General features: G+C 66.7%; 55 protein-coding genes (1 of these 55 cut by a window edge). 23 read left to right on the forward strand and 32 right to left on the reverse strand.

Going from position 1 to position 56,164, the window contains the following annotated elements; all coding sequences use genetic code 11:
* Positions 1–966, reverse strand: the 5' portion of a protein-coding gene (locus HWX22_RS20735) for a hypothetical protein (protein ID WP_175916295.1). It extends 210 nt beyond the left edge of the window; 966 of the gene's 1,176 nt are visible here — the first part of the coding sequence; the start codon lies at positions 964–966; the stop codon falls past the left edge of the window.
* A 204-nt stretch (positions 967–1,170) separates the two neighbouring features.
* Between HWX22_RS20735 and HWX22_RS20740 the strand changes: the two genes are divergently transcribed.
* The 4 genes from HWX22_RS20740 (at position 1,171) to HWX22_RS20755 (ending at position 3,533) form a co-directional block, all read left to right on the forward strand.
* Positions 1,171–2,271: a nitronate monooxygenase gene (locus tag HWX22_RS20740; RefSeq protein ID WP_175916296.1), complete on the forward strand. Its 1,101-nt coding sequence runs from the start codon at positions 1,171–1,173 to the stop codon at positions 2,269–2,271.
* A 168-nt stretch (positions 2,272–2,439) separates the two neighbouring features.
* Entirely contained in the window at positions 2,440–2,811 is a 372-nt protein-coding gene (locus tag HWX22_RS20745; protein ID WP_059691687.1) for a GFA family protein, read from the forward strand.
* Entirely contained in the window at positions 2,808–2,951 is a 144-nt protein-coding gene (locus HWX22_RS20750; RefSeq protein ID WP_175911009.1) for a hypothetical protein, read from the forward strand. The genes HWX22_RS20745 and HWX22_RS20750 overlap by 4 nt, the downstream gene beginning before the upstream one ends.
* Before the next feature lie 126 nt (positions 2,952–3,077).
* Entirely contained in the window at positions 3,078–3,533 is a 456-nt protein-coding gene (locus tag HWX22_RS20755) for a MarR family transcriptional regulator (RefSeq protein WP_059818265.1), read from the forward strand.
* A 58-nt stretch (positions 3,534–3,591) separates the two neighbouring features.
* Here HWX22_RS20755 and HWX22_RS20760 read toward each other — a convergent pair whose 3' ends face one another.
* The 5 genes from HWX22_RS20760 to HWX22_RS20780 all read right to left on the reverse strand — a co-directional run bounded on the left by HWX22_RS20760 (position 3,592) and on the right by HWX22_RS20780 (position 6,432).
* Positions 3,592–4,335, reverse strand: coding sequence for a GNAT family N-acetyltransferase (locus tag HWX22_RS20760; protein WP_175916297.1), 744 nt, complete (start codon positions 4,333–4,335; stop codon positions 3,592–3,594).
* A 141-nt stretch (positions 4,336–4,476) separates the two neighbouring features.
* The gene (locus HWX22_RS20765) at positions 4,477–4,806 is read right to left on the reverse strand and encodes a DUF4148 domain-containing protein (protein ID WP_059691685.1); all 330 of its coding nucleotides are present in this window, start codon (positions 4,804–4,806) and stop codon (positions 4,477–4,479) included.
* Positions 4,807–4,878: 72 nt separating this feature from the next.
* On the reverse strand, positions 4,879–5,205 hold the full coding sequence (locus tag HWX22_RS20770) for a DUF4148 domain-containing protein (RefSeq protein WP_175911015.1): 327 nt from the start codon (positions 5,203–5,205) through the stop codon (positions 4,879–4,881).
* Between the two features lie 66 nt (positions 5,206–5,271).
* On the reverse strand, positions 5,272–5,691 hold the full coding sequence (locus HWX22_RS20775; RefSeq protein WP_059451383.1) for an organic hydroperoxide resistance protein: 420 nt from the start codon (positions 5,689–5,691) through the stop codon (positions 5,272–5,274).
* 276 nt (positions 5,692–5,967) lie between these two features.
* Positions 5,968–6,432, reverse strand: coding sequence for a RidA family protein (locus HWX22_RS20780; RefSeq protein WP_175911017.1), 465 nt, complete (start codon positions 6,430–6,432; stop codon positions 5,968–5,970).
* A gap of 356 nt (positions 6,433–6,788) precedes the next feature.
* Here HWX22_RS20780 and HWX22_RS20785 point away from each other — a divergent pair, with 356 nt between their 5' ends.
* The gene (locus tag HWX22_RS20785; protein ID WP_175911019.1) at positions 6,789–7,721 is read left to right on the forward strand and encodes a LysR family transcriptional regulator; all 933 of its coding nucleotides are present in this window, start codon (positions 6,789–6,791) and stop codon (positions 7,719–7,721) included.
* A 111-nt stretch (positions 7,722–7,832) separates the two neighbouring features.
* On the opposite strand, the gene HWX22_RS20790 is transcribed toward HWX22_RS20785, so the two are convergent.
* Entirely contained in the window at positions 7,833–8,546 is a 714-nt protein-coding gene (locus HWX22_RS20790; protein ID WP_175911021.1) for an SDR family oxidoreductase, read from the reverse strand.
* 740 nt (positions 8,547–9,286) lie between these two features.
* Between HWX22_RS20790 and HWX22_RS20795 the strand changes: the two genes are divergently transcribed.
* Positions 9,287–9,949 carry a HEAT repeat domain-containing protein gene (locus HWX22_RS20795; RefSeq protein ID WP_175916298.1) on the forward strand — a complete coding sequence of 221 codons (663 nt, stop codon included), beginning with the start codon at positions 9,287–9,289 and terminating at the stop codon, positions 9,947–9,949.
* Between the two features lie 345 nt (positions 9,950–10,294).
* Here HWX22_RS20795 and HWX22_RS20800 read toward each other — a convergent pair whose 3' ends face one another.
* Positions 10,295–10,783: a YbaK/EbsC family protein gene (locus tag HWX22_RS20800; protein WP_059814369.1), complete on the reverse strand. Its 489-nt coding sequence runs from the start codon at positions 10,781–10,783 to the stop codon at positions 10,295–10,297.
* 468 nt (positions 10,784–11,251) lie between these two features.
* Here HWX22_RS20800 and HWX22_RS20805 point away from each other — a divergent pair, with 468 nt between their 5' ends.
* Positions 11,252–11,539 (forward strand): YciI-like protein, encoded by a 288-nt coding sequence (locus HWX22_RS20805; RefSeq protein WP_059451388.1) that lies wholly within the window; start codon positions 11,252–11,254, stop codon positions 11,537–11,539.
* Positions 11,540–11,552: 13 nt separating this feature from the next.
* Here HWX22_RS20805 and corA read toward each other — a convergent pair whose 3' ends face one another.
* The gene (gene corA, locus HWX22_RS20810; RefSeq protein WP_059814477.1) at positions 11,553–12,530 is read right to left on the reverse strand and encodes a magnesium/cobalt transporter CorA; all 978 of its coding nucleotides are present in this window, start codon (positions 12,528–12,530) and stop codon (positions 11,553–11,555) included.
* A 179-nt stretch (positions 12,531–12,709) separates the two neighbouring features.
* Here corA and cydX point away from each other — a divergent pair, with 179 nt between their 5' ends.
* Complete coding sequence (gene cydX / locus HWX22_RS20815) at positions 12,710–12,856, forward strand: cytochrome bd-I oxidase subunit CydX (RefSeq protein WP_082750519.1); 147 nt, start codon at positions 12,710–12,712, stop codon at positions 12,854–12,856.
* A complete protein-coding gene (locus tag HWX22_RS20820) occupies positions 12,853–13,470 on the forward strand; it encodes an ATP-binding protein (RefSeq protein ID WP_059524280.1) in 618 nt (205 codons plus the stop codon). Before cydX ends, HWX22_RS20820 begins: the two co-directional genes overlap by 4 nt.
* A gap of 109 nt (positions 13,471–13,579) precedes the next feature.
* Here HWX22_RS20820 and HWX22_RS20825 read toward each other — a convergent pair whose 3' ends face one another.
* Together HWX22_RS20825 and HWX22_RS20830 are read right to left on the reverse strand one after the other, a co-directional pair.
* Complete coding sequence (locus HWX22_RS20825) at positions 13,580–14,680, reverse strand: saccharopine dehydrogenase C-terminal domain-containing protein (RefSeq protein ID WP_040144221.1); 1,101 nt, start codon at positions 14,678–14,680, stop codon at positions 13,580–13,582.
* 371 nt (positions 14,681–15,051) lie between these two features.
* On the reverse strand, positions 15,052–15,516 hold the full coding sequence (locus HWX22_RS20830; protein WP_006481526.1) for an Lrp/AsnC family transcriptional regulator: 465 nt from the start codon (positions 15,514–15,516) through the stop codon (positions 15,052–15,054).
* Positions 15,517–15,855: 339 nt separating this feature from the next.
* On the opposite strand from HWX22_RS20830, the gene HWX22_RS20835 reads away from it, so the two are divergent.
* Positions 15,856–16,416: a Spy/CpxP family protein refolding chaperone gene (locus HWX22_RS20835; RefSeq protein ID WP_175916299.1), complete on the forward strand. Its 561-nt coding sequence runs from the start codon at positions 15,856–15,858 to the stop codon at positions 16,414–16,416.
* A 129-nt stretch (positions 16,417–16,545) separates the two neighbouring features.
* Positions 16,546–16,977, forward strand: a complete 432-nt coding sequence (locus tag HWX22_RS20840) for a PGDYG domain-containing protein (RefSeq protein WP_059524276.1) — start codon at positions 16,546–16,548, stop codon at positions 16,975–16,977.
* A 52-nt stretch (positions 16,978–17,029) separates the two neighbouring features.
* Here the strand turns inward: HWX22_RS20840 and HWX22_RS20845 are convergent, their stop codons facing one another.
* The 8 genes from HWX22_RS20845 to HWX22_RS20880 form a co-directional block, all read right to left on the reverse strand.
* Positions 17,030–17,392: a DUF3022 domain-containing protein gene (locus HWX22_RS20845; RefSeq protein ID WP_175916300.1), complete on the reverse strand. Its 363-nt coding sequence runs from the start codon at positions 17,390–17,392 to the stop codon at positions 17,030–17,032.
* Between the two features lie 13 nt (positions 17,393–17,405).
* On the reverse strand, positions 17,406–18,194 hold the full coding sequence (locus HWX22_RS20850; RefSeq protein WP_175916301.1) for a YhfC family intramembrane metalloprotease: 789 nt from the start codon (positions 18,192–18,194) through the stop codon (positions 17,406–17,408).
* 54 nt (positions 18,195–18,248) lie between these two features.
* Positions 18,249–19,292: a LacI family DNA-binding transcriptional regulator gene (locus HWX22_RS20855; protein ID WP_059814385.1), complete on the reverse strand. Its 1,044-nt coding sequence runs from the start codon at positions 19,290–19,292 to the stop codon at positions 18,249–18,251.
* 323 nt (positions 19,293–19,615) lie between these two features.
* Positions 19,616–20,581: a D-glycerate dehydrogenase gene (locus HWX22_RS20860; protein WP_175916302.1), complete on the reverse strand. Its 966-nt coding sequence runs from the start codon at positions 20,579–20,581 to the stop codon at positions 19,616–19,618.
* 5 nt (positions 20,582–20,586) lie between these two features.
* Positions 20,587–21,867, reverse strand: coding sequence for an MFS transporter (locus tag HWX22_RS20865; RefSeq protein WP_175916303.1), 1,281 nt, complete (start codon positions 21,865–21,867; stop codon positions 20,587–20,589).
* A 163-nt stretch (positions 21,868–22,030) separates the two neighbouring features.
* Entirely contained in the window at positions 22,031–23,023 is a 993-nt protein-coding gene (locus tag HWX22_RS20870) for a sugar kinase (protein WP_175916304.1), read from the reverse strand.
* Between the two features lie 28 nt (positions 23,024–23,051).
* Positions 23,052–23,816 carry a sugar phosphate isomerase/epimerase gene (locus HWX22_RS20875; protein ID WP_175911034.1) on the reverse strand — a complete coding sequence of 255 codons (765 nt, stop codon included), beginning with the start codon at positions 23,814–23,816 and terminating at the stop codon, positions 23,052–23,054.
* Between the two features lie 152 nt (positions 23,817–23,968).
* Positions 23,969–24,862: a LysR family transcriptional regulator gene (locus HWX22_RS20880; protein ID WP_175916305.1), complete on the reverse strand. Its 894-nt coding sequence runs from the start codon at positions 24,860–24,862 to the stop codon at positions 23,969–23,971.
* Positions 24,863–24,973: 111 nt separating this feature from the next.
* Here HWX22_RS20880 and HWX22_RS20885 point away from each other — a divergent pair, with 111 nt between their 5' ends.
* Both HWX22_RS20885 and HWX22_RS20890 read left to right on the forward strand, forming a co-directional pair.
* Positions 24,974–26,050 (forward strand): YeiH family protein, encoded by a 1,077-nt coding sequence (locus tag HWX22_RS20885; RefSeq protein ID WP_175911038.1) that lies wholly within the window; start codon positions 24,974–24,976, stop codon positions 26,048–26,050.
* Positions 26,051–26,165: 115 nt separating this feature from the next.
* A complete protein-coding gene (locus HWX22_RS20890) occupies positions 26,166–27,899 on the forward strand; it encodes a ClcB-like voltage-gated chloride channel protein (protein WP_208456483.1) in 1,734 nt (577 codons plus the stop codon).
* Between the two features lie 83 nt (positions 27,900–27,982).
* Here the strand turns inward: HWX22_RS20890 and HWX22_RS20895 are convergent, their stop codons facing one another.
* Positions 27,983–28,603 carry a TetR/AcrR family transcriptional regulator gene (locus HWX22_RS20895; protein ID WP_059524255.1) on the reverse strand — a complete coding sequence of 207 codons (621 nt, stop codon included), beginning with the start codon at positions 28,601–28,603 and terminating at the stop codon, positions 27,983–27,985.
* Between the two features lie 191 nt (positions 28,604–28,794).
* Between HWX22_RS20895 and HWX22_RS20900 the strand changes: the two genes are divergently transcribed.
* From HWX22_RS20900 to HWX22_RS20915, 4 genes are all read left to right on the forward strand, one after another.
* Entirely contained in the window at positions 28,795–29,904 is a 1,110-nt protein-coding gene (locus tag HWX22_RS20900) for an efflux RND transporter periplasmic adaptor subunit (protein ID WP_059814406.1), read from the forward strand.
* Positions 29,901–33,047 (forward strand): efflux RND transporter permease subunit, encoded by a 3,147-nt coding sequence (locus tag HWX22_RS20905; RefSeq protein ID WP_175916306.1) that lies wholly within the window; start codon positions 29,901–29,903, stop codon positions 33,045–33,047. The genes HWX22_RS20900 and HWX22_RS20905 overlap by 4 nt, the downstream gene beginning before the upstream one ends.
* Before the next feature lie 2 nt (positions 33,048–33,049).
* Positions 33,050–34,639: an efflux transporter outer membrane subunit gene (locus HWX22_RS20910; RefSeq protein ID WP_175916307.1), complete on the forward strand. Its 1,590-nt coding sequence runs from the start codon at positions 33,050–33,052 to the stop codon at positions 34,637–34,639.
* Between the two features lie 123 nt (positions 34,640–34,762).
* A complete protein-coding gene (locus HWX22_RS20915; RefSeq protein WP_175916308.1) occupies positions 34,763–35,791 on the forward strand; it encodes a MerR family transcriptional regulator in 1,029 nt (342 codons plus the stop codon).
* A 68-nt stretch (positions 35,792–35,859) separates the two neighbouring features.
* Here the strand turns inward: HWX22_RS20915 and HWX22_RS20920 are convergent, their stop codons facing one another.
* Positions 35,860–37,242 (reverse strand): sigma 54-interacting transcriptional regulator, encoded by a 1,383-nt coding sequence (locus tag HWX22_RS20920; RefSeq protein WP_175916309.1) that lies wholly within the window; start codon positions 37,240–37,242, stop codon positions 35,860–35,862.
* Between the two features lie 249 nt (positions 37,243–37,491).
* Here HWX22_RS20920 and HWX22_RS20925 point away from each other — a divergent pair, with 249 nt between their 5' ends.
* From HWX22_RS20925 to HWX22_RS20935, 3 genes are read left to right on the forward strand one after another with little or no spacing between them, the layout of a single operon-like run.
* Positions 37,492–38,376, forward strand: a complete 885-nt coding sequence (locus HWX22_RS20925) for an MBL fold metallo-hydrolase (RefSeq protein WP_059524243.1) — start codon at positions 37,492–37,494, stop codon at positions 38,374–38,376.
* 29 nt (positions 38,377–38,405) lie between these two features.
* Positions 38,406–40,097 (forward strand): bifunctional protein tyrosine phosphatase family protein/NAD(P)/FAD-dependent oxidoreductase, encoded by a 1,692-nt coding sequence (locus HWX22_RS20930; protein WP_059814423.1) that lies wholly within the window; start codon positions 38,406–38,408, stop codon positions 40,095–40,097.
* An 18-nt stretch (positions 40,098–40,115) separates the two neighbouring features.
* Complete coding sequence (locus HWX22_RS20935) at positions 40,116–40,922, forward strand: sulfite exporter TauE/SafE family protein (protein ID WP_059814425.1); 807 nt, start codon at positions 40,116–40,118, stop codon at positions 40,920–40,922.
* Positions 40,923–40,967: 45 nt separating this feature from the next.
* On the opposite strand, the gene HWX22_RS20940 is transcribed toward HWX22_RS20935, so the two are convergent.
* From HWX22_RS20940 to HWX22_RS20955, 4 genes are all read right to left on the reverse strand, one after another.
* The gene (locus tag HWX22_RS20940; RefSeq protein WP_175916310.1) at positions 40,968–42,212 is read right to left on the reverse strand and encodes a type VI immunity family protein; all 1,245 of its coding nucleotides are present in this window, start codon (positions 42,210–42,212) and stop codon (positions 40,968–40,970) included.
* A gap of 11 nt (positions 42,213–42,223) precedes the next feature.
* Positions 42,224–43,501, reverse strand: coding sequence for a hypothetical protein (locus tag HWX22_RS20945; RefSeq protein WP_175916311.1), 1,278 nt, complete (start codon positions 43,499–43,501; stop codon positions 42,224–42,226).
* Between the two features lie 110 nt (positions 43,502–43,611).
* Complete coding sequence (gene tssI, locus HWX22_RS20950) at positions 43,612–46,377, reverse strand: type VI secretion system Vgr family protein (protein WP_175916312.1); 2,766 nt, start codon at positions 46,375–46,377, stop codon at positions 43,612–43,614.
* The gene (locus HWX22_RS20955) at positions 46,365–46,652 is read right to left on the reverse strand and encodes a PAAR domain-containing protein (protein ID WP_347879481.1); all 288 of its coding nucleotides are present in this window, start codon (positions 46,650–46,652) and stop codon (positions 46,365–46,367) included. The genes tssI and HWX22_RS20955 overlap by 13 nt, the downstream gene beginning before the upstream one ends.
* A 190-nt stretch (positions 46,653–46,842) precedes the next feature.
* Between HWX22_RS20955 and HWX22_RS20960 the strand changes: the two genes are divergently transcribed.
* Positions 46,843–47,208 carry a hypothetical protein gene (locus HWX22_RS20960; RefSeq protein ID WP_175916313.1) on the forward strand — a complete coding sequence of 122 codons (366 nt, stop codon included), beginning with the start codon at positions 46,843–46,845 and terminating at the stop codon, positions 47,206–47,208.
* A 118-nt stretch (positions 47,209–47,326) separates the two neighbouring features.
* Here the strand turns inward: HWX22_RS20960 and HWX22_RS20965 are convergent, their stop codons facing one another.
* The 4 genes from HWX22_RS20965 to HWX22_RS20980 form a co-directional block, all read right to left on the reverse strand.
* Positions 47,327–48,148, reverse strand: coding sequence for an ABC transporter permease subunit (locus tag HWX22_RS20965; protein WP_175916314.1), 822 nt, complete (start codon positions 48,146–48,148; stop codon positions 47,327–47,329).
* On the reverse strand, positions 48,145–49,074 hold the full coding sequence (locus tag HWX22_RS20970) for an ABC transporter permease subunit (protein ID WP_059691659.1): 930 nt from the start codon (positions 49,072–49,074) through the stop codon (positions 48,145–48,147). The genes HWX22_RS20965 and HWX22_RS20970 overlap by 4 nt, the downstream gene beginning before the upstream one ends.
* A complete protein-coding gene (potA, locus tag HWX22_RS20975) occupies positions 49,071–50,231 on the reverse strand; it encodes a polyamine ABC transporter ATP-binding protein (protein WP_175916315.1) in 1,161 nt (386 codons plus the stop codon). The genes HWX22_RS20970 and potA overlap by 4 nt, the downstream gene beginning before the upstream one ends.
* Positions 50,232–50,317: 86 nt before the next feature.
* Positions 50,318–51,412, reverse strand: a complete 1,095-nt coding sequence (locus HWX22_RS20980) for a polyamine ABC transporter substrate-binding protein (RefSeq protein WP_059524232.1) — start codon at positions 51,410–51,412, stop codon at positions 50,318–50,320.
* 360 nt (positions 51,413–51,772) lie between these two features.
* Here HWX22_RS20980 and HWX22_RS20985 point away from each other — a divergent pair, with 360 nt between their 5' ends.
* Positions 51,773–51,976: a DUF1289 domain-containing protein gene (locus HWX22_RS20985; protein WP_027784516.1), complete on the forward strand. Its 204-nt coding sequence runs from the start codon at positions 51,773–51,775 to the stop codon at positions 51,974–51,976.
* 75 nt (positions 51,977–52,051) lie between these two features.
* Here HWX22_RS20985 and HWX22_RS20990 read toward each other — a convergent pair whose 3' ends face one another.
* The 3 genes from HWX22_RS20990 to HWX22_RS21000 all read right to left on the reverse strand — a co-directional run bounded on the left by HWX22_RS20990 (position 52,052) and on the right by HWX22_RS21000 (position 55,516).
* Positions 52,052–52,693: an OmpW family outer membrane protein gene (locus HWX22_RS20990; RefSeq protein WP_059524231.1), complete on the reverse strand. Its 642-nt coding sequence runs from the start codon at positions 52,691–52,693 to the stop codon at positions 52,052–52,054.
* A 66-nt stretch (positions 52,694–52,759) separates the two neighbouring features.
* Positions 52,760–53,950 (reverse strand): nitronate monooxygenase family protein, encoded by a 1,191-nt coding sequence (locus HWX22_RS20995; RefSeq protein ID WP_175911050.1) that lies wholly within the window; start codon positions 53,948–53,950, stop codon positions 52,760–52,762.
* A gap of 129 nt (positions 53,951–54,079) precedes the next feature.
* Complete coding sequence (locus HWX22_RS21000) at positions 54,080–55,516, reverse strand: aldehyde dehydrogenase family protein (RefSeq protein ID WP_175916316.1); 1,437 nt, start codon at positions 55,514–55,516, stop codon at positions 54,080–54,082.
* A gap of 268 nt (positions 55,517–55,784) precedes the next feature.
* Between HWX22_RS21000 and HWX22_RS21005 the strand changes: the two genes are divergently transcribed.
* Positions 55,785–56,150, forward strand: a complete 366-nt coding sequence (locus HWX22_RS21005; protein ID WP_059467440.1) for a hypothetical protein — start codon at positions 55,785–55,787, stop codon at positions 56,148–56,150.
* Positions 56,151–56,164 lie beyond the last annotated feature (14 nt).

Genomic DNA, 56,164 nt, shown 5'->3' on the forward strand with positions numbered 1-56,164 from the left:
AAACAGCACGAGCGCGCTCAGATAAGCGCCCAGCACGCCCGGATGCAGATAATCGGGCCGCGAGATCGGCGGGTCGTTCTGGGCGCGCATGCCGTACCACAGCAGCGGCGCGCCGGACGGCGCATACGGGTCGGGATCGGCGACGCCGGTCGTCCATGCACGCTGCCACGCACGGCCGACCGGCACGACGGCGGCGATCGACGGATCGGTGCGGCGCGCGCCTTCGTATGCATCGCGATACGCTGCAACGAGGTCGGCGAGACGATCGACGTACCGTACGTGAAAACCGGCGCTGTCCGGCTCGCCCGCCAGCGCTTTCGCGAGTTCGGCGCGTGGCCAGGTTTCATACAGATAGACACGCGCTTGCGGCGCCGCCGCACGAATGCCGCGTGCCAGCTTCGCGACGCTCGTACGGAAACCGGCCGGATCGCTGGCGCGGTTGTGCGTGAGCGCGAACGGCAACGGCTTTGCGCTCAGTTCCTGCAGGACCACCACATCCCACGTGGGCCGGTCGATCACGTCCGATGCGACGCGGTCATGTTTCGCGAGGCTCGTCGCCGACATCGCTTCCAGATGAACCTCGTAGTCGAGTCCGGCTTCGGCGGCGAAGCGCGCGAAGATCCCCGGAATCCCGCCCCACGGGCCCGGCTCGCGTTCGGCGCGGGCCCCGGTCTGCCCGAAGTTTTCGTCGATGACCCGCGCGGTGCCGCCCATATCCTCGCGGCCGGACCGCATCGCGCCGTACGAACGCACGGGCGTGTAACGGCCGTGCGTGAGGCTGTCGCCGACGAACAGGATGCGTTGCGGCGTGCGCACTGCCGGTACGGGCGACCCGCCAGGCAAGTGCGTGGCATCCGTGGCCGAGGCGGCCGTCGCCGGCCCGACGACCAGCAACGCCACGACGCACGTCAGTGCGAAACGCACGATCGGGCAACAGAACGAGGGCATGGCGGGCATTTCACTCATTGCGGAGTTCCGGAGGACGCGTGGCCGCAGTATTTCACGAAGCGGCACGACGAGACATATGCCGTTCGTCGGACTTGGATGCGTTTTCCCGGTCCGCTATCCTGAGCGCTGAACTTTCGAACGGCGGCCCGCCGGCACAACCCACGTGCCGCGCACCCGCACGCTTCCCGTTTGCGTTCACGCCGCCCACAGGAGACGCACGACATGATTCCCTCGACCGACAACCGGACGCTGTTGCGCACGCTCGGCATCCGCACCCCGATCATCCAGGCGCCGATGACCGGCGTCAGCACGCCCGCGCTGGCGGCCGCCGTGTCGAATGCGGGCGGCCTCGGCTCGCTCGGCGTCGGCGCGACGAACGCCGACGGTGCGCGCAAGATGATCCGCGACACGCGCGCGCTCACCGACCGGCCGTTCAACATCAATCTGTTCTGCCACCAGCCGGCCCGCGCCGACGCTGTCGTCGAACGCGCGTGGCTCGACTGGCTCGCGCCCGCGTTCCGCGAACAGGGCGCGACGCCGCCGGCGTCGTTGTCGGAGATCTACACGAGCTTCGTCGCGGACGATGCGATGCTCGCGATGCTGATCGAAGAAAAACCGGCGGTCGTCAGCTTTCATTTCGGGTTGCCGTCCGATGAGGCCATTGCCGTGCTGAAGCGCACGGGCATCACGCTGTTCGCGTCCGCGACGAATCCCGACGAAGCCCGGCAGATCGTCGCGGTCGGCATCGACGCGATCGTTGCGCAGGGCATCGAGGCCGGCGGGCACCGTGGCGTATTCGACTCGACGGCGCACGACGACCGGCTCGGCACGTTCGCGCTGACGCGCCTGCTGGTGCGCGAATGCGCGCTGCCGGTGATCGCGGCCGGCGGCATCATGGACGGCGACGGCATCGCCGCCGCGCTGGCGCTCGGCGCGCAGGCCGCGCAGCTCGGCACCGCCTTCGTGGCGTGCCCGGAGACGTCGATCGACGACGGTTATCGCCGCGCGATCCTCGGCGACGCAGCGCGCCGCACGACATTGACGACCGCGGTCTCCGGACGGATCGCACGCGGCATCGCGAACCGACTGACCGCGCTCGGCGACGATCCGCACGCACCGGCCACGCCGGCCTATCCGATCGCATACGACGCCGGCAAGGCACTGCATGCGGCCGCGAAGGCGAACGGCGAGTTCGGCTACGGCGCGCAATGGGCCGGGCAGGCGGCGCCGCTCGCCCGGTCGCTGCCGGCGGCCGAACTGTTCGCGACGCTCGAGCGCGAGACACGGGCGGCCATCGCACGGTTACAGCATGCGCTGGACTGATTTCCCGGTTACATGCGGCGCGCCGGCGCTCGGCGCATGGGCCGCAATGCGCATGGCCGTGGACAAAATTGCAACGTCCTGTATCCACGTGCGGCGTGGATACAGCGTGATACAACGCATCGGCGAAGGCCCGTTATAAAGCGGACATGACCTCTTGAGGAGCACGACATGTCTGCTACATGGTTCAACGGATCCTGCCATTGCGGCGCCGTGAAATTCGAAGTCCGGACCGCGCTCGCGCCGGCGACTCGCTGCAACTGCAGCCTTTGCCGCCGTCGCGGCGCGCTGATGAGCCCGATGTTCGCCGCGGCCGACCTGAAGATCGTCGAGGGCGAGGGCGCGCTGACGCTCTACCGCTTCAACACGCACACGGCTCGTCACTATTTCTGCAGCCGCTGCGGCGTCTATCCTTTTCATCAGACGCGCAAGGATCCCGCGTGCTGGCGCGTCAATCTCGGTTGCCTCGACGGCGTCGATCCCTATGCGCTCGATGCGACCGTCGCCGACGGCGCAAGCCTTTCCGTCGTGGAGGACGCATGAAGCGCTGGCTGATGATCCTGCTGTTCGCCGCCGGCGGCCTCGCGACCGAAATCGCTCATCCGGTGCAGTGTTCGCTGCTGTCAGTCAGCCGCCAGCGGACCGGCGACCGACGGGGTCGGAACGACGGCGGACAAGACTGAACCGGAACAGGGGCCGTGGGCGTCGAGTCATGTTGATCGGAAACGATAATCATGCTACCGATAAGATCGCACGCGATATATAATGCGTCCATCTGCGACACGAACCGTCGTCGCTGGAGAACGCCCATGAAACCGACCGAAACACAATCGCCCGCCGCACCGAAGCTGTCCGAATTCCTGTGTTTTGCGATCTACTCGACGAATCTCGCGTTCGGCAAGGCATACAAACCGATCCTCGAAGAGCTCGGCCTCACGTACACGCAATACATCACGATCATCGCGCTGTGGGAGGAGGGCAACCAGACGGTCGGGCAACTCGGCGAAAAGCTGTTCCTCGAATCGAACACGCTGACGCCGATCCTGAAGAAGCTCGAGGCGATGGGCTATCTGGAGCGGCACCGCGATCCGTCGGACGAACGCCAGGTGCTCGTGAGCCTGACGAAAAGCGGCCGCCGCGTGCGCGAGAAGGGGCTCGACATGAATCTGGTCGAAGCCACCGGGCTGAAACCCGACGAATTCGCGAAGATGCAGAAGGCCATCGTCACGCTGCGCGGCAACCTGATCGATTCGATCGACGAATAGACGATTAAACGCAGGCTCGATGTCGAGCCTGCGGTGCAATTGCCGGCGCGACCCGTCCTTATGGCTGGCGCTCCGGCTGGCCCGTCCCGGTTTCCTTGGGCCCCAGCACCAGCAAATGCATGTCGCGACGCGTCACGAAGCCGAGTGCGCGATAGCGCTCGATCGCGCCGTGATTCGACGTGAGCACGTGCAGGAACGGCGTTTCCGCCCGCGCGCGGATGGTCGCGACCAACGACCGGATTAGTCCGGTCGCGAGGCCTTGGCCCCGGAAAGCCGCATCCACGCACACCGCGCTGATCTCCGCATGACCGCCGACCCTCAGCCGCTGACCGGCCATCGCCACGAGCCGGCCTTGCCGGCGTACACCGATATAGCCGCCGAATTCGACCGTGCGCGGGCCGAACGGGCCTGGCTCCGTCGCCGCGATCAGTTCGAGCATTTCCGGCACATCGGCTTCGGTGAGCCGGACATGCTCCAGAGCAGGCGCGCCGTCGAGCGTTCCCTGCCAGATCATCTGATGCAGCATCGCCCGCCAGACCACGGAAAAACCGGCCGGCGTCGGGATCTCGTCCGGCGTGACGAGTGCCGCCGGTCCATGCGCGTCGATCAGTCCGTGCAACGCGTCGAACGCGGTCGGGCTGCGGTCGGCTATGCCCGCAAACGGTGCGAGCGCAGGAGGAAATCGACGCGCAAGCGCGTCGCTGAGGGCGAAACGATGCTGCTCCCCGGTGAGCGCGCGCCATACGGTATTGTCGAGCGGATGCGATCCGCCATCTTCCTGGTCCGTCGTCGGTTCCAGCATCGTCTGCTCCTTGATTGAAGGCCGCCCGTCGCACAGCATAGACGCGATCGTCCGCGCCGGTTGCGGGCAAACAAAAAGCGCATACGATTACATCGTATGCGCTTTATTTGGCGGGCGGTGTCGTCGATTTCGTCGCGACGCTCAACGACCGAAATAGATCGAGCGCTCGGCCGTGCGAATCGCGATGCGACTGCCGGATTGCGTCGCACCGTCGGCGTTGTTGCCGTAACCGGCTGTCCGGGTGTCGGCCGCCGTTGCATCGTTGTCGCGCACCCGCTTCAGCGCGGCCTGCAGGTTGTCCGGATAGTTGGGATCGTTCGGGCGATTCGGCAGATAGCCGGCCTGCTGGAGGGCGGCCAGTTCCGCCCGCACTTGCGCGCGCGTCACGGTGCTTTCGGTCGCGAAGGCCGGTGCGGCAACGGAAGCCGACACGGCGACGAGCAGGGCTGCAATCAGTTGGGTCTTCATCATTTACCTCGACAGAAAAGAGTAATCGGAATGTGAACGCCGCGCGCCGGCAATCGGCGTCGATCGCGACTTCGTTCAACGGCCGAAATAGATCGAGCGCTCGGCTGTGCGCGTGACGGGACGGCTGCCCGATTGCGTGACGGCTGCGGCGTCGGCGCCATAACCGGACGTCGCCGTATCGGCTGCGACGGTGTCGTTCGCGTGGATACGCGTCAGCGCGACCTGCAGGTCGTCCGGGTAGTGCGGATCGTTCGCGCGGCCCGGCACATAGCCGGCCTGCTGCAACTGGACGAGTTCGGCACGCACTTGTGCACGCGTCACGACGGCGTCACTGGCAAAGGCCGGCGCGGCAACGGCGGCGGACACGGCAACGAGAAGGGCAGCGATCAGTTGGGTTTTCATCATTCACCTCGACAAGAAAATGGCAGGACATTCAGGAGGGCAGCACGTGGCCACCCGGGGCATGGCTCAGACGATGCGGATCTCGACATCGATATTGCCGCGCGTCGCCTTCGAATACGGGCAGGTCTGGTGCGCGGTGTCGACGATGTGCTGCGCGACGTCGCGATCGAGTCCCGGCACGCTCACGTTCAGGCGGGCCTGCAGGAAGTACGCGTTGCCGCCCGTGCCCAGATCCACTTCGGCATCGACCGCGAGATCGGCCGGCAGCGTGACCTTCGCCGCGCGCGCCGCGAGCTGCATCGCGCCGATGAAGCAGGCCGACCAGCCGGCCGCGAACAGCTGTTCCGGATTCGTGCCGTTCCCGGCGCTGCCCGGCGACGACAACTGGATGTCGAGGCGGCCGTCGGAACTGCGAGCCGCGCCGTCGCGGCCGCCGGAAGTCGTATGCGTCTTGCCCGTGTACAGCACTTTTTCGATCTTGCTCATCGTTCACTCCGTCAGGTAGGAAGGTTTTTCTCTGATGCGATTCGATCGCATGCGATGCAGTTTGGTCGAGACGACCGAGCACGTCAAGCGGATTCGATTAAATCGCATACGATATTTTGTATTTCAATGTATCTAGAGCGTGGCGAGCCTTGCCGGACAAGGCTCCCGGGCGATCAAACCCTTATATTGAAAAGACGACCCGGACCGGAAGATTCAGCGATGGCAGGGCAGATGGCCGCGCCGGAATAGCGGTCGCCCGGGCCTTCGGCAACCCGGTCATGCCGGGCGGACTTCGGCGATCACGACCAGGACCACCGCCGCGTCGGCCGGCAACTGGCGGTGGGAAAAGGCCGAGCGCGCGTGTCCGGCCTTGTTGCCCAGCACCTGGGCGAACAGGTCGGAGGCGCCGTCGATCACGGCCGGTTGACCGTGGAAGCCGTCGGCCGACGCGACGTGCCCCTCGACGCGCACGATGTGATGCAGGCGGTCGAACCCGCCGAGGTGCTTTCCGATCTGGGCAAGCACGTTCAGCGCCGCGAGCTGCGCCGCGCGCCGACCGTCATCGACGCCCAGTTGTTCGCCGACGCGCCCCGTATAGGCCACCTTGCCGTCGACGAGCGGCAATTGCCCGGAAATGAACAACAGGTTGCCTGCCTCACTGACGGCCGTATAGCTGCCGAGCGGTTGCGGCGGTTCGGGTAGCGTGAAGTCGAGTTCGGCCAGCTTCTGTTCGATCGTCATGGCATGCTCCTTCGGGGATCGTTGATGAGTTGGCCGCGGTGTGGACGCGCGACTCGCCACGGCCTCTGTCAGTCACTCTAGTGAGGCGGTCGGGGCCGGTAAATATCGTTCGCGCAATTGACTCGACACGCGGTGTAACGAATCGCCCGCGGTGCAACGCGGTGCGAACGCGTACCACCGGTATCGCCGATACGCTGGTTTCCTGGCGGCGATTCATGCACACTCGGTGCTTCAGCGTCCCGCCGCGAAACAACGCGCGCTGGCGGGCCGGAAGCGCCGTGCCTGGTTGCGGGCGCACGCCGGATTCGCCGTCTTGCAACCGCGCCAGGCGGCACGAGGAAGCAGGAGCCGCCCCCATGCAGAGAAAATTCGATGACCTCCTGCTCGGCAGCATCGAGCTGTTCTGTCTGGCAGCCGAACTCGGCAGCTTCACGCTTGCCGCAACGGCCGCGAGCGTCACGCCGGCCGCGGTGAGCCGGTCGGTCGCGCGGCTCGAGGAGCGTCTCGGCGTACGCCTGTTCGTCCGGACGACGCGCCAGATCCGGCTCACCGATTCTGGGCGGCGCTATTTCGAGCAATGCCGTGATGCGTTGTCGCAGCTCGTCGACGCGGAGCGCGAAGCGACGGGGCAGCAGGCAACGCCGGCCGGCGTGCTGCGCATCAGCATGCCGACGCCATACGGACACTATCGCGTGCTGCCGCTGCTGCCCGCGTTTCGCGAGCGATACCCGGACGTACGCGTCGAAACCCATCTCAGCAACCGCAACATCGACTTCGCCGAGGAGGGTTTCGACCTTGCGATCCGCGGCCGCGCGCCAGCGGATTCGAGCCTGGTCGCACGCAAGCTGGAGGACGCCGAGCTCGTCGTCGTCGCGACGCCGGGCTATCTGAAGCGCGCCGGCGTGCTGCGCACGGTCGACGATCTGCACTCGCACGAATGCATCCAGTTCGAGCTTCCGAGCAGCGGCCGCCCGATTCCATGGCTGTTCAGCGACGGATCGGCGGAAATCGACGTTGCGACGACGGGCGGCTACGGCACGTCGGGCGACGTCCTCGCCGGCGTCACGCTCGCGCGCAGCGGTGCGGGCCTGTTCCAGACCTATCGCTTCATCGTCGAGCGGGATCTGCGGGAAGGCACGCTCACTGAGGTGCTGTCCGCGCAGGGCGGGCGATCGCGGCCGTTCATGCTGCTGTATCCGCATGCACGCTATCTGTCGTCACGCGTGCGCGTCTTCGTCGACTTTCTCGTCGAACATCTCGAACAGGCACCCGCAAGGCGGACTCGCTAGTCGCGGCCAGCCATGCCGTCGACCGGGCAGAGCGGGGCGCCGACGCCACGCCTGCGCCGGCATCGGGGCGCCGGCATCATCCGCGCCGGCGCATGTTCACGACGTTGCCGCTCAGTGCCCGGCGCTCTGGCCACCGTCCACGTGCAGAATCTCGCCGGTGACGAACGGCGCCGAATCGAGATACAGGATCGCGCCGACGATGTCGCTCATCTCGCCCATCCGGCCGACCGGATGCAGCGATGCGAGCGTCGCGTGCGTGTCAGGCGCGTGCATCGGCGACTTGATGATGCCGGGCGACACCGCGTTCACGCGGATGCCGGCCTTCGCATATTCAATTGCGAGCGACTTCGTCGCCGCATTGATCCCGCCTTTCGTCAGCGATGCGAGCACCGACGGCACATTGCTGTTCGCGTGATCGACGAGGCTCGTCGTGATGCTGACCACGTGACCGCCGCCGTTTCCGTTGCGCTGCATCGCCGCAATCGCGCGCTGCGTGATGTGGAAGAAGCCGTCCATGTTCACGCGGGTGATGGCCGCATAGTCGTCCGCCGTGTATTGCGTGAACGGCTTCGCGATGAAGATGCCCGCGTTGTTGACGAGCGTGTCGACCCGGCCGAAGCGCTCGATGGCGGCGTCGACCACGCGCCGCGCGACAGCCGGGTCGCCGATGTCGCCCGCGACGGTGACGAGATCGGGGGCGTCCGACGTCCCGATCGAACGGGACGTCGCGACCACGCGATGGCCCTGCGCGCGGAATGCGTTGACCGCTTCGGCGCCGATGCCTTGCGATGCGCCGGTGACGATGATGACTTTGGAAGTGCTCATGATATGCCTCGACAGGTGACTGGTTTTCGGCTTCAGCGCCGACCGGATCGATGAATCCGATGGACGCAACTCTAGGCGCGGCGGGCCGGAGTTCGAATACCCACCATGGACCAACAGTCTTGCGTCGCGGGAACAAATGCGGGGCGGGGGAAGCGGCGAGGATGCTGGAGGAGCTGCGTCGACGCGATCGCCAGTGCGCCGTCTTTCACACACAGCGACACGCGTCGATCGTTGTGAATTCGAAGGTTTGCGCAGCGGAATGCTGGGAATGTCGTGTACCGGATCGTTCGTCACGCATCGGGCACTTCTGTTTTTTATCGAAAATATCCGGATAACTTTTCTTATCATGATAGCTGTATTTTTTATTAAAACTCCCGGATACGAAAACGCGCCTGACCGAACGCCTCCCCAAGAGAATCAGGGCAGGGCATGCGGCCGCACGTGGATGTTCGGTGCGTAATCCGGCACTCCGAACACGACCAAAACTGGCACAATCCTGCCCACATCCGTAGATACGGCCCGATATCGCCCGGAGATTGCCCGGTGGCGGACGACGCCGATTCGCTCGTCCCGGACGCTTGCTTCGGCCGGCGCAGCACCTGCGCGAGCGCCCCCGAACAGCCGGCGCGGTATGCGCGTCTCGCGGCATGCCGGGTGCCGCGAGACGCGACGAGAGTCGCGAGCGGGCGGCTCGATACATCCGGTTTTGGGGCTGCAGGGGCAACGTAGTTTTACGCCGCATGCATCGCACCGTGACGCAGGCCGCAATCAATACACTTTCCATGCACGCGTTGAACACACTGCACGAACAGGTCGAAAAATTCAGGGAATGGGCGGCGCTATACCCAGTCCACCAGCGAAGTGTCGAGTGGGAATGTGAGTACGGCCATTGGGAAGCGCTGTGGGACGCGTCGCTTGCCGTCGTCGACTCGCTTGCGCCGGCCGCCTGGACCGCAACCGCGTGCGCCGATCTGCTTTACGCGATTGCCCGCGACCAAGCGCTGGAACACATTTCGAGCATGCTCTGGACGCAACCCGACGCGTTACTGGCACTTGCGCGCGCCTCGATCGACGCGTCGGAGCCGAACGCCAAATGGCAGTTGGCCGCGCGACTCGGCGGGCTGGGTTCGCATGCCGCGGAGGCCGAGGGACTGCTGTTGCGCCTGGTGGATGACGAGGACGAATACGTGCGCCGGCGTGCCTTGCTTGCGTTGGGCGCACTGAAGTCCACGCATGCCGAGGCGCTCGCGGAGCGTGCGTGGCACACCGGACACGAATATCAGCGGATTGCCGCGTTGTGGGTGCTCAAGAACATCCAATCCGGAAAGCTGGTGCAATACGTGAAGCTGGCCGAGGCAGACGGTCGCGAGTACGTCGTACGGAACGCGCGAGACGTGTCATGAATATAGGTTGAACGGCCGCGGCACATCGTGCGGCTGGGACCCGGCGGCGGTTGGTCGGCAGATCGGCCGCTAGAGCGACATTTCCATGTAGCCCAAAGCGGACATTACAACTTAGCCACTACAACAAAACTTATCGATAACTATGATTATGTAAAATACGAAATTCACCCAACATCACCACTGAAATCCCGACCAGACGCCACCAGAATCCCGCCTCACCGGTTGCTCGCAGCACCGATTTCCAGCGTGAACCCAACTGCGGCAAAACCGGCGACACGCAACGCCCCCGACGGCCGCCCGCCAGACGCCGTCTCCAACTACCGCAAACCGCCCGCTACAGGACGATCAGGACAACCACATCCCCTGCATCTTGTGCGAGAAATGCGCGCGCTCGGCCGTCTCCATCAGCGACAGGAATTCGTCCTGCATCATGTGGATCAGCGCTTCGTGGTCGCCGGCCTCGAAATACACTTCCGGCTGCTGCGCGAGATGTTCCTCGAGGAACGTCTTCATCCCGTACGCCATGCACACCGGCGGCAACGCGCCGAGGTCGCAATCCTTGAACAGTTCGCGCAGTTTGATTTCCCTGGCGAGCACGAGATGACGGCCGGTCTTGACCCAGAGGTCCGACAGGCGCACCGCGTGCGACGTCGGCAGCACGGCGGCGACGTAGCCTTCGTCGTCCTCGAGCAGCACGGTTTTCGCGAGGCGATCGCCGGGGATATGCGCGGCGGCGGCCGTCTCCATGCTGGTATGGCTATACGGGTGGTACACGACTTCGTACCGCGATGACTTCTGGCGCAGGCAATCCTGCAGGGTGGCTGATACAGGCATGGCACACCTCGTCTTGACGAATCGGGCGAACGAAGTTCGCTCCGGATTCATTCAGCATAGGTCGCATTGCGGCCAATGGAAACGCCCTCGCACGACGTCCGCATGGGCGGTCCGATATCCGGCTTCGGCCCTTTTTGCGATCGACGCGGCCGCCCTCGCCGGCATGCGAAATTCGTGCCCGGAATGCGCATGGAACATCCCGACGGCACCCGCCTTTCTTGAAGACAAAACGAGCGATAACCGGTCCGGTGCGATGACTCGAATCCATGCGACGGCGGCCCCTAACTAGACCGTTAGTTGCATTTAAAGAAAGGGCGTCGGGGCTTGAAAATCATCTCGTCAGCCGCCCGGGATCAGCCGGCCACGCAGCGGCGAAGCCGTCGCAAACCATGCCCGACAAAGACCGAAACGCGCCCTATACTGAGCCAACCGCCCGCCATCCTGCGGCAGCCGATTCCGGGAGCGACCATGCACTACCAGTTGATCTACGAACTCGTCGACGATTATCTGTCCCGGCGCGAACAGTACCGCGCCGAGCACCTCGCACTCGCGCAGGCGGCAACCGAGCGCGGTGAGCTCATGCTCGCAGGCGCATTGCAGGATCCAGCCGACCGGGCCGTGCTCGTCTTCGAAGGCGACTCGCCGGAAGCCGCCGAATCGTTCGCCCGCGCCGATCCGTACGTGCAGCACGGCCTCGTCAAATCCTGGTGCGTGCGTCCGTGGCGCGTCGTGGTCGGCAAGCACGCCCCGCGCTAGCGGCGTCCCCCTGCTACAGCCATCCCGCCCGCTTGAAGCGCCACCACAACGCGAGATCGGCGGCGACCATCACCGCGATGCAGCCGTAGAAGCCGTACTTGAGGTGCAGTTCGGGCATGTTCGCGAAGTTCATCCCGTAAATGCCGGCGATCATCGTCGGTATCGCGAACAGCGCGGCGAACGAACCGAGCCGCTTGGTCACCTCGTTCTCCGAGAGCGAAATCATCCCGAGGTTGACCTGGATCGCGGTCACGACCATCTCGCGCCGCCCTTCGATCGTCTTCACGATCCGCTGCAGGTGGTCGTACACGTCGCGAAAGTAATGCTCCATCCCGCTGCAGATCTGCGGAATGCGTCCGCCGGTGAGCTTCGCGAGCGGCTCGATCAGCGGCGCCGTGTGCTGGTGCAGCGTCACGAGCCGGCGTTTCAGCGAATAGAGATCCTCGATGATCGCGCGCGACGACGCGGGCGAGGCCTTGGTGAAGATGCGGTCCTCGAGTTCCTCGAGCTCGTTGCCGAGCGTCTCGAGGATCGGGAAATAGCGGTCGACGACCTGATCCATCAGCGCATAGAACACGAACGCCGACCCTTCCTGCAGCAGATGCGGCTCGCGCTCGCAGCGCTTGCGCACGTCGCGGAAGTCCTGCTCGGTATGGTTGCGGATCGACAGCACGTAGTTCGGGCCGACGAACACGTTCAGCTCGCCGACCTTGAATTCGCCGTCGTCGTCGAGCTCGACCATATGCAGCACCGCGAACAGCGAATCGCCGTACTCCTCGATCTTCGGCCGCTGATGCCCCTTGCGGGCATCCTCGAGCGCAAGCTCGTGCAGCCCGAATTCCTCACCCATCAGGTCGATCTCGTCCGGCGTCGGATCCTTCAGCGCGACCCACACGAAACACTCGGGCTTCGACACGTAGTCGCTGATGGCGTCGATATCGATTTCCGCCAGCTTGCGGCCGTCCTGGTATGCAGCACAGTTGATCAGCATGTTGTCCGTCATGTTGCAGTTTTCGCATCAGTTTACCGGTTTGACGCGCGGGCGGCCCGGCTTGCGCGACACGCCGATATTGGTCATGATCGGACTGCGTGCGACGCGGCACGCGCACGACATTGCTTCGACAGACGCACGGCACGGCCGTGCGGCCCAACCGTCAAGGAGACAAACCCATGTGGTATTTCTCGTGGATACTCGGCATCGGCGTGGCGCTCGGCTTCGGCATCATCAACGCGATGTGGCTGGAGGCGGAAGTCTTCTCGCGCGGCGACAAGCGCAGCGACGCGTCGCGCGGGGATCCGGGGGGCCGGTATTCGTGACGCACCTGGTTTTCTTCTGCGGTCATGCCGGCACCGGCAAGACCACGCTCGCGAAGCGGCTGATCGGGCCGCTGATGCGCGCGACCGGCGAAGCCTTCTGCCTGCTCGACAAGGACACGCTTTACGGCCGCTACAGTTCGGCCGCGATGGGCGCCCTCACCTCCGATCCGAACGATCGCGACAGCCCGCTCTACCTGAAACACCTGCGCGATCCCGAATACCAGGGCCTGCTCGACACGGCCCGCGAGAACCTCGCGCTCGGCATCGGCGTGCTCGTGGTCGGCCCGCTGTCGCGCGAAGTGCGTGATCGGCGCATCCTCGACCGCACGTGGCTGGGCATCGGGCCGGACGTCGTGCTGACGGTCGTATGGGTCCATACCGCGGAAGACGTCGCGCACCAGCGGATCGTCGCGCGCGGCAATCCGAACGACGCGTACAAGCTCGCGCATTGGGACGAATACCGGCAACGCCGCTTCGTGCCGACCGGCCACGAATGCGACGGCATCGTGATGTTCGACAACACCGCGCCGTCCGACGCGGACATCGATGCACTGCTGTACCGCATCGCGCCGCCGGCGCCGCAGGCAACGATCGTCCCGCCGCTGCCCGCCTGAGCGGCGCGCACCACCCTGCTCTTCCCCGCCGCGACGCGCTAAAAAAAACAACGCCGGAAGCGCTGTTGCGCTCCCGGCGTCGCACGGCCCTCGTGCCGGAGACCGGTCGTCAGGCGACTTCGTGCACGCGCTCCATCGTGCCGCCTTCGTACAGCTTGCCGAAGCGGTTCGCGAGGAACGCCTTCAGCGACACCTTTTCCTGCGGAATGAAACCGCTCTGCGGCAGCTTCTTTTCGCGGAACAGATCCAGCACCGCGCACATCGCGCCGGCCGTCGTGATCTGGATCGCGCTCATGTGCATCCCGCACACGTCCTTCGCGAAAATCTTGCGCGTGAATACGTCCTGCACGAGCTGGCCGTCCTTCACGCCCGTCACCGTGACGAACACGAGCACGACGTCCTGCTTCGTCGACGGCACCGCGCGGCGCATGATCGACTTCAGCGTGTCGCGGTCGCTCGACAGGCGCAGGTCCTCGAGCAGGAACTGCACGAGTTCGCGGTGGCCCGGATAGCGCACCGACTTGTAGTCGAGCGTCTCGACCTTGCCCGACAGCGTTTCGCACAGCGTGCCCAGGCCGCCCGACGTGTTGAACGCTTCGTATTCGGTGCCGTCGAGCGAGAAGTGCTCGAGGCCTTCGAGCGGCTGCACCCACTGCTTGCGGCCGTCGCGGATCGCTTCGCACGGCTGGCAGTATTCGTTGATCAGGCCGTCGACGCTCCACGTCAGGTTGTACTTCAGCGCGTTGGTCGGATACTCGGGCAGCGCGCCGACGCGCATCTTCACGTCGCGCACTTCGCTGAAGCCGTTCACGAGCTCGTGTGCGGCGATGCCGATGAAGCCCGGCGCGAGGCCGCACTGCGGCATGAACGCGCGGTCCGAACCGTCCGCCAGTTCGCGGATCGCGTGCGTCGCGCGCACGTCTTCGGTCAGGTCGAAGTAATGAACGCCGGCAGCCTTGGCCGCCGCGGCGACGTTGACCGCGAGGTAATACGGCAGCGCGTTGACGAGCGCATCGAAGCCCTTCACGGCTTCACGGATCGCATTGGCGTCGGCCGAATCGACACGTTGCGTCGCGATGCCTTCACGCGACAGCTTGGCGAGCGCATCCGCGTCGCGGTCGAACGCGACCACTTCGTAGTCGCCCGTTTCACGCAGCATGTGAGCAATGGTGTGGCCGATCAGACCTGCGCCGACGATGGCGATTTTCATGCGCTTATCTCCTGAGGATGAGTTTGGTGTTGGTGTACGGCGTCGAGCCATGAACACAGTTTAGGGACGCGCAAAATCAGTTCCAAGACGAAGAATGATGCGAAACGACCGTTTAATTCGACGATATGACGACGCATTTCGTCACAACGACCAAATCATCTAAAAATCGCGTATATGACGCGCCGCAAACGGGCCGCGATGGGCGCGTTTGGACGGGCACGAAGGAACATGCAAGGAGGAAGACGCGCGAGGCAACGCCCCGCCCCGCGGCGAGCGCCGTCGACGGGTATCAGGAAAAGGGAAAGGAGGAAAAAACGACGCGACGAATCGAATCGCGCCGCGATGTCACATGCGACACCGCACGCGATACGTCATCCGCCGATCGTGCCGCGATCGATCTTGCGCGACAGGATGATCGACGTCGTCGTGCGCTCGACGCCTTCGAGCGTGCCGATCTGGTCGAGCAGATCGTTGAGCCGCTCCGGCGAATCCGCACGCAGCCATGCGACATAGTCGTATTCGCCGCTCACCGCGCACAACAGCTGCACCTCGGGCATCCGGTCGAGCTTGCGCAGCACGTCCTTGCCGAACTTCGGCGTGAGAATGATGCCGACGTACGCATAGATGCTTGCATCGAGCACGTCCTGTCCGAGCCGCACGCTGTATCCGGCGATCACGTTGGTGCGCTCGAGCCGCGCGATGCGCGCGACGACCGTCGTGCGTGCGACATCGAGCTGTCGCGCGAGATCGGCGACGCTTGCGCGCGCATCCGCTTGCAGCAGCGCGACGAGTTGCCGGTCGAGGTCGTCGAGTTGGTCGAGGCGAGGTGGACGCATGAGGCTGGGCCGGCGTGCAACGCGCCGGCGAAATGGAACGTGACGCGATGATAGCGCCGAACGCCGGTGCGCCCAAACGGCATCGCACGCGGTCATGGGCTCACGCGTTCGCATTGCCCGCCTCGTTCGCGTGCGGCGTCCGACGTGTCGATCGAACGCCGTCGATCGTCGCCCGCCCGCTATGTCCCTTTCAATTTCGATTCGTATCGGATGTAAGCAAGTGTCGCTTTCGCTGTCGCGTTTCAGGCGACGTGCTACTAATAACGGGTGACAAGAGTTCGGCGCTCGCGGCATCGGCCGCCGCGCCCGCTCGCACGACACCACCCCGGAGAGCCAACCATGAAGAAAATCTCGCTCACCCTCGCCACGCTCGCCACGCTCGCCGCTGCGGCCAGCGCATTCGCGCAAACGCCGCCGCAACCGCAAACGCCCGCTCCGTCGATGGCGACTGCGACGGCCGCATCGGCCCCGAGCGCCGAACAGCGCGCGGCGCGCCACGAAGCGCGCATCGAGCAACGCATCAAGTACCTGCACGATCAGTTGAAGATCACGTCGGCGCAGGAGCCGCAATGGAAGACGTTCGCCGACACGATGCGTGAAAACGGCGACACGATGGGCCGCCTCTATCGCACGCGAATGGAAAGCCAGAACGTGTCCGCGGTCGACGACATGAAGCAGTACGCGGAACTCGCGCAGGCGAACGCGGAGGGCGCGAAGAAGCTCGCCGACGCATTCGCGCCGCTCTACGAGAGCTTCCCGGCCGACCAGAAGGCACTCGCCGACACGACGTTCCGCAGCTGGCTGCATCACGGCGGCGAACACCGCGGCAAGGGCAAGGCCAGGAGCAAGGAAGGCAAGGCGGCCGCCGCGCCGGCCGCAAGCGCGCCCGCACAACCCTGACGTCCGCTCGCCGGCGTCGCGCTGCCCGCCCGGGCCGAACGGCGTCGCGCATCCCGCAGGAACCCGGTGCGTCACACGGCGCGCCGGATTCGGGATAAGCTCCCGGCTTTTCCCGCACTTCCCCCCGCCATGCTCGAACTCAAGCACATCGATCTGCGTACCGACCCGCAGGCCCGTCGCGTCGTGAAGGACGAAACCGTCACGGTCGCATTCGCGGAGGCCGACGGCGAACTGATGAGCCTCGAAGGCCCGAACCGCTATGTCGCGGGCGACGCGCTGATCACCGGCTCGACCGGCGACCGCTGGGTCGTGTCGCGCGCACGCTTCGACGCGAAATACCTGCCCGCCGATCCGGCACTCGCGCACGGTGCGCCGGGCGCCTACCGGAACCGGCCGGCCGTCGTGCTCGCCCGCCGGATGGACGAGCCGTTCACGATCGCCCGCTCGGAGAACGGCGACACGCTGCGTGGCGTCGCCGGCGACTGGGTGATGCAGTATGCGCCCGGCGACTACGGCGTCGTCCAGGCGCAGCGTTTCGCGCAGGTCTACCGCGACGCGTAACGCGCAGCGCGCGACGCCGGCATCGCGCCGGCACGCGCGTTCACGTCAACGTTCAGGCAAAGTCTTCGTCGAGTTCGAGTTCCGCGTCGCGCTCGACGGCCTCGCCGGCCGCGTGCCGCTCCTCGAGCGAGCCCAGCATCGCTTCCGTGTACGCATGCAGCACCGCATGGCTGCGGGCACGCTGCATCGGCCGGAGCGCCAGATAGCGCACCAGCGCGGCCGGCACGATGCGGATGTCGAGCGTCATCCGTTTCGGCGTCGAACCGAAACGCATCGCGACCCACTGCACGGACAGGAAACGCCCGCGTTCGTCGTTGCTTTCGGCAAAGCGCGTTTGCTCCGGAAAGAGATCGCAGATCACACGCGCGAGCGCGTCGAATTCGGCGCTCTGGCATTCGATCAGATAGTCGTCCATTCCGCCTCTCCCGTCAGGCCGCCGCACGCGGCGACCGGCACGTCTTCACCAGCACGGCGACCAGGATCGCGGCCAGCACGAAATACACGGCCTCGAGCGATCCGGCCGGCAGCACGCGCACCTGATACAGCAGCGCCGGCGCGACCGCCAGCGCATGCAGCACGATCGCGAGCGGCAGCACGCCCGCGCGGCCGGCGCGCACGCCGCGCCAGACCAGCACCGACAGCGCGAGTTGCACCACGAACGCCGAGCAGCGCTCGAGCAGCAACAGCAGCATCGACTGTGCCGACAAGGTCGCCAGCATCACGTGCAGCCGCACGACGGTATCGCCCGGCAGGTCTGCGAGCTGCGTCTCGAGCTGGCCGCGGCTCGCGAGCCACGCGAGATACGACCACTGGCCCCATACGAGCACGCCGACAAACCACGCTTCGGCACCGGCATGGCCGATCCCGTAGCCGATGCCGCGCCCGTCGCCGACCGACGCGCCGTAGCGGCGGTTCAGGAACCGGATCCCGAGATAGCGGCCGACCTCCTCGAACACGGCGGTCGCGAGCGCGCTGTACGCGACGAATGCGAGCGGCTGCGTGAGCCAGCCGCCGGCGGGCGTCTGGCTCAGCACGAGGCCATGGAATGCGCGTTCGACGATCATCGCGAACAGCGTGAAGACGGCGACACCGACGATCGTGTCGCGGCGGTCGAGCGAAAGCGGCTTGCGCAGGAGACGGAAGAGAACGAACGGCAGTAGCGCGATGATCAGCGTGGCGGCGATCAGCACCGCCAGCGTGACGGGAGCGACAGTCATGAATTTCCTTGTTCGGGGCAGCGCACCTGACGCGCCGCGTGCCCCGAATGATACTCAGCTTGCGGTCGACGCGCGCGCAATCAGCTCGCCCGGCAGCAACGCGACACGCACGTCGCCGGCCGCGCCGTCGATGCGCTCGTGCACGAATTCGACGGCCTTGTAGCCGATCTCGTAGGTCGGCTGACGAATGGTCGTGATGCCGATCAGTTCGGCCCACTCCGGATCGTCGATCGACAGCAGCGCGGCCTTTTCCTGCCACGCCGCGCCGAAACGCGCGCGCAGATGGCGCGCGATCGCGAGCGCGACCGGCGCGTTGGCGGCGAACAGCGCCGCACGCACGCCGCGCCGCGCCGCGTCGTCGATGCGAGCGTCGAGGTCGGCAAGCGCCGCCGCGGCCGCGGCGGGCTCGTTCAGGTCGAGCACGACCGTCGGCGGCACCGGCAGTCCGCGCGCGTCGAGCGCCGCGCGAAACGCGGCCTCGCGCAGGCGCCGCGAGCTGACGTGCTCGAACGGCTGCACGACGAAATGGATCGCATCGAAGCCGCGCGCGACCAGATGCGCGATCGCCGTCTCGATCGCCTCGGTATTGTCGAGCCCGATCAGGTCGGCCTCGAAGCCCTCGACCGTCCGGTCGACGAGCACGGCCGGAATGCCGGCGCCGCGAAGCGGCCGCAGCACGTCTTCCTCGGCGCCGAGCGCGTTGACGATCAGCCCTTCGACCCGGTAGGTGGTGAGCAGCTGCAGGAAGCGCCGCTCCATCTCGACCTCATTGGCCGCGTGACAGATGAGCGGCATGTAGCCGAGCGCGTGGCACGCGGCCTCGACGCCTTGCAGCACTTCGACGGTATACGGATTGGTCAGGTCGGCCGCGAGCATGCCGAGCAGCCGGTTGCGGCCGCGCTTCAGCCCGCGCGCCATCTGGTTCGGCCGGTAGTTGAGACGTGCGATCGCCGCCTCGATCCGCTGGCGCAGATCGGCGGACAGCACGTGCGTCTCGCCGTTCAGATAGCGCGAAACGCTGGTCTTGCCCGTGCCGGCTTCGCGTGCGACGTCGCTGATCGTCGCCGGACGCTGCGTGGAAGGTTGCGAATCGCTCAAGTCGTGCCTCGCGACGTACGATCCGCGCCGCTTCGTGTGCGGACGGACCTTTGTTGTTGGATACGAAAGCCACCCGGCGGACGCCGCCGCCCCCCCTGCTTCGCGATCGATCGAAGCCGGCGCGTTCGCGCCCGCTCCGGTCGCCTGAAACGCACGGCGATCGGCCGCACCGGACCTGGCACGGATGCCCGCCGCCGAACGCCGCCGGCCGCGTGGCCGGGTCGTCGATGCGACGAGCGGGCGATCATAACGCAGCCTGCCCTCCCGTACCAAGACCATCGCCTCTAACCCGGCCGGCGGCCCCGCCGGCTGACCGCCCCCGCTCAGACGCGCGCGAGCGCGTCGGGATTGACGAGGTTCGTGCGCAGCGTGCCGGCCAGCGCGCCGACCAGGTTTTCCGCGGCGCAGCGCGCCATCGCATGGCGCGTCTCGTGCGTCGCCGAGCCGATATGCGGCAGCGCGACGACATTGTTCATCCGCAGCAGCGGCGAATCCGCCGGCAACGGCTCCTTCTCGAACACGTCGAGCCCCGCGCCGCGGATCGTGCCCGCACGCAGCGCGTCGACCAGCGCGGCCTCGTCGACCACCGGCCCGCGCGACGCGTTGATCAGGATCGCGCCGCGCTTCATCTTCGCGAATTCGGCCGCGCCGATCAGGTGACGCGTTTCCGGCGACAGCGGCACCTGCAGGCACACGAAGTCCGACTGCGCGAGCAGTTCGTCGAGCGTCACGCGACGGGCGCCGTACTGCGTCTCGGCTTCGGCATGCGCGGAACGATTCGTGTACAGCACCTGCATCCGGAAGCCGAGCGCCGCGCGGCGCGCGACCGCGCCGCCGATCCGCCCGAGCCCGACGATGCCGAGCGTCTTGCCCTGAACGTCGGTGCCGTACAGATCGGGGCCGATGCTGCGATGCCAGTGGCCGGCCTTCACCCACTCCGCCAGTTCGACCACACGCCGCGCGGACGCGAGGATCAGCGAGAACACGGTATCGGCGGTCGATTCCGTCAGCACGTCGGGCGTATGCGCGAGCACGATGCCACGCCGCGTGAGATCCGCGACGTCGAAGTTGTCGTAGCCGACCGAGATCGTCGACCAGGCCTTCAGCCGCGGGGCGCGATCGAGCATCTGCGGCGTGACCTTCAGGCTCGCGCCGATCGCGCCGTCCGCGTCGCCGAGGGCATCGGCGAGCGCGTCGGCGCCGTCGGTCTGCACGACTTCCGCATGCTCGCGCAGATACGCGAGCACGTCATCGGGCAGCGGCTTGTACGCGACGATACGAGGCTTCATCGTTTTCATTTTCCTTGCAGCGGCGTCGCGAGCGGGTGCGCATCGCGCGCCTGGGGTTTGACGGACAGCGTGAGGATCACCGCGGCCACGAGCGCGGCGCTCATGAACGCATACGATGCGACGGGCGACCCGGTCGCCCCGTTCAGATAGCCGACGAAGTACGAGCCGACGAACGAGCCGAGCGCGCCCATGCTGTTGATCAGCGCCATCGCGCCGCCGGCGACGTTCTTCGGCAGCAGTTCCGGGACGATCGCGAAGAACGGGCCGTACGGCGCGTACATCGCGGCGCCCGCGACGACCAGCAGCGCGTACGAGATCCAGAAATGCGACGAGCCGAGCGCATACGACGCGGCGAACGCGGCCGCGCCGACGAGCAGGAACGGCCACACGAAGCCGCGGCGCGAACCGACCTTGTCGGACGCCCACGACGCGACCAGCATTGCGATCGTCGCCGCGAGGTACGGCATCGCCGACAGCCAGCCGGTCGCGACCATGCCGAGCTCGGAGCCGTTCTTGACGATCGACGGCAGCCACAGCACGAAGCCGTACACGCCGATGCTCCAGCAGAAATACTGCGCGCACAGCTTGATCACCGCCGGCGAGCGGAACGCCTCGCCGTAGTTGCGCACGGGCTTGATCGCCGCCTGTTCGGCCGCGAGCGCGGCATCGAGGTCGCTCTTTTCCTCCGCGGTGAGCCACGGCGAATCGGCCGGCTTGTCCTGCACGAGGAACCACCAGCACACGGCCCAGATGATGGCCGGCACGCCTTCGGCGATGAACATGTGGCGCCAGCCGAATTCGTGCACGAGATAGCCCGACACGATCGACATCCACAGCACGGTGACCGGGTTGCCGAGGATCAGGAACGTGTTCGCGCGCGAGCGCTCGTTCTTCGTGAACCAGTTGCTGATGTAGATGAGCATCGCCGGCATCACGGCCGCTTCGACCACGCCGAGCATGAAGCGGATCGCCATCAGCGACGGGATGTTGGTGACGACGCCCGTGAGCGCCGCGCAAGCGCCCCACAGCACGAGGCTGGCGAACACGAGCTTCTTGACGCTGCGGCGCTCCGCGTAGATCGCGCCCGGAATCTGGAAGAAGAAGTAACCGAGGAAGAACAGCGCGCCGATCAGCGACGACAGGCCCTTGCTGATCCCGAGGTCCTGGTTGATGCCGGCCGCTGCCGCGAACCCGTAGTTCGCGCGGTCGAGGTAAGCGAGGCTGTACGTGATGAAGACGATCGGCATGATCGTCCACCAGCGTCGTGCTGCGAGATTGGCTGCCATCAGAGTGTCTCCTGGGTAGACCGGAGCGGGCGCTCAAGCGCTTGCTCCCGTCCCGTCCTCTCGGGAATCGACCGGCGTCGGCGCATCGGCGCCTGCTCCGGCCTCATGCAAAACCGTGCACGAAGCACGAAATGGGTCCGCGGATTGTGCCGTGTCCGGCCTCTCATTGCGCGGTGACGCTTTCCTCTAAGCGATCGGCTCGATTGCTGACGTTTTCGAGCCGATCAAGTGCCTCGCGGGTCGGCAGGCCTTCCGAATCGCCGATCACCTGGATCGCGAGCGCCCCGATGCGGTTGCCGCGCGCGACCGCCTGCTCGACGGACCAGCCTTCCAGCAGCGCGCTGACCACGCCGACCGCGAAGCCGTCGCCGGCGCCGACCGTGTCGACCACGTTCGCGACGCGCTCGCCCGCGACCGCGCCCTCGCGGCCGTCGGCCGTGCGGAAGTACGCGCCCTCGGCGCCAAGCTTGATCACCACGCCGCGCGCGCCCTGTGCCAGATAGAAGCCCGCGATGTCGGCGGGCGTGTCGTGCCCGGTGAGCTGCTGCCCTTCGGCGAGGCCCGGCAGCACCCAGTCGGCGAGCGTCGCGAGCGCGTTCAGCGTCTTCGCCATCACGTCGGCGGACGGCCACAGCGTCGGGCGCAGGTTCGGGTCGAACGAGATCGTCTTGCCCGCCGCGCGCATCTCGCGCGCCAGCTGGAACGCGAGTTCGCACGACGTCGCGGAAATTGCCGGCGCGACGCCCGTCAAGTGCAGGTGACGCGCGCCGAGCACGTAGTCGGCCACGTAGTCGTCGCACGACAGGTGGCTCGCGGCCGAGCCCTTGCGGAAATATTCGACGGTCGGGTCGCTGCCGTCGTCGTTGCGCGACTTCAGCTGAAAACCGGTCGGATAGCGCGGGTCGACGGTCACGCACGACGCGTCGATGCCTTCGCGCGCGAGCGTGTCGAGCACGTAACCGCCGAACGAATCGCGGCCCACCCGGCTCATCCAGCCGACTCGGAAGCCGAGCCGCGACAGGCCGATCGCGACGTTCAGGTCCGCGCCCGCGATCCGTTTCGTGAATTGCGACGCATGCGCGAGGTGGCCGGGCTCGGCGGCGACGAACATCGCCATCGCCTCGCCGTAGGTCACGACATCGAGTGCTGCCTTCATCAGTGAATTCCTCCGTATCCTTCCTGCGTCACGCGGCGGCAAGCCACGCCACGCGCCGGCCGGCATCGCCCGCCAGGTCTGCGGCATCGAACGGGAATTCGATGCCGCGCGGCGCCGCTTGCGGCAGGGCCGCGAGCACGCCCGTGACGAGCGTGTCGCCCGGCGCCGGCGCCACCGCGAAACGGCGCGCGCCCTCGCCCTCGACTGCCTTGCAATGAATGTATTCCACATGCGGCGCGAGCGCGTGCGCGCACGCGAGCGGCGCTTCGCCCGGCCACTGCCAGTTGCCGATGTCGAACGTCATGCCGAGCGCATCGGGCACGCCCGCGTCGGTCAACGCGGCGAACAGCCCACTGAATTGAGCGAGTGCGCCACCCACCGGCAGCTGGCCGTTCTCGACCACCACGCGGGCACGCGCGCCGCGCGACAGCGCGACGATCTCGGACGCATGCGCGTCGCCGGCGAAGCCGCCGAGCTGGAACTTGACGAAGCGCGCGCCGAGCGCGTCGGCTTCCACGAGCGTGTCGCGCAACGCGTCGACATCGAGCGCGCCGGTTTCCGTGTACAACGTGGCCGGCGTCGAATAGACCGACCACAGCCCGTGCGCGGTGAGTACCGAGCCAAGCTCGGCCAGCGCGCCGGGCGTCGCGTCGTCGTCCGATGCGAACAGCTCGCGCCGCACCTCGAAACCGGTCGCGCCGGATGAGGCCGCGGTCGCGATGAATGCACGGTGGCCCTCCTGACGCACGCGGTCCATCCCGAATGCGCTCGCCACGATCACGATGTCTGCCATTTCTGCCCTTTTTTCACCGGAATGGAACCGGTTCCATTTGCTTGAGACGGATGGTGCGCTTCGCATCCGGTGCACGCCATAGAGGAAATCCCTAGGCCGGCCGCCGCGCGCCCGCGCACGTGCATCCGGCGTTCCACGACCCGCGTCGGCGCCTATTCGTTGTCGTGCGTGATGCACATGTCGAGGAACTGGGCCGCCACGCGCGACGGCGCGGCGCCGTGCGGCACGAGGATCGAGAAATGGCGCGTGAGCGGCGCCGGGGCCAGCGAGCGCGGCATGAGCGCCGCATCCTCGTGGCGCAGCGACATCGCGGACACGAAACCGACGCCCATCCCCGCGCGCACGGCCTCCTTCACGGCCTCGACGCCCGCGATCTCGAACGCGACGCGCATCGGCGCGCCGCCATGCGCGAACGCGCGTTCGACGAGTTGGCGCACGCCGGAACCCTCCTCGCGCAGCACGAGCGGATGCGCGGCAAGTGCGTCGAGCGTGACGCCCGCTTCGTATTCCGGCGCGGCGAGCGGATGGCCGGCCGGCACGACCGCGACGATCTCGTCCTCGTGCCACGCATGCACGGCGGTGCCGGGCGGCAGCGCCTCGCCGGGCGGCCCTTCGATCATCGCGATGTCGAGCGACGCCAGCGTGGCAACCACGTCGGCCGTATTGCCGCTCATCGTGTGGATCGCCACCCGCGGCACGCGCGGCTGGAATGCCGCGATCAGATACGGCAGCAGGTAGCTGGCGGGCGTCGTGCTCGCACCGATCCGCAGCGTGCCGGCGTCGAGCCCGCGCACGGCGTCGCGAAACGCGCGCGCCTGCGCGAACGTGTCGCGCTGCGCCTTCGCGTACTGCGCGAGTTGTTCGCCAACCGGCGTCAGGCGGATGCCGCGGCCATCGCGCTGGTACAGCGGCTCGCCGAACTCGTCCTGCAGCAGGCGCAACTGGCCCGACACGGCCGGCTGCGACAGATGCAGCGCGACGGCAGCGCGGCTGATGTTCAAATGTTCGGCGACGGCCGCGAACGTTATCAGTTGATCCGGGGTCATGAGCGTGAATTATCGGATTTCCGGATAGTTTACGTCACAAATCACAATTTTTCATATCGATATAACCAAATTAGGATTAAGCCATCGCAACCCGTTTCATCACGGTGCCCCATGTCCACTGCTCCGACTCCCCATCTCAATCACGCCGCCCCGTCGATGCGCGGCCAGTTGAACGGCGTGCTGTTCGTCGCGCTGTTCGCCGCCGCCGTCACCAGTCTGTCGCAACTTCCGACGATCGCCGGGCTCGGCCTGTCGCCGCTGATCGTCGGCATCGTCGCAGGCGCGCTGTACGGCAACGCACTGCGCGACGGCATGCCCGCGAGCTGGGCGGCCGGCGTCAACTTTTCCGCGCGCAAGCTGCTGCGCATCGCGGTCGCGTTCTTCGGCCTGCGCGTGAGCCTGCAGGAAATCGCGCAGGTCGGCCTGCCGGGCCTGACGGTGTCGGTGCTGGTCGTCGTCAGCACGCTCGCGATCGGCACCTGGGTCGGCATGAAGGTGATGAAGCTCGATCGCGACGCGGCGCTCTTGACCGCCGCCGGCAGCGCGATCTGCGGCGCGGCCGCCGTGCTCGCATTCGAGTCGACGCTGCAGTCGAAGCCGCACCAGAGCGCGATGGCCGTGGGCAGCGTGGTGCTGTTCGGCACGCTGTCGATGTTCCTCTACCCGCTCGCGTATCACGCCGGCCTGCTCAATCTCGACCCGGCCGGCCTCGGCCTGTTCTTCGGCGGCACGATCCACGAGGTCGCGCAGGTGGTCGGCGCGGCGAGCGACATCAGCCCGCAGGTCGCGCACGTCGCGACGATCGTGAAGATGACCCGCGTGATGCTGCTGGTGCCGGTGCTGCTCACGCTCGGCTGGTGGCTCGCCCGCTCCGCACGCTCGGCCGGTGCGAGCGCCGACGGCGCGCAAGGCAAGCGCAAGGTGGCGGTGCCGTGGTTCGCGCTCGGCTTCCTCGGCTTCGTGATTGTCAATTCGCTGAACGTGCTGCCCGCCGACGTTACGCACACCCTGAACGTGCTCGACACCTTCGCGCTGACGATGGCAATGACCGCGCTCGGCATCGAAACCCGCGTGTCGCAGATCCGCGAGGCCGGCCCGCGTGCGCTGACCACCGGCCTGATCCTGTACGTCTGGCTGATCGCCGGCGGCTACGGGATCACCTGGGCCGTGCAGCGCTGGCTTGGCTGAGCCGCGCATCCACGCCGCGACACGCGCCGCGCCCGACGGGAAGGTCCCGCGGGCGCGGCGCAGTGCTATGCTTCGCGTCGTTTTCCTTCGTCCTCTTCACCATCCTCTTTCAGCCGTGCTCTCGTTCCTGCTGAAGCTGCGCACTCGCGCCCAGACGCTGTTCCGCCTGTCGGACGCCCATACGATGCTGATCTGGTCGGCCATCGTCGGCGTCGGCGGCGCCTTCGCCACCATGGCGTTTCGCGAAGGCATCGACCTGATGCAGCGCCTGATCTCCGGGCACAGCGGCAGCTTCGTGCAGATGGCGCGAAGCCTGCCGTGGTACGTGCGGTTCTGGATGCCGGCCGCGGGCGGCTTCCTCGCCGGCTGCGTGCTGCTGCTCGCGACGCGCGGCGTTCGGAAATCCGGCAACACCGACTACATGGAAGCCGTCGCGCTCGGCGACGGCGTCGTGCCGGTACGGCAGAGCCTGTGGCGCAGCGTGTCGTCGCTGCTAACGATCGGCAGCGGCGGCTCGATCGGCCGCGAAGGCCCGATGGTGCAGCTCGCCGCGCTCGCCGCATCGCTGGTCGGCCGCTTCGTGCACTTCGACCCGCCGCGCCTGCGCCTGCTCGTCGCGTGCGGCGCGGCGGCCGGCATCACATCCGCCTACAACGCGCCGATCGCCGGCGCGTTCTTCGTGTCCGAAATCGTGCTCGGCACGATCGCGATGGAAAGCTTCGGGCCGATGGTCGTCGCATCCGTCGTCGCGAACATCGTGATGCGGGAATTCGCCGGCTACCGGCCACCATACGAGATGCCGGTGTTCCCGGCCGTGACGGGCCCCGAGGTGCTGCTGTTCGTCGTGCTCGGCGCGCTGTGCGGCGTGCTGGCGCCGCAGTTCCTGCACCTGCTCGATGCGTCGAAGAACCAGTTCAAGCGGCTGCCCGTGCCGCTGCCGGTGCGGCTCGCGCTCGGCGGCCTCGTGGTCGGCGTGATCTCGGTGTGGATTCCGGACGTGTGGGGCAACGGCTACAGCGTCGTGAACCACATCCTGCATTCGCCGTGGACCTGGCAGGCGCTCGTCGCGGTGCTGGTGTTCAAGGTGATCGCGACCGCCGCGACCGCCGGCTCGGGCGCGGTCGGCGGCGTGTTTACGCCGACGCTGTTCGTCGGGGCCGTGTTCGGCTCGCTGTTCGGGCTCGCGATGAACGCGCTGTGGCCCGGCCACACGTCCGCGTATTTCGCGTATGCGATGGTCGGAATGGGTGCGTTCATGGCCGGCGCCACGCAGGCGCCGCTGATGGCGATCCTGATGATCTTCGAGATGACGCTCAGTTACCAGGTCGTGCTGCCGCTGCTGGTGTCGTGCGTGTTCGCGTATTTCGTCGCGCGCGCGACGGGCACGACGTCGATGTACGAGATCACGCTGCGCCACCACCAGGACGCGCAGGAACGGCTGCGGCTGCGCACCACCCAGATGCGCGAGCTGATCCAGCCCGCGCAGACGGTCGTGCCGCTCACCGCGAGCGTCGCCGACATGACGCGCGTGTTTCTCGAATATCCGGTGAAGTATCTGTACGTGACCGACGACGCCGGGCGCTTCCGCGGCGCGGTCGCGTTGAAGGACATCACGTCCGACCTGCTCGACAAGCGCGACACCACCGACAAGACGGCAGCGCACTACGCGCATACGCCGTTTCCGCTGCTCACGCCCGACATGCCGCTCTCGACCGCGCTCGAACGCTTCATGGCGTTCCAGGGCGAACGGCTGCCGGTGATCGAAAGCGAGGCCGAGCCGACGCTCGCGGGCGTCGTCTACAAGACGTCGCTGCTCGACGCGTATCGGCGCATGACCGGCGAGCGCTGACCTGTACGGGGCGCGGCGCGCGATACGGCGTCGCCACATCCTCGCTCGCGGCGCCGTCCGCGCCGACCGACCGCCGGCCCCGTTCAGTCCGGCGCGCGCCCCAACACGACCCGCGCGAAGAACCCCGCCAGCACCGATTCGGCCACGTCGGCCGAAACATGCTGCGGATCGGCCGTGTAGTACGACTGCACGCCATCGCACAGACACATCAGCCCGAACGCGAGCGTCTCGGCCGGCAGCAACAGCGGCGTGCCCGCGCGCTCGGCGAAGCGCTGGATGAATTCGGCCATCTGCAGCCGCTTGCCGTGCAGGAACTGGTTGAAGCGCACGCGAAATTTCGCGTCGCGCGCCGCCTGCAGCTTCGCCTCGCCCCACAGCAGCGAATATTCGTCGTCGCGAAACAGCGTCCGGTAGTACGCGAGCGCCATCGACTCCATCTGCTCGCGCGGCCCGCCCACCTCGAAGATCGCCTCGAAATCGGCCCGCACCGAATCATGGTCGCGCTCGAGCAGTTCGAGCAGCAGTTCCGACTTGCTGCGGAAATTCGAATAAAACGCGCCGCGCGTATAGCCGGCCGCCGCCGCGATGTCCTCGACGCTCGCGGCGACATAGCCTTTCTTCAGAAAAATCCGGTGCGCGGCATTCAGCAGACGTTCGCGCGTCTGGTCCCTGCTCTGCTCGCGAGTTAAGCGCTGTGGTTTCATGGCGCGCAGTCTAGCACCAACTCCCTTTCGGATTCATCTTTGCATTCAGATACAGGTGTGTATTAGAATCCGCCACAGTTTCCGAACGACCTCGTTCGACTGTGTTCGTGCGCGCCGGGCCGGCGCCACTCGGGGCAAGCGCCCGCCGCGCTTGCCGGCTTCGCTCCGTTCTCACCTCATCTGGGGGTTTCGTGAATCGCTCCGGTTCCCGCGCCGTGCTGCTGATCGGCACCGCGCTCGTCCTCGCCGCCTGCCACCCGAAGGAAGCCGCGCCGCCCGCGCCGCGCCCGGTCGTCGCGTTGCCCGCGCACGCCGACGGCGCCGCGGCGGCCGCCACGCTGCCCGGCGAGATCCAGCCGCGTTACGCGACGCCGCTGTCGTTCCGCATCGCGGGCAAGATCGTCGAACGCAAGGTGCGGCTCGGCGACACCGTCAAGGCCGGCCAGGTCGTCGCGCTGCTCGATCCGTCCGACGTCGAGAAGAACGCCGCGAGCGCGCAGGCGCAGCTCGATGCCGCATCGCACGGCCTCGCGTTCGCGAAGCAGCAGCTCGACCGCGATCGCGCGCAGGCGCGCGAGAATCTGATCGCGACCGCGCAGCTCGAACAGACCGAGAACAGCTACACGTCCGCGCTCGCGCAGCGCGATCAGGCGCAGCAGCAACTCGCGCTCGCGAAGAACCAGCTCCGCTATGCGACGCTCGTCGCGGACCACGCGGGCACCATCACCGCCGAACAGGCCGACACCGGCCAGAACGTATCGGCCGGCCAGGCCGTCTACCAGCTTGCGTGGTCGGGCGACGTCGATGTCGTCAGCGACGTGCCCGAGGCCGCGCTCGCGTCGCTCGCGCCCGGGCACGCGGCGAGCGTGACATTGCCGTCGCTGCCGGGCCGCCGGTTCGACGCGAAGGTGCGCGAAATCGCGCCGGCCGCCGATCCGCAAAGCCGCACCTACCGCGTGAAGCTCACGCTCGCCGCGCCCGATCCGGCCGTGCGCCTCGGGATGACCGCGACTGTCGCGTTCGACGGCGCGCCGATTGCCGGCAACGCGCCGAGCATCACGCTGCCCGCGACCGCGCTGTTCCACGACGGGCCGCATCCGGCCGTATGGGTCGTGCGCACGAAGGACGACACGCTCGAACTGCGCCGCGTCGACGTCGCGCGCTTCAACGAACGCACCGTCACCGTGTCGGGCGGGCTGCAGCCTGGCGAGCGCGTCGTGCTGCAAGGCGTGCACACGGTCAGCGCGGGCGAGAAGGTGCGGCCGATCGCACCGCTGCATGCGGAGGACTTCGCGTCATGAGCGGCCCCCGCGAAGAAGGCCGGTTCAATCTGTCGGCATGGGCGCTGCGCCACCAGGCGCTGGTCGTCTACCTGATCGCGCTCGCGACGCTCGCGGGCATCCTCGCGTACACGCGGCTCGCGCAATCCGAAGACCCGCCGTTCACGTTCCGCGTGATGGTGATCCGTACGTTCTGGCCCGGCGCGAGCGCGCGGCAGGTGCAGGAACAGGTGACCGACCGGATCGGCCGCAAGCTGCAGGAAACGCCGGCCATCGACTTCCTGCGCAGCTATTCGCGGCCCGGCGAATCGCTGATCTTCTTCACGATGAAGGATTCGGCGCCCGTGAAGGACGTGCCCGAGACCTGGTACCAGATCCGCAAGAAGGTCGGCGACATCGGCTACACGCTGCCGCCCGGCGTACAGGGCCCGTTCTTCAACGACGAGTTCGGCGACGTCTACACCAACATCTGGACGCTCGAAGGCGACGGCTTCACGCCCGCGCAACTCCACGACTACGCGGACCAGCTGCGCACGGTGCTGCTGCGCGTACCCGGCGTCGGCAAGGTCGACTACTTCGGGGACCCCGACCAGCGGATCTTCATCGAGGCCGACAACACGCAGCTCACGCGTCTCGGCATCTCGCCGCAGCAGCTCGGGCAGGCGATCAACGCGCAGAACGACATCTCGTCGGCCGGCGTGCTCACGACCGCCGACGATCGCGTGTTCGTGCGGCCGAGCGGCCAGTTCGACAACGTCGCCGCGATCGCCGACACGCTGATCCGCATCAACGGCCGCACGTTCCGGCTCGGCGATCTCGCCACCGTGAAGCGCGGTTACGACGATCCGCCCGTCACGCAAATGCGCACCAAAGGCCATGCCGTGCTCGGCATCGGCGTGACGATGCAGCCGGGCGGTGACGTGATCCGGCTCGGCAAGGCGCTCGACGTCGAATCGAAGGACCTGCAGGCGCAGTTACCGGCCGGCCTCAAGCTGACGCTCGTTTCGAGCATGCCGCATGCGGTGTCGCATTCGGTCGACGACTTCCTAGAAGCGGTCGCAGAAGCGGTCGCGATCGTGCTGGTCGTGAGCCTCGTGTCGCTCGGCCTGCGCACCGGGATGGTCGTCGTGATCTCGATTCCCGTCGTGCTCGCCGTCACGGCCCTGTTCATGTACCTGTTCGACATCGGGCTGCACAAGGTGTCGCTCGGCACGCTGGTGCTCGCGCTCGGGCTGCTCGTCGACGACGCCATCATCGCGGTCGAGATGATGGCCGTGAAGCTCGAACAGGGCTACAGCCGCGCGCGCGCCGCCGCGTTCGCGTACACGAGCACCGCGTTCCCGATGCTGACGGGCACGCTCGTCACGGTGTCGGGCTTCCTGCCGATCGCGCTCGCGAAATCGAGCACCGGCGAGTACACGCGCTCGATCTTCGAGGTGTCGGCGATCGCGCTGATCGCGTCGTGGTTCGCGGCCGTCGTGCTGATTCCGCTGCTCGGCTACCACCTGCTGCCCGAGCGCAAGAAGCACGCGCACGAAGCGCACCTGCCGGACGATCACGAGCACGACATCTACGACACGCGCTTCTACACGCGCCTGCGCGGCTGGATCGACTGGTGCATCGAGCGCCGCTTCGTCGTGCTGCTGATCACCGGCGCCCTCTTCGTCGTCGCGCTGATGGGTTTCTCGCTCGTGCCGCAGCAGTTCTTCCCGAGCTCCGATCGCCCCGAGCTGCTGGTCGACCTGCGGCTGCCCGAAGGTGCGTCGTTCGCGGCGACGCTGCGCGAGACCGAACGTCTCGAGAAGGTGCTCGACAAGCGGCCCGAGATCGACCATTCGGTGAATTTCGTCGGCAGCGGCGCGCCGCGCTTCTACCTGCCGCTCGACCAGCAACTGCAATTGCCGAACTTCGCGCAGTTCGTCGTCACCGCGAAATCCGTCGAGGATCGCGAGAAGCTCGCGACGTGGCTCGAGACCACGCTACGCGACCGCTTCCCGGCCGTGCGCTGGCGCCTGTCGCGGCTCGAGAACGGGCCGCCCGTCGGCTACCCCGTGCAGTTCCGCGTGAGCGGCGACGACATCGCGACGGTGCGCTCGATCGCCGAGAAGGTCGCGGCGACGATGCGCGGCGACGCACGCACGATGAACGTGCAGTTCGACTGGGATGAGCCGGCCGAGCGCTCGGTGCGCTTCGAGCTCGATCAGAAGAAGGCGCGCGCGCTGAACGTCACGTCGCAGGACGTGTCGAGCTTCCTCGCGATGACGCTGTCCGGCACGACCGTCACGCAGTATCGCGAACGCGACAAGCTGATCGCGGTCGACCTGCGTGCGCCGCGCCCCGATCGCGTCGATCCCGCGAAGCTCGCGGGCCTGGCGATGCCGACGCCGAACGGCCCCGTGCCGCTCGGCTCGCTCGGCCGCTTCACGCCGGCGCTCGAATACGGCGTGGTGTGGGAGCGCGATCGCCAGCCGACCATCACCGTGCAGTCCGACGTGCGCGCCGGCGCGCAGGGCATCGATGTCACGCATGCGATCGACGGCAAGCTGAATGCGTTGCGCGCGCAACTGCCGGTCGGCTACCAGATCAACATCGGCGGGTCGGTCGAGGAAAGCGCGAAGGCGCAGACGTCGATCAACGCGCAGATGCCGCTGATGGCGATCGCCGTGTTCACGCTGCTGATGATCCAGCTGCAGAGCTTCTCGCGCGTGCTGATGGTCGTGCTGACCGCACCGCTCGGGCTGATCGGCGTGGTCGGCACGCTGCTGCTGTTCGGGCAGCCGTTCGGCTTCGTCGCGATGCTCGGCGTGATCGCGATGTTCGGGATCATCATGCGCAACTCGGTGATTCTCGTCGACCAGATCGAGCAGGACATCGCGGCCGGCCACGGCCGCTTCGACGCGATCGTCGGCGCGACCGTGCGGCGCTTCCGCCCGATCACGCTGACGGCCGCGGCCGCCGTGCTCGCGCTGATCCCGCTGTTGCGCTCGAACTTCTTCGGGCCGATGGCGACCGCGCTGATGGGCGGGATCACGAGCGCGACCGTGCTGACGCTGTTCTACCTGCCCGCGCTGTACGCCGCGTGGTTCCGCGTGAAGCGCGACGAACGCGACCCGCGCGACGGCCCGCCGCACGACGGCTCGCCTGCCGCGCCGTCGGGAGCCTGATCATGGAACTGTCGATGAACCTGAAAACGAAGACCGCGCGAGCGCTCGCGGCCGCGAGCCTCGCCGGCCCGCTCGCCGGCTGCGCATGGTTCGCGCCGAGCGGCGAGCCGCCCGCGATGCCGTCGCCCGCGCATTACGGCGCCGCGCCGCAAGTGCAGCAGACCGTCGCCGCGCAAGGCGTCGCGCAGCAGTTCGAGGTCGGCGCGCAGCCCGTGCCCGACTGGTGGACGCAGTACCGGTCCGATGCGCTGAACGCGCTCGTCGACGAAGGGCTGCGCAACAGCCCGACGCTCAGCGCGGCTTCGCATTCGCTGGATGCCGCGCGCGAGCAGTTGCGCGGGCAGATCGGCAGCTCGATGCTGCCGTCGATCGACGCTGGCGCCCAGGCCACGCGCCAGCGTGCACTCGGCGTGCCGATCCCCGCGCTCGGCGCGCCGACGCTGCTGTACGACACGTTCGTCGGGCAACTGCAGGCGAGCTACACGATCGACCTGTTCGGCGTGTCGCGTTTCGCGAACCGCGCGCTCGCGAAACGCGTCGACGTCAGCGCGTTCCAGCTCGAATCGGCGCGTCGGGCACTCGCCGCGAACATCGTCACCGCGTCGATCACGGTGTCGGTGCTCAATGCGCAGATTGCGACGACCGAACGGCTCGTCGCGCTCGCGAACGACCAGGCGCACGACGCGCAACGCCGCTACGCGCTCGGCTCGGCGTCGCACAGCGACGCGCTGAACGCACGGCAAAGCGCGGACACCTTCGCCGCGAGCCTGCCCGCGCTGCGCCAGCAGCGCGACTCGGCGCGCCACGCGCTGGCGGTGCTGGTCGGCCGCACGCCCGACCGGCCGCCCGCCGACCTCACGCTCGCCGATCTGCACCTGCCCGCGCAGGTGCCCGTGGTCGTGCCGTCCGACCTGCTGCAAAGCCGCCCCGACATCCAGGCCGCCGACGCGGGGCTGAAGGCGGCCGCCGCCGAAGTCGGCGTCGCGACCGCGCAGCTGTTCCCGCAGCTGTCGCTTTCGGCGGCCATGGGCAAAGGCGGCTTCAGCTGGCCGACGATGCTGTCGGGCGCCGGCGCGATCTGGAATGTCGGGGCGTCGCTGAGCCAGCCGCTGTTTCACGGCGGCGCGCTGCTCGCGCAGCGGCGTGCGGCGAAGGCCACTTACGAAGCCGCGGTCGACCAGTACAGGCAGACCGTGCTGAGCGCGTTCCAGAACGTCGCCGATTCGCTCGCCGCGCTCGAGCACGACGCGGAGGCGCTCGACGCGTCGTCGCGGGCCGCGCTGTCCGCGCGCGGCGCGTACGACGACGCGGCCGCCCGCGTGCGGCTCGGCGCGTTGCCGCCGTCGGCGGCGCGCGCGAGCGAGCTGCAGTACCGCAACGCGCGGCTCGACGAGATTCGCGCAACCGGCGCACGCTTCGCGGATACCGCGCGGCTCTATCAGGCGATGGGCACGCCGCCGGTCGACGCGGCCGGCAACGCAGCGACGGCCGGGAACGTCGGCACGGCAGGCCACGCCGGCAACGCGGATCAAGGCGCTCCCGCCGCCCAGGCACGCGCGACCACGCCCGCCGCGCCGCCGTCACCGCAATAACGCGCCCTTGCCCCGGACGCACGGCGCGCGGAACCACCCCGCGCGCCGATCCGCGATCTTCCGCTTGACCCTCACGTAGCGTAACGTTCGAGACTCCAGTGTGCGCACCGAACGGAGGACACCATGCGGCTGAAAGTGGGAGAACTGGCGAAACGCAGCGGCCTGACCGTCCGCACGCTTCATCACTATCACGCGATCGGCCTCCTGACGCCTTCGGCGCGTGCCGACAACGGCTACCGGCTGTACGACCGCGACGACATCGCCCGGCTCCACCAGATCCAGGCCCTGCGTCGCTTCGGACTGTCGCTTGCCGAAATCGGCGACTACCTGAACCAGCCCGGCACCCCGCTCGTCGAGCTCGTCGCGAAGCAGATCGCGTCGCTCGACCACCAGCTCGCGCAGGCCGCGCAGCTGCGCGAGCGGCTCGTGCACCTGCACGCGCAACTCGCCGCGGGCACCGAGCCGGAACTGGCCGATTGGCTCACCACACTGGAGTTGATGACCGTGTACGACAAATATTTTTCCGAGGAAGAACTCGCGCGTCTGCCGATGTACCGCAAGAGCCAGGCGGGCGACGCCGAATGGATCGCGCTCGTCGCCGACGTGCGTGCGCTGCACGACGCGGGCGTGCCGCCCGAGGACGAGCGCGTGCGTGCGCTCGCCGGCCGCTGGATGGCGCTGCTCGTGCGCGACACGAACAACGATCCGCGGCTGCTCGCGAAGCTGAACCTGATGCACGAGCGCGAACCGGCGATGCAGTCGAAACTCGGCATCTCGACCGTGCTGCGCGACTATGTGCTGCGCGCGTCCTCGGAAACGAAGATGCGGATCTTCGAGAAGTATCTCGCCCCGGACGAGATCCGCTTCATGCGCGCGCACTTCGGCAAACACGCGATGGAATGGCCGCAACTGATGGGCGACGTGCGCGATGCGATCGATACGGGCGCACGGCCCGATTCGCCGGAAGGCCGCGCGCTCGCGCAACGCTGGCTCGACCTGTTCCGCAGCTATGCGGGCAACGACCCGGCCACGCACGCGAAATTCCGGCACGCGATGATCACCGAGCCGGCGCTGACGAAGGATTCGTGGGTCGACGACACGCTGCTCGGTTTCATCCGCGAGGCGATGGCGCAGCTTGCGCCGGCGCGTTGACGGCGTAACCCGCGCGGGCTATGCGTGGTGGTTTCACGCGCCGCCCGCGCGAGCGCGCCGGCTTCCGCTCACCGCTCGCGCACGCCGAGCCCGAGCGCCTTCATCCGCCGGTACAACGTGCGCTCGCTCAACCCGACGTGCTCGGCCAGCTGCTTGCGCGTACCGTCGAACGTGCCGGCAATCCGCACGAGCTCCGCGTCCGACACGCCACGCGTGTCCGCCGCATGCGCGTGCGACGCGGCCGACGCCGCGACCAGCTCGGCCGGCAGATGCTCGACGCGGATCGTCCCGTCGTCCGCGAACAGGCACGCACGTTCGAGCACGTTGCGCAGCTCGCGGATGTTGCCCGGCCATGCATACGCGTCGAGGCACGCACGCGCATGCTCGGTCAGCACGAACGGTCGCGCGCTCGCATCGCCCGCGCCGGCACGCGCGTTCGCGATGCGCCGCAGGATCGATTCGGCCAGCAGCGCGACGTCGCCGCGCCGCTCGCGCAGCGGCGGCAGCGGAATCGGAAACGCGTTGATCCGGTAGTAGAGATCCTGCCGGAACCGGCCGTCGTCGATCATCTCGCGCAGCGGCTTGTGAGTCGCCGCGACGAGCCGGAAATCCGCGCGCAGCGCCTCGACGCCGCCGACGCGCCGGAACGTCCCCGACTCGATCAGCCGCAGCAGCTTCACCTGCATCGGCAGCGGCACGTCGCCGATCTCGTCGAGAAACAGCGTGCCGCCCTGCGCGGTCTCGACGAGGCCCGGCTTGCGCTGGTTCGCACCGGTAAACGCCCCCTTCTCGTAGCCGAACAGTTCGCTCTCGAACAGCGTCTCGGCGATGCCCGAACAGTCGACGACCACGAACGGCCCCATCGCGCGCGCGCTCGCCTCGTGCAGCGCCCGCGCGAACAATTCCTTGCCGGTGCCCGATTCGCCGAGCAGCAGCACCGGCAGCATCGACGGCGCGACACGCTGCAGCGCGCCGAGCGCCGCATTGAACGCGTCGGCGCCGCCGACGAGCCCTTCCGCGCTCGGCTGCGCGGACGCGCTGCGCACGGTCGTCAGCCGCTCGACGTACGCGATCACGTCGCCGCGCGCATCGAAGATGGGCCGCAACTCCACATCGACGTGCTCGGGGCCGCGCGGCGTATGGTGGATGTGCAGCACGCGGTTCAGGCTGCGCGACTCGAGCGCCTGCTTCATCGGGCAATGCTCGCCGGCCTGATCGCACGGCACGTCGTAGTGATGGGAGACCTGGAAGCAGCGCCGGCCGACGTGCTCGACACCCGCCACGCCGAACTGGCGCCGGTACGCATCGTTCGCCGCGAGGATGCGGTACTCGGGATCGACGACGATCATCGGCTGCGGATCCTGCTCCAGATACGCGACGAGCGCGCGCACGTCGGGCATGACGTCGCGCGCCGGCGCGGGAACGATCGGAATGATGTCGTGCGGATTCATGAGGCGGCTCGGGAATGGATGGACAGTCGGACTGCCAGACTGACTGCCAATTCTGCCACAGCACTGCCATATATGGCAGTCGACATCGACGATGCCCCATCGGCCGCGCCCGCGGCGCACCGCTATCGGGCCAGAAATCCGAGCCGAATCAAGTACCTGCCACATCGTCCGGCGTCGCGACGCGGATTGGCATGCTTCTTGAACATGGAATCGCCGATTGCAGATGCAGAACCCGATCGAGGACAACCCGTGAGCCATGCCCCCATGCTGTCGGTCGAAGGCTTTTTCGACCCGGCGACCCATACCGTCAGCTACCTGTTGCTCGACACCGCCAGCCGCGCGTGCGCGCTGATCGACAGCGTGCTCGACTACGACCCGAAATCGGGCCGCACGCGCACCGCCAGCGCCGACCGGCTGATCGCGCGCGTCGCCGAACTCGGTGCGACCGTGCACTGGCTGCTGGAAACGCACGTGCACGCCGACCATCTGTCGGCCGCGCCGTACCTGAAGGCGCATGTCGGCGGGCAGATCGCGATCGGCTCGCACGTGCGCCGCGTGCAGCACGTGTTCGGCACGCTGTTCAACGCCGGCCCGGGCTTCGCGCAGGACGGCAGCCAGTTCGATCGGCTGCTCGACGACGGCGACACGCTCGCGCTCGGCGCGCTGACGATTCGCGCGCTGCACACGCCGGGCCACACGCCCGCGTGCCTGACCTACTGCGTCGACGACGCGACGCAGCGTGCCGCGTTCGTCGGCGACACGCTGTTCATGCCCGACTACGGCACCGCCCGCTGCGATTTCCCGGGCGGCGACGCACGCACACTGTATCGCTCGATCGCGCGCGTGCTCGCCCTGCCGCCCGACACGCGCCTGTATCTGTGCCACGACTACCAGCCGGGCGGCCGCGACGTGCAGTTCGTGACGACCGTGGCGGAGCAGCGCCGCGCGAACGTGCATGTGAAGGACGGGGTGACCGAGGACGATTTCGTCGCCATGCGCACCGCACGCGACGCGACGCTCGACATGCCCGTGCTGATGCTGCCGTCCGTGCAGGTCAACATGCGCGCCGGCCACCTGCCCGAGCCCGAAAACAATGGCGTGCGTTACCTGAAGATCCCGCTCGACGCGATCTGAGCCGCCGCCCCGACCGGAGAACCCCCGACATGACCATCCGTTCGCTGACCGACCTGCTGTCGGTCTCGCCCCAGATCGCCGCGACCGACCTGCCCGCGCTCCACGCGGCCGGCATCCGCACGATCGTCTGCAACCGCCCGGACGGCGAAGGCGCCGACCAGCCGACCGTCGCCGAGATTCGCGCCGCCGCCGCGCCGCTCGGCATCGCCGTCCATTACCTGCCCGTCGATACCGGCAAGGTCACCGACGATCAGGCCCGGCAGTTCGACGCGCTCGTCGCGTCGCTCGCGGGCCCGGTACTCGCATACTGCCGCAGCGGCACGCGCTCGGCGACGCTGTGGGCGCTGTCGCAGGCCGACAGGCGTCCGGCCGGCGACATCGTCGCGATCGCCGCCACGGCCGGCTATGACCTCGCCGCGCTCGCGCCGCGTCTCACACGAGGTTCCGCGCAAGGACTCGCGCAGGACGGCCGCCAGGCCGCGCCGGCCGTCGACGCGCGGCACGACATCGTGATCGTCGGCGCGGGCGCGGCCGGCGTCGCGGTCGCGTCGAGCCTGCTTGCGCGCGACGCATCGCTCGATATCGCGGTGATCGACCCGGCCGAGACGCACTACTACCAGCCCGGCTGGACGATGGTCGGCGCGGGCGTGTTCCGGCCCGACACGACCGCGCGCCGGATCGTCGACCTGCTGCCGCGCGGCGTGAAATGGATCCAGGCCGCCGTCGCCGGCTTCGAGCCCGACGCGCACACCGTGGTGCTCGATGGCTGCCGGCGCATCGGCTACCGCAAGCTGATCGTGTGCCCGGGGCTCAAGCTCGACTGGCACGCGATCGACGGCCTCGCGGAAACGCTCGGCCGCAACGGCGTCACGTCGAACTATCGCTACGACCTCGCGCCGTACACGTGGGAACTGGTGCAGGCGTTCCGCGGCGGCAACGCGCTGTTCACGCAGCCGCCGATGCCGATCAAGTGCGCGGGCGCGCCGCAGAAGGCGATGTACCTGTCGTGCGATCACTGGCGGCGCACGGGCCGCCTCGGCGCCGCGAACGTCGAGTTCCTGAATGCGGGCGCCGCGCTGTTCGGGGTCGCCGACTACGTGCCCGCGTTGATGGAGTACGTGAAAAGCTACGACATCGCGCTGTCGTTCGGCCACAACCTCGTCGCGATCGACGGGTCCGCGCGGCGCGCGACGTTCCGGCGCGCGTTGCCCGACGGCGGCACGGAAACCGTCGAGCGCGCGTTCGACATGATCCACGTCGTGCCGCCGCAGAAGGCGCCCGATTTCGTGCGCGCGAGCCCGCTCGCCGATGCGGCCGGCTGGATCGACGTCGATCCGGCGACGCTGCGGCACAAGCAGTTCGCGGACATCTTCGCGCTCGGCGACGTCACCAACACGACCAACGCGAAAACCGCCGCGGCCGCGCGCAAGCAGGCGCCCGTCGTCGCGCACAATGTGCTCGCGTCGCTGGGCCGCGCGCACGGCGACGCCGCGTACGACGGCTACGGGTCGTGCCCGCTCACCGTCGAGCGCGGCAAGATCGTGCTCGCCGAATTCCTCTACGGCGGCAAGGTCGCGCCGACCTTCCCCGCGTGGCTGATCGACGGCAGGCGTCCGTCCCGGCTCGCGTGGCTGCTCAAGGAGCGCCTGCTGCCGCCGCTCTACTGGAAGGCGATGCTCAAGGGCCGCGAATGGCTCGCGAAGCCCGCGATCGCACGTTGACCGGAACCCGATGACACCATGCTGATTTCCCTCGTACTCGGCAGCCTCGTCGGCGCCGTGCTCGGCCTCACCGGCGCGGGCGGCGGCATTCTCGCGGTGCCCGCGCTCGTCGTCGGGATGGGCTGGCCGATGCAGCAGGCCACGCCCGTCGCGCTCGTCGCGGTCGCGGGCAGTGCCGCGCTCGGCGCGCTCGAAGGGTTTCGTCGCGGGCTCGTGCGCTATCGCGCGGCGCTGTTGATGGCCGTGGCGGGCGTGCCGCTCACGACGCTCGGCGTGAAGCTCGCGCACGTGCTGCCGCAACGCGTGCTGCTGGCGCTGTTCGCGCTGACGATGCTGGTCGTCGCGAGCCGCCTGTTGCGGCAGGCACTCCGCCACGCCTCCGGCGACGCGGACGAATCGCGGTTATGCGTCGGCCGCGTGAATCCCGATACGGGCCGCCTCGTGTGGTCCTGGCCGGTCGGGCTCGCGCTCGCGTCGACCGGCGCGGTGACGGGGCTGATGACGGGCTTGCTCGGCGTCGGCGGCGGCTTCGTGATCGTGCCGATGCTGCGCAAGTTCACGAACGTGTCGATGCACGGCGTGGTCGCGACGTCGCTGATGGTGATCGCGCTGGTCGGCACCGGCGGCGTGCTCGCGACGCTCGTGTCGGGCACGCGCGCGCCGCTCGACATGATGCTGTGGTTCACGGTCGCGACCGCAATCGGCATGGCGATCGGACGCAATGCGTCCCGGCACCTGTCTGCGCGGCACGTGCAGGCCGGCTTCGCTGCGGTGCTCGTCTGCGTCGCGCTCGGGCTGCTGGCGAAGGCGGCGTTCGGCGCGTGAACCGGGGCGGCGTTTGTCGAATTACCGCGCTTGTTCGCGCGCATATCAGACGTCCGGCTCACGCAAATACCACGTCACCGCCCCTTGCTGGGTCGTGTCCGGCCCCGGCATCAGGTCTCCCTGCTTTATCCGTTCCGTGCGCTTCAGGAATGGACTGAACCAGTCCCCCTCGCGTGGACACGGCTGCCCTGGACGCGCACTCAGCACGCGAACGCCGGTCGGCTGCACAGCAGGCGGGAGCGACACAGGTACGGCTGGCTCATCTACTGGCGGTGCCGGTTCGATCTCCGTCGGCGTAAGCCCTCGCGGCGGCCAGATTCCCGGAGCATCGAACCGACGCAGCCACTGATCCGTCGACACGTTGTCAAAGCGCGTCTCGCCCATGATCGAGCCCATATGCAAACAACGTAACTCCGGCACGCGTATCGGCTTCAACAACCTGTTCGCAGCCACATAGGCGGCTGGCTGCGGGTCGCGCTCAGTCCAGCCCAACGACGGCCATTCGCCCGCCTTCAACATCACCCCGTTCGCGTAATCGACCAGCGATAGCCCGCTCGATGCCTCATCTTGTATTGCCTGCTCCAACCCTTCCCGGCCGCCCAATTTCTCAAGCCAGCTACGATGCAGGATCGTGTACCAGTTCACGCTTTTGATTCCGTCGCGAAATTCCGGATGTCCCATCGGATCGGCAACGTCAAATCCCAGAAATTGCTCCGCTAGCTCCAGTTCCAAGTTCTCGTAACGGTGAAACTCGTCGCATTGCTGGAGTCCTAGCCCCGCATAGCCGTGCAACACGGGGAGGCGCATGGCTAATTCCGCCAGTAGCCTCTCGAAGGCGCTTCGTCCGTCTCCGCGTAGCACTTCTACCGGCAGATAGACCTGAAAGTAGGAGACCGTTTTCCATTCCTCTTCGAATAAATTCCCCTGCGAAAACCCGCGCCCCCCCCAATCGCCTACGAAGTCGTAACCTGGTCCGGACGACCACGTGAACTCGATTGCATGCGTCGGTGGCCGCGTGCGAACCCATTCCACGAAAGTCGAGAAGTGCTCCGGCGTGTACTTGCCCCGCTTGCGCGGATGCTCCCAGTAGCCCCAGCGCAACTGCCGCCCCATGATTTCCTGAAGCCTCAACATCACACTTGCCAGCGCCGACCGATTCGACTGTGCATACGATTTCAGCAGGTAAAGCACGATGACCAATCCGCCCTGCAACACGACGTTGTCCGGTTCGTCATCATCTCCGTAGGTGAAGTACCATTTCGCCTCGTCCCACTCATCAAAAAAATCCACGATCTCCCCCCTCAATCTGACAGATACAGCACGCGAACGGTTTGGTTGCGATTCAACATGTCCAGCATACGCAGCGTGTCCCGTGTCATCCCGGCCACCTCGCCGGTACCTTCGGGCGGTGTTTGCGCCGCTGCGTTATAGATGGCTGCATTGGCCGCAGCCGCCGTCACGGCGACCTTCCCAATTGGAAATCGTGCCAGTGTCTGCGCCCCGTGTCCGACCAACTCCACCGCGCCGCCCAATTCGCCGGCAGCGCCGGCAAATGCGCCCGCACCGGCGAGCACAGCCCCAGCCGCAGCCCCGGCCAACGGCGCGCCGAGAATCAACGTCAGTTGCTCCCGCAATCGTCGCCGTTCCACCTCCTCGCGCGCGGCACGCTGTGAATCGTAGGTGCGCAGTTCCGCAAAGTAACGCCGCTCATCAATTCGGCGAGCGCCCCCGAATAACCGTCGCACCGCTTGCTGCTCCGCCTCCATGTCGTGCAGCAGCATCGCCGCCTGAGGCAGTTGCGCATGAAACTCTTTCAGCCGCTCCGGCGAAGTCACACCGCCCTCGACCGCTCGAAATACCGGCTCCGCATTGCGTGCCTTTTCCAACCATTCTCGACGGCGGCGGCGCGGCACCTTGCATGCCTTCGTTTCTAGCAGGCGAAATTTTCTCAGGTCGTAATTGACGATTTTCCGGTAGGCATCTATTTGTTCCCGTGTTAGCGCATCCCCCTCGAACTTGATCTCGATCAGGTAGGCGATGTTGTCGGCAGCAAAGCGGGCCGAGCCCGTGCGTCCCTTGTAGTCGCGCAGACGGATCACGTCCGGAATGCGCAGCAACCCCGGTATCGTCGGCCGATCCAGCGCTGTCCAATCCCATCCCGTATCCGCCGAACGCACCAACCGGTACGCTTCACGCACCTCGTCGGGCGACAGGTTGTTCTCAAGGTATTCCGTCGTCACCAGCGGCTCGACTAAACCGATCAATACCCAAGGCAACACGCCTTCATCAATGCCTGCCTGAAACGCTACGCGCCGCCGAATGATCTCGTAGCGTGACAGCGGCATGGTCGATGGCCGGAACGGCTCGCGACGACTCATGATTGCCTCGGGCGGTCGCCCGCCACCGGGCAGCATGTTGAAGCCGACCTCGCCCCAATACGGCCATTTCCATCGGTTGCCCTTGCAGTCGTGGTGCACCCATCGAGATACCTGCCGCTGACATAGCGCACGCCCTCGCGCGTCACGCATCGGGAACCGCTCCGCAAAGCCCGCCTTCTGGCACAGGTACCAAAGGTCCATCGGATTTTCGACGGGCAACACAGTGCCAGCCGCCTCCGGCCGCTTGGTCTGGCTGCCCTTGCCGGCCTTCGGAACACTTGGTGCGCGCCTACGTGGTGGTGGCGTACTTGTCAAGACTTTCTCACTCCTATTGCACTGATGCTTGCGAAATCGAGCGTGTATTCCGCGTCCTCGTCCCAATACCGTGCGCGCACGAATTCGGCCTCGTCGTCGGGCAACGCCTCGCAATGCACCGCCTCGGCCGATTCGGCATAGGCCGTTGCCGTACGGCCCTCCGCATCGGTGTGTCCTTCGATCACGCAACCATCTGGACAGGTCAACCGATACGCGCAGTCGGCCAGTGTCTTACCCCTTCGATCACGCAGCGTGTAGAACTCCTCGAAATCAGCACCGGGCATCCCCGGCAACGGCTTCGTGACCGATGCCGGGCCATCGGTCTGATGACTAGCGGCATAGACCGTATGCTCGCCCGCCGTGCGCACCACGTAACCCTGTTCACCGATGTGCATCTCCGTACTCCCGGCGTGCAGCACGATTTCCTTCGCCGCGTGCAGATGAATGCTGTCCGTCGTGCTGGTGATCCGGATCGCTCGCTTGGCTGTCAGGTCAATCCCGTCGGTCTGCGCTTCGACACGCACCTTGCCGCCAGCGGCGACCAGCGCCATACCTGCCTTGTGCACGAACAGCGCGAACGTGTTCACTACACTCGCAAACAGCGATCGGCCAACCGCCAGGCCGACATGCCGGCCACTCGTCACGGCCACATCGTCGTTGCTGGCGATATGTACGCTGCGCTCGGCGGCCAGGCTGATGCCCGCTGGTCCGGCCAGCACGATGTCTGCTTCAGTGAGTTCGGGAAAGTGGTCCGGATCCGCCGATGGCTTTCCCTTGATCGCATCGTTGCGCGCGTTGATCGCCTTGACGACCTCGCTCTGATCCGCGCCGTATCGTTGCGCGTCGTGCCGTTGCGCCAGCGCGGACAGGCTCTCTTGGAGTTCTCGTGCCCCCGCCAGCCGACCGATTGCCTCCTTCGCGTCTTTCGCGTGACCCGCGCCGCCCGGTTGACCATCTGTCGTGACGAACAGGCCTTTCAACGCTCGCATCACGCCCCAATCGTCGGTACGCAGATCGAAGCCCTTGCCGCGCGCCTCGGCACGCCCCTTCTTCTTCAGCATGCGCCGCAGGTTGCCGAGACTGAGCTGCGATGTGCCGGCATCGCTCGCAATCTGCGTATGAATTTGCCCCTGCGTGTCGTCGATTGCGACGTGACCGGATGCCATGCCATGGTGCTCGCGGCCACGCAGTATCGCTACGCCCTCGTTGTGCGGCAAATCCAGCGCCGGCTGGCGCAATGCGTTCACGAGGCTGCCCGCAATGACCGGCAAATCCGGATCGCCGCGGTAGTGCACGACGGCGACCTCATGGCCGATCCGGGGGATGAACGTCGCACCCATGTCGATGCCTTGCCATGGTGACAACACGCGCAGCCAGATTCCCGAGCGCTCGTCGTGCGGGCCTTGACGGTCCCATTCGAACTGGACCTTGACGCGACCGTACTGGTCGGTCCAGATTTCCTGTCCGGCCGGCCCGACGACGACGGCTTTTTCGGGGCCGCTCAACACAGGCTTGTCGACACTGCGCTTCAGGCGGAACGGCTCATTCGCCGGCAGGAGCTCGAACTGCGTGTCGACGCGGTACGTTTGCGCGACGCCAGTGCGGCCTCCGATTTCCTCGATGTCGAGCGCGCAGGACACGACCACATATTCACGGTTCGCGGATTGCTGCGGGTATCCCGCCAAGGTGAACGTGCGACCGACAGTTAGCCCGCGCAGGTTTCCTGCGCCCTTGGCACGCAGCCCCGTACAGCGTTGCGCCTCGAGCTGTATGCGAGCCAGATGGCGCGCTTCGAGATCCGTATCGTTGGGCTGGCCCGCGAGACCTTGTGTGCCCGCCAGCGGCTGGCTGTAGTCGCCCCACGCATAGATTTCCGCGTCGGCGCTCGCCGTGGCGCGCGGGTCTTCCTCGGTAACCGCCAGCTTCGCGCGCGGGCGCGTGTAGTCATAGTCCGTCACGGTCACGCGGCCGGCCGTGAGTCGGCTTGTTACCGACAGCGCATGAATGTGTTCTTCGTCAATATGCTTGCCGTCCGGCGGCAGGTAGCGCAGCGTCTCATATGCAGGACCGTGGGGGTGATGGCCGCCGATCGTGTCGCACAAGACCAAGCGGTGATGGCCGTCATCGTGCTCGAACCACCACCAGATGCCCCATTCTTCCCACTGTCGTTGCAGGAACGCCCAATCCGACTCAAATGCCTGACGCTGTACGTCGCGTTTCGGATAACGCCCGCGGAATGGGCCCGCCAGGCGTTTGTCAACCGTGTACGGATACGCCGACAGCACGGCGTCGGTGATCTCGACGACGTTCATCTCCTGAAAGAGGCGACTGTCTTGCGTCAGCGTCGCGCGATAGAGCCACGGGCGCAATTCGAGTTCGTACAGGATCGAATCTCGGCCCTGGCCGACAATCCGCGTCGCTTCGACCACCCCTGTGATTTCGCGCGTGCCGGCGCCGATATTGCCGAGCCCGTTATTGCCCGCCAACCCGGGAATAAAACGCCCTTTCCCTTCGAGTTGGATGGAAATGGTGACTTCGGTGCCGACTACTTTATCCAGATTGAGATTGGCGGTGACGCTCGGAGAAAGCCCGTAAGCATCATCGGTGCGCAGCGTAACGAGATAACGGCATTCGTCAATGCGGCCGATTGCTTCAGTGCCTTGCAACCGCACCGGAACAAATACCGGAAATGCATTCATCCCGTAAGTCGGTAATGCGGCACCGGAGATGGACAGCGTGCGGGTCTGGTTCAGGATCGACATGACTTTGATCCTGGGCCCTCATGCACCGACGACCGTGGCACCGCAGGCAGTTTTGTCTCCACGATACCCGACAGCGCAGCCGGGGCACGTGCACGGACCGCTTGCCAGCAGCGGAAAAACCCCGCCGCATTTCGGGCAGGGCAAGTCACGCCGTGACCGTCCAGTGCCACGCCAATGCCGAGATGCTTGAGTTTACCGGTGGCTTCGATGATAGTGCCGCCACGATCAGTGCCATCTCCCAGGCAAACCATGTTGCGGCTTTGTGCAATCTTCATCGTTGACTCGTGCGGGAAATGAAGCCGTCCTTTTACCGCACCACGAAGTCCCGTGCAATTATTGAGATGATTATCTTCGGCTTTCCATAAATGGAATCAATCTCCATTAATGAAATCAGATTTTTACGAATTATCTTATGCAATTTAGGATTTTTCGCATTCGCATGTATATCTGATTGAGCACCGAATCGTGATCGCATCGATGCTCGGCGTCGTCGCGACAGCGCTGATGGCGATCGCGCTCATCGGCATGAGCAACGTGCACGGGACGCTCGCTCACACGGCGGCGTTGACACTCACCAGTCTCTCGCCGTCGGTCGGCGGGACCGTCTGCACGCTCGACCTGTTCATCACGCCGCAGACCGACCCTGGCCCAGACTCGAACGTGTACGGGTCAAACCAGGTCAATTCGCTGCACGGCTACGCATCGCTCGAACTAGTCTCGGCCTGCGAAGGCGTCGCCACGCACTTCAATCCGCGACTGTGCTGCCGTCCGGCGGCTCGGGAGCGTCCAGCCGTACACGGGCGCCACGGCAATCTGGACGGCACCAAGTAAGCGTTTCGCATATTGACCGGCCGATCTGCGCGCTGCGCGCCAAAAACAAACGCCCGGCCCGACTCGTCGTCGGCACCGGGCGTTTTTCGTTGCGTCGGCAACCTGTGCGAAAGAGACGTCAGGTCGCGAACGCGGCCACCCGCTTGCGCTCCTGACGCAGCATCACAAAGTTCGCGATCACCACGCCCGCCGTCACCGCGACGATGAACAGCGTCGCGAGCGCGTTCATCTCCGGGTTCAGGCCGAGGCGCACGCGCGAGAACACGACGAGCGGCAGCGTCGTCGAGCCTGGGCCGGACAGGAACGCCGACAGCACGAGGTCGTCGATCGACAGCGTGAACGACAGCAGCCAGCCCGCGATCAGCGCCTGCGAGATCAGCGGCAGCGTGATCGTGAAGAACACCTTCAGCGGCGTCGCGCCCAGATCGAGCGCGGCTTCCTCGAGCGACGGGTTCAGTTCGCGCACGCGCGACTGCACGATGATCGCGACGTAGGAGATGCACAGCATCACGTGGCCCAGCCAGATCGTGAACACGCCGCGCTCGGCCGGCCAGCCGATCCACTTCGCCAGTTCGATGAACAGCAGCAGCAGCGAGATCCCCTGGATCACCTCGGGAATCACCAGCGGCGCGTTGATCATGCCGCTGAACAGCGCGAAGCCGCGAAAGCGGCCCATCCGCGCGAGCACGAAGCCGGCCCACGTGCCGATGAACACCGACGCGAACGCGGTCAGTACGCCGATCTTCAGCGACAGCCATGCGGCCGTCAGCAGTTCGTCGTCCTCCACGAGCGCCGAGTACCAGCGGAACGAGAAGCCCGACCACACGGTGACGAGCTTCGACTCGTTGAACGAATAGACGATCAGGCTGATGATCGGGATGTACAGGAACGCGAAACCGGCGAAGAGCGCCGCGAACTGCAGGTAACGATTCGGCTTCATCGACGGCGGCCCTCCTGCTCCTTCGCCTGGAAGTGCTGGAACATCGCCATCGGCACGAGCAGCAGCAGCACCATCGCGCAGGTCACGGCCGACGCCATCGGCCAGTCTGCGTTGTTGAAGAACTCATTCCACATCACGCGGCCGATCATCAGCGTGTTCGCGCCGCCTAGCAGTTCCGGAATCACGTACTCGCCGACCGCCGGAATGAACACCAGCAGGCAGCCCGCAATGATCCCGTTCTTCGACAGCGGCAGCGTGATCTGCACGAACGCCCTCCACGGCCTGGCTCCCAGGTCGTACGCAGCTTCGAGCAGGCGCAGGTCCATCTTCACGAGGTGCGCGTACAGCGGCATAACGAGGAACGGCAGGTACGAATACACCATCCCGATGTACACCGCGTAGTTCGTGCGGTACAGCTCGATCGGCGTGTGGGTCAGGCCGATCCACATCAGGAAGTTGTTCAGGAGCCCGTTGTTCTTCAGGATCCCGATCCATGCGTACACGCGAATCAGGAACGACGTCCAGAACGGCAGCATCACACCCATCATCAGCAGGTTGCGGGTCGCCGGGTTCGAACGCGCGATGTAATACGCCATCGGATAGCCGATCAGCAGGCACAGCAGCGTCGTGATCGCCGCGACCACCACGGAATTCACGTAGGTCGCGAAATACAGGCTGTCGGTGAGCAGGAACGCATAGTGCGACAGGTTCAGCGCGATGTGCACCACGCCGTCCGCGTATGACGCGAGTTCCGTATACGGCGGAATGCCGAGCTGCAGCTCCGCGAAGCTGATCTTCACGACCAGCACGAACGGCACGAGGAAGAACAGCACGAGCCACGTATACGGCCCCGCGACGACCGCCGAGCCGCCAGTCAGGTTGAAGCGCCGCACGGGCCATGCAAGCAGGGACTTGAGCGTGCTCATGACGTCAGCACCACGCCCGCGGTCGCGCTCCAGCGCACGTAGATCTCGTCGCCGAGCGACGGGGTGTCGAGCTCGGAGATCGCGAGGCTCGACACGTTCGCGATCACCGTCTTGCCCGCATCGAGCTTCACGTGATACAGCGAATAGCCGCCCATGTACGCGACGTTGGTGATCTTGCCGCGCGCCCAGTTGAACGCGCCTTCGGGCGGCTTGCGCGTGAGCGCGATCCGCTCGGGGCGCACCGACACCGTGACCGACATTCCGAGCGGGCCCGTGATCCCGTGGCTCACGTACAGCCGGCTCGGCAGCTCCGGCGATTCGATGTAGACGTAGTCGGGTTCGTCCTCGACGGTGACGCCTTCGAACAGGTTGGTCGAGCCGATGAACTCGGCCGAGAAGCGGCTGTTCGGATATTCGTAGACTTCGTTCGGCGAGCCGATCTGCACGATCTGCCCTTCGCTCATCACGGCGAGCCGGTTCGCCATCGTCATCGCCTCTTCCTGGTCGTGCGTGACCATGATGCAGGTGACGCCGACCTTGTTCAGGATGTTGACGAGCTCGATCTGCGTGCGCTGGCGGATCTGCTTGTCGAGCGCCGACATCGGCTCGTCGAGCAGCAGCACCTTCGGGCGCTTGACGAGCGAACGCGCGAGCGCGACGCGCTGCTGCTGGCCGCCCGACAGCTGGTGCGGCTTGCGCTTCGCGTACTTGCTCATCTGCACGAGCTCGAGTGCCGCCGCGACGCGCTCCTTCAGCTCCGCCTTCGGCGTACCTTCCTGTTTGAGGCCGTATGCGACGTTCGATTCGACCGACATGTGCGGGAACAGCGCATACGACTGGAACATCATGTTCACGGGCCGCTTGTACGGCGGCATCTGCGCGAGGTCCTCGCCGTCGATCAGGATCTTGCCCGACGTGACCGTCTCGAGACCCGCGAGCATGCGCAGCAGCGTCGACTTGCCGGAACCCGAGCTGCCGAGCAGCGCGAACAGCTCGCCCTGGCGCACCGTCAGGTTCACGTTGCGTACCACTTCGGTCTCGCCGAATTTCTTGACGACGTCGACAATCTGGACAAAGTTCTCGGCGCGCGCATCGGCGCCGGACGAAGGAACGAAGGACGGCGCGCCCGCGACCGGCGCACCCGACTGGCTATTCATGATGTGCTGCTTCTCTCCTGCGTTTGACGAACAAAGCCCCCGGGGACACCAGGGGCTTCATGACTGCTGGCCTGCTCCGACTCGCTTCAGCGGCCCGATTTCAGCTCGGTCCACAGACGCGTCTGCAGACGCTGGATTTCAGGCGGCAGCGGCTTGAGCAGGAACAGCGTCTTCACGACGTCGGCCGGCGGGTAGACGGCCGGGTCGTTCGCGACGTCCGGCCGCACATACTTGCGTGCCTCGGCGTTCGCGCTCGGGTAGTACACGGCGTTCGTGATCGCCGCGTGCACCTTCGGATCCTCGATGTAGTTGATCCACTGCAGCGCGGCGTCCTTGTTCTTCGCGTCCTTCGGGATCGCCATCACGTCGAACCAGACCGGCGCGCCGCCCTTCGGAATGTAGTACTCGACCTTGTACGGCTTCTTCGCCTCGATCGCGCGATGCTTCGCGATCACGACGTCGCCCGACCAGCCGAACGCGAAGCAGATGTCGCCGCCGACCAGGTCGTTGATGTAGCCCGACGAGTTGAACTGCGTGATGTACGGGCGGATCTTCTTCAGCACTTCCATCGCGGCCTTGTAGTCGGCCGGGTTCGTGCTCATCGGATCCTTGCCGATGTAGTGCAGCGCCGCCGCGAACATCTGGTCCGGCGCGTCGAGCACCGACACGCCGCAGGTCTTCAGCTTCGAGATGTTTTCCGGCTTGAACAGGATGTCCCAGTTGTCGAGCGGAACCTTGCCGAGCGCCTGCTGCGCCTTCGTCAGGTTGTACGCGAGACCGGTCGTGCCGTACGCCCAGGGCACCGAATACTTGTTGCCCGGGTCCGCGCCGGCGACGAGCGCCATCAGTTGCGGATCGAGGTACTTGAGGTTCGGCAGCTTCGACTTGTCGAGCGGCGTGAAGATGCCGGCCGCGATCTGCTTGCCCGCATAGTTGCTGGTCGGCACGACGATGTCGTAGCCCGAGCTGCCCGTCAGCAGCTTCGCCTGCAGCGTGTCGTCGCTGTCGTAGTTGTCGTAGCGAACCTTGACGCCCGCCTGCTTCTCGAAGTTCGGGATCGTGTCCTTCGCAATGTAATCGGACCAGTTATAGACATTGAGCTGCGTATCCTTCGCCGCCGCCGCCGATGCACCCACGCACAGCGCAAGCGCTGCGAACCGGCCCACTACCTTTGCTTTCATCCCGTTCTCCCTCCGGCCGGACCCGTGTCCGGCTGCCGTCTGCCTCGTCATGGCGGCGCATCCCGGCACGCCGCCCCTCGAAAACCCCGAACGCTACCACCATTCGCGCTCCGTCACAAAAAAATCATGCCGGTGTCGCGCAAACGGAACAGATTGCCGCCGCCGGCCGCTCGAGCGGCCCGCGCAGCGGGGCGTTCCGGGGGAATTCTATCGGGTAATCGGCGTCTGTCCATCAGGAAAAGAAGGCGGCCGCGAAACCGTCCGGACGGGTGGCCGTCGCGCCGCCGGGATCGCGGCCGGGGCGCGTCGTCGCGATGCATTAAAATGACGCCCTGACGATTCAACGCGCGAACCCTTCCGATGGCCTCCAACCTCCACGACCTGCCCGACAGCCCCTGCATCGGCGTGTGCTCGACCCTCTTCGACGAAGTCTGCAAGGGCTGCGGCCGCACGGCCGGCGAAGTGTCGAACTGGGTGTTCCTGAGCGACGACGAGAAACGCGCGGTGTGGGAGCGCATCACGCGCGAAGGCACCGCGATGCGCTTTCAGTACGACAAGCTGTAAATCCGCCGCACAAAAAAAGAGCGGCATGCCGACTGCCATGCCGCCAACCCCAACTCTGTTCTTTTTCGCTCGCGTCTAGAACTTCATCCCGACGCCCACGCCGACGATCAGCGGATCGATGTGCAGCGTGCCGATGCCCTTGTCGCCGAGCGTCGCATCGGTGCTCATCCAGATCTTCTTCACGTCGACGTTCATGAACACCTTCTTCGTCAACTGCACGTCGACGCCGAACTGCAGCGCGGGACCGAAGCTGCTCTTGTTGATCGACACGCCTTCCCCGCCGACGTTGAGCCCGTTGTTGTAGAAGTACGTGTAGTTCAGGCCCGCGCCGACGTACGGCCGCACCTTGCCGGCATGGTTGAAGTGGTACTGCAGCAGCAGCGTCGGCGGCAGCACGCCCACGCCGCCGAGATTGCCGAGGCTCGATGTCATCTGGTGCCGCGACGTGCCCAGAATCAGCTCCACGCCCAGGTAGTCGCGGATCATGTAGGTGAAGTCGAGTTCCGGCACGATCGCGTTGTTCACGCCTGTATTGATCGCGCCGAGCGTATCGCTCGCGCGCTCGTTCGGCTGGATGCTGATCGCGCGCAGCCGGACCAGGACGTCACCCTGGTTGATCCCGTCTCCCGCCGACGCCGCGTGCGACAGCGAGGGCAGCGTGACGAGGCTCGCCGCCACGGCGGCAGCGGTGATGCATGTTCGAATCGTTTTATGCATGGTACGGACCCCTTGTAGAATTTATTCCATTCTCCATGTAGGGTCTTTGCGTCGTCTTGATATCCGTCAAGCCAGCGTAAACATTGGACGGTTTGTCGCAGGCTCCGTCGCACAGCCCGTCAGCAGCAGGTCGAGCAGATCGCGCACGCTACGGATCGCGTTGCCGAACGGCAGCGCTTCGCGGCCGCGGAAGAACAGGCCGTTCGCGACGTCGCCGCGCAACGCGGCCGAGAGCCGCGTGTCGATGCAGAAATGGCCGAACTTTTCGATGCCGTCGCGCAGTCCGCAGACGCTCAGGCACTCGAGCGCGGTCGGGCAGCGCTGCTTGAACGCGCCGAGTTTGTCGCGAATGCGCGTTTCGTTGCGCAGGTAGCGATCGAGCCAGGGGGTCTTCACCGCGCGCGCCGGCAGCCCCGTCACGCTGACGAATTCGACGATGTCCTCGGGCAGCGCATCGGCCAGCACGCGCTTGAAGTTCGGATGCGCATCGCCCTCTTCCGTCACCGCGAACGGCGTTCCCACCTGGACGCCGTTCGCGCCGGCCGCGAGCGCCGCACGCACCGTGTCGTGACTGTTGATCCCGCCCGCGACGATCAGCGGGATCGTGTCGCGCGCGAGACCGAGCGACGCCATCACCTGCGCCGTCTCGTCGAGCACGCGCGCGAAATCGAAGCGTGCGTCGTGCATGTCGTCGATCTGCGTGACGCCGAGGTGGCCGCCCGCATGCGCGGGATGCTCGATCACGATCGCGTCGGGCAGCCGCCCCTTCTTCATCCACTTCTTCAGCACCAGCGCGATCCCGCGGCTGTCCGACAGGATCGGGATCAGCGCGATGTCATGACCCTGCGTGAGATCGGGCAGATCGAGCGGCAGGCCTGCGCCCATCACGATCGCGTCCGCGCCTTCGTCGCACGCGACGCGCACGTAGTCCGCATGTGCGCTCACCGCCTTCATCACGTTGACCGCGATCATCCCGCGCCCTTCGCTGTAGGTCTTCGCGAGGCGAATCTCGCGCGCGAGCGCCTCGAGGTTCGCGGCCTCCAGCGTCGCGCGATCGGGATTCGCGCGACAGCGTGCGAGCAAGTCCGCATGGTGGTGACGCAGGTCGATGCTCGCGATGGTGCCGAGCGCGCCTTCGCGCGCGACGCTGCCCGCAAGGCGGTGCGCGGAGATGCCGACGCCCATGCCGCCCTGCACCACGGGCAGCAAGGTGCGGCCGCGAATCGTGAGCGGCGGGAAGGAAGTGCGTGCGGTCATCTGAACCTCGTCGAAACATCGGAAATCGGAAACGCGATGATCGACGGATCCACCGGCGCGCACCTTGACGGCGGTCAATAAAAAAACGGCACGCGAGCGTGCCGTTCCGGGTCATGCGGCGTGAAACGCTCAGGACGGATTCGCCGGCTTGAGCTGCATCGACTTGTATTCGAGATACTCTTCGAGCCCGTACACGCCGTTTTCGCGGCCGTGTCCCGACTGCTTGTAGCCGCCGAACGGCGCGGCGCCATTCCACGTGCCGCCGTTGATGTCGACCTGCCCCGTGCGGATGCGGCGCGCGACGCGCATCGCGCGTTCGTCGCTGCCCGCCCATACCGCGCCGCCGAGCCCGTACGGCGAATCGTTCGCGATGCGCACGGCTTCGTCTTCGTCGCGATACGTGATGATCGACAGCACCGGCCCGAAGATCTCTTCCTGCGCGATCGTCGATTTCGGATCGACGCGGCCGAACACCGTCGGCTTGACGAAGAAGCCCTTCGCGAGCCCTTCCGGCAGGCCCGTGCCGCCGGTCACGAGTTCTGCGCCGTCGTCGATTCCGCGCTGGATGTAGGCCTGCACGCGCTGCTGCTGCACGGCCGATGCGAGTGCGCCGAGGCGCGTCGTTTCCTGACGCGGGTCGCCCGCGACATACGCTTCGGCTGCCGCCTTCGCGATCGCGCGTGCCTCGTCGTAGCGCGCCTCCGGCACCAGCATCCGCGTGTGTGCCGAACAGGTCTGGCCCGCGTTCAGGTAGCACGCGTTGACCGTGCCCTTCACCGCCGCCGCGAAATCGGCGTCATCGAGAATCACCGACGCCGACTTGCCGCCCAGTTCGAGCGCGACGCGCTTCACGCCCGCGGCCGCGAGTTCGGCCACGCGCTTGCCGGCACGCGTCGAACCCGTGAACGACACCATGTCGACGTCCGGATCGGTCGCCAGCACCTCACCGACGACCGGGCCATAACCGCACACGAGGTTGAACACCCCCGCCGGCAGGCCCGCTTCGTGAATCGCCTCGGCGAGCATGAACGCGTTGAGCGGCGCGACTTCGGACGGCTTCAGGACGACCGTGCAGCCGGCCGCCAGCGCCGGCGCGACCTTCAGCGTGATCTGGTTGAGCGGGTAGTTCCAAGGCGTGATCGCCGCGACGACGCCGACCGGCTCGCGCACCACCAGCGAGTTGCCGACCTTCGCCTCGAATTCGAACGATTCGGCGAGCTTCGCGTATGCCTTCCAGTTGTAGATCGGACCGCCGACCTGGATCGCGCGCGACAGCTTGATCGGCATCCCGACTTCGCCGGTGATCGACTGCGCGAGTTCCTCGCTGCGCGCCTGCAGACGCTCGACGATCTTGCGCAGATAGCCCGCGCGCGTCGCGGCCGGCGTCGCGGCCCATGCGTCGAATGCCGCGCGCGCCGCGCGGATCGCGTCCTGCGCGTCCGACGCCACGCCCTCGGGAATCCGGCCGATCACGGCCTCGGTGCCCGAGTCGATCACGTCGATCGTGCCCGTTCCGGCCGGCTTACGCCATGCGCCGTCGATATAGAACTGATCGTAGATTTTCATCGCTTCCTGTCTCCCGGAAAACGGCCATTCTAACGAGTGCGGCGCGGCTCCGCGACGACGCAGAACGTGACTTCGAGCGTCGCCGAACGGCCCGCGCGGACGCCGGGGACCGGGCGCCGGCCGCCCGCTTCCCGCCACTGCGGCATCCGCGCCGCGCCGGCGCGTCACGAGGTCGCACCTCGCGCCCCGCATCGTGCTATGTTTTTAGTATCGGCGCCGGCTGCTGCAGGCCGCGCCACCCGGAATCGATGCCTTCGTGAGCGCTGCCATGACCGACGCACCCCATATCCTCGGCTCGCAAGATCGCCTGGAGCTGCTGTGCTGGCTCACCTGCGGCAATCTCGGCGCGTTTTACCTAAACGAATCCTGGCCGGATGCGTCGTTCCAGGTGCAGGCCGCACACCGCTGGCTCGACCGCCACCACCGGCAGTCAGACTGGCTCGCGATCGCGAAGCTGGCCGCGCTGGCGCAGGACATCGCAAAGCGGCACGCCGATTTCGTCGACGCGTCGTGGGCGCGCGACGCGGTCGAGGAAATCGTCGATACCGACGATCTCGACTACCGGGCGAAACTGGTGCAATGGGTGTACGAGGACTGCTGCAAGGCGCTCGCCGACAAGCGGCTCGCGGATTGACGCGCCGGGCGGCG

Source organism: Burkholderia sp. BCC1638 (assembly GCF_902833195.1).
Taxonomy (GTDB): Bacteria; Pseudomonadota; Gammaproteobacteria; order Burkholderiales; family Burkholderiaceae; genus Burkholderia; species Burkholderia diffusa.

Coding starts and splice junctions, on each gene's coding strand:
- HWX22_RS20740 (WP_175916296.1), top strand. CDS start 1,171: ATGATTCCCTCGACCGACAACCGGACGCTGTTGCGCACGCTCGGCATC.
- HWX22_RS20745 (WP_059691687.1), top strand. CDS start 2,440: ATGTCTGCTACATGGTTCAACGGATCCTGCCATTGCGGCGCCGTGAAA.
- HWX22_RS20750 (WP_175911009.1), top strand. CDS start 2,808: ATGAAGCGCTGGCTGATGATCCTGCTGTTCGCCGCCGGCGGCCTCGCG.
- HWX22_RS20755 (WP_059818265.1), top strand. CDS start 3,078: ATGAAACCGACCGAAACACAATCGCCCGCCGCACCGAAGCTGTCCGAA.
- HWX22_RS20760 (WP_175916297.1), bottom strand. CDS start 4,335: ATGCTGGAACCGACGACGGACCAGGAAGATGGCGGATCGCATCCGCTC.
- HWX22_RS20765 (WP_059691685.1), bottom strand. CDS start 4,806: ATGATGAAGACCCAACTGATTGCAGCCCTGCTCGTCGCCGTGTCGGCT.
- HWX22_RS20770 (WP_175911015.1), bottom strand. CDS start 5,205: ATGAAAACCCAACTGATCGCTGCCCTTCTCGTTGCCGTGTCCGCCGCC.
- HWX22_RS20775 (WP_059451383.1), bottom strand. CDS start 5,691: ATGAGCAAGATCGAAAAAGTGCTGTACACGGGCAAGACGCATACGACT.
- HWX22_RS20780 (WP_175911017.1), bottom strand. CDS start 6,432: ATGACGATCGAACAGAAGCTGGCCGAACTCGACTTCACGCTACCCGAA.
- HWX22_RS20785 (WP_175911019.1), top strand. CDS start 6,789: ATGCAGAGAAAATTCGATGACCTCCTGCTCGGCAGCATCGAGCTGTTC.
- HWX22_RS20790 (WP_175911021.1), bottom strand. CDS start 8,546: ATGAGCACTTCCAAAGTCATCATCGTCACCGGCGCATCGCAAGGCATC.
- HWX22_RS20795 (WP_175916298.1), top strand. CDS start 9,287: ATGCATCGCACCGTGACGCAGGCCGCAATCAATACACTTTCCATGCAC.
- HWX22_RS20800 (WP_059814369.1), bottom strand. CDS start 10,783: ATGCCTGTATCAGCCACCCTGCAGGATTGCCTGCGCCAGAAGTCATCG.
- HWX22_RS20805 (WP_059451388.1), top strand. CDS start 11,252: ATGCACTACCAGTTGATCTACGAACTCGTCGACGATTATCTGTCCCGG.
- corA (WP_059814477.1), bottom strand. CDS start 12,530: ATGCTGATCAACTGTGCTGCATACCAGGACGGCCGCAAGCTGGCGGAA.
- cydX (WP_082750519.1), top strand. CDS start 12,710: ATGTGGTATTTCTCGTGGATACTCGGCATCGGCGTGGCGCTCGGCTTC.
- HWX22_RS20825 (WP_040144221.1), bottom strand. CDS start 14,680: ATGAAAATCGCCATCGTCGGCGCAGGTCTGATCGGCCACACCATTGCT.
- HWX22_RS20830 (WP_006481526.1), bottom strand. CDS start 15,516: ATGCGTCCACCTCGCCTCGACCAACTCGACGACCTCGACCGGCAACTC.
- HWX22_RS20835 (WP_175916299.1), top strand. CDS start 15,856: ATGAAGAAAATCTCGCTCACCCTCGCCACGCTCGCCACGCTCGCCGCT.
- HWX22_RS20840 (WP_059524276.1), top strand. CDS start 16,546: ATGCTCGAACTCAAGCACATCGATCTGCGTACCGACCCGCAGGCCCGT.
- HWX22_RS20845 (WP_175916300.1), bottom strand. CDS start 17,392: ATGGACGACTATCTGATCGAATGCCAGAGCGCCGAATTCGACGCGCTC.
- HWX22_RS20850 (WP_175916301.1), bottom strand. CDS start 18,194: ATGACTGTCGCTCCCGTCACGCTGGCGGTGCTGATCGCCGCCACGCTG.
- HWX22_RS20860 (WP_175916302.1), bottom strand. CDS start 20,581: ATGAAGCCTCGTATCGTCGCGTACAAGCCGCTGCCCGATGACGTGCTC.
- HWX22_RS20865 (WP_175916303.1), bottom strand. CDS start 21,867: ATGGCAGCCAATCTCGCAGCACGACGCTGGTGGACGATCATGCCGATC.
- HWX22_RS20870 (WP_175916304.1), bottom strand. CDS start 23,023: ATGAAGGCAGCACTCGATGTCGTGACCTACGGCGAGGCGATGGCGATG.
- HWX22_RS20875 (WP_175911034.1), bottom strand. CDS start 23,816: ATGGCAGACATCGTGATCGTGGCGAGCGCATTCGGGATGGACCGCGTG.
- HWX22_RS20880 (WP_175916305.1), bottom strand. CDS start 24,862: ATGACCCCGGATCAACTGATAACGTTCGCGGCCGTCGCCGAACATTTG.
- HWX22_RS20885 (WP_175911038.1), top strand. CDS start 24,974: ATGTCCACTGCTCCGACTCCCCATCTCAATCACGCCGCCCCGTCGATG.
- HWX22_RS20895 (WP_059524255.1), bottom strand. CDS start 28,603: ATGAAACCACAGCGCTTAACTCGCGAGCAGAGCAGGGACCAGACGCGC.
- HWX22_RS20905 (WP_175916306.1), top strand. CDS start 29,901: ATGAGCGGCCCCCGCGAAGAAGGCCGGTTCAATCTGTCGGCATGGGCG.
- HWX22_RS20910 (WP_175916307.1), top strand. CDS start 33,050: ATGGAACTGTCGATGAACCTGAAAACGAAGACCGCGCGAGCGCTCGCG.
- HWX22_RS20915 (WP_175916308.1), top strand. CDS start 34,763: ATGCGGCTGAAAGTGGGAGAACTGGCGAAACGCAGCGGCCTGACCGTC.
- HWX22_RS20920 (WP_175916309.1), bottom strand. CDS start 37,242: ATGAATCCGCACGACATCATTCCGATCGTTCCCGCGCCGGCGCGCGAC.
- HWX22_RS20930 (WP_059814423.1), top strand. CDS start 38,406: ATGACCATCCGTTCGCTGACCGACCTGCTGTCGGTCTCGCCCCAGATC.
- HWX22_RS20935 (WP_059814425.1), top strand. CDS start 40,116: ATGCTGATTTCCCTCGTACTCGGCAGCCTCGTCGGCGCCGTGCTCGGC.
- HWX22_RS20945 (WP_175916311.1), bottom strand. CDS start 43,501: ATGGACCTTTGGTACCTGTGCCAGAAGGCGGGCTTTGCGGAGCGGTTC.
- tssI (WP_175916312.1), bottom strand. CDS start 46,377: ATGTCGATCCTGAACCAGACCCGCACGCTGTCCATCTCCGGTGCCGCA.
- HWX22_RS20955 (WP_347879481.1), bottom strand. CDS start 46,652: ATGAAGATTGCACAAAGCCGCAACATGGTTTGCCTGGGAGATGGCACT.
- HWX22_RS20965 (WP_175916314.1), bottom strand. CDS start 48,148: ATGAAGCCGAATCGTTACCTGCAGTTCGCGGCGCTCTTCGCCGGTTTC.
- HWX22_RS20970 (WP_059691659.1), bottom strand. CDS start 49,074: ATGAGCACGCTCAAGTCCCTGCTTGCATGGCCCGTGCGGCGCTTCAAC.
- potA (WP_175916315.1), bottom strand. CDS start 50,231: ATGAATAGCCAGTCGGGTGCGCCGGTCGCGGGCGCGCCGTCCTTCGTT.
- HWX22_RS20980 (WP_059524232.1), bottom strand. CDS start 51,412: ATGAAAGCAAAGGTAGTGGGCCGGTTCGCAGCGCTTGCGCTGTGCGTG.
- HWX22_RS20985 (WP_027784516.1), top strand. CDS start 51,773: ATGGCCTCCAACCTCCACGACCTGCCCGACAGCCCCTGCATCGGCGTG.
- HWX22_RS20990 (WP_059524231.1), bottom strand. CDS start 52,693: ATGCATAAAACGATTCGAACATGCATCACCGCTGCCGCCGTGGCGGCG.
- HWX22_RS20995 (WP_175911050.1), bottom strand. CDS start 53,950: ATGACCGCACGCACTTCCTTCCCGCCGCTCACGATTCGCGGCCGCACC.
- HWX22_RS21000 (WP_175916316.1), bottom strand. CDS start 55,516: ATGAAAATCTACGATCAGTTCTATATCGACGGCGCATGGCGTAAGCCG.
- HWX22_RS21005 (WP_059467440.1), top strand. CDS start 55,785: ATGACCGACGCACCCCATATCCTCGGCTCGCAAGATCGCCTGGAGCTG.